The sequence below is a fragment of the Janthinobacterium sp. GW821-FHT03C10 genome (assembly GCF_059420865.1).
On sequence record NZ_JBWKUN010000004.1, the window covers coordinates 344,700 to 398,832 of the forward strand.

Annotated in this window: 60 protein-coding genes (2 of these 60 only partly in view); 39 read left to right on the top strand and 21 right to left on the bottom strand. The window is 64.9% G+C overall.

Annotated features, from left to right (window positions below; translation table 11 throughout):
* The 4 genes in view from AC07VH_RS15770 to AC07VH_RS15785 are tightly spaced (at most 2 nt apart) and all read right to left on the bottom strand, a layout consistent with a single transcriptional unit that may run on beyond the window.
* Positions 1–969, bottom strand: partial view of an SIS domain-containing protein gene (locus tag AC07VH_RS15770; protein ID WP_494788341.1) — the 5' portion only. 45 nt of this gene lie to the left of the window's left edge; the window shows 969 of its 1,014 coding nt (coding positions 1–969); the start codon lies at positions 967–969; the stop codon falls past the left edge of the window.
* The gene (nagA, locus tag AC07VH_RS15775) at positions 959–2,071 is read right to left on the bottom strand and encodes an N-acetylglucosamine-6-phosphate deacetylase (RefSeq protein WP_494788340.1); all 1,113 of its coding nucleotides are present in this window, start codon (positions 2,069–2,071) and stop codon (positions 959–961) included. Before nagA ends, AC07VH_RS15770 begins: the two co-directional genes overlap by 11 nt.
* Positions 2,068–2,802, bottom strand: coding sequence for a GntR family transcriptional regulator (locus tag AC07VH_RS15780; RefSeq protein WP_494788339.1), 735 nt, complete (start codon positions 2,800–2,802; stop codon positions 2,068–2,070). Before AC07VH_RS15780 ends, nagA begins: the two co-directional genes overlap by 4 nt.
* 2 nt (positions 2,803–2,804) lie before the next feature.
* Complete coding sequence (locus AC07VH_RS15785; RefSeq protein ID WP_489628605.1) at positions 2,805–3,677, bottom strand: glucosamine kinase nucleotide-binding domain-containing protein; 873 nt, start codon at positions 3,675–3,677, stop codon at positions 2,805–2,807.
* Between the two features lie 347 nt (positions 3,678–4,024).
* Here AC07VH_RS15785 and AC07VH_RS15790 point away from each other — a divergent pair, with 347 nt between their 5' ends.
* Complete coding sequence (locus AC07VH_RS15790; protein ID WP_494788338.1) at positions 4,025–4,312, top strand: hypothetical protein; 288 nt, start codon at positions 4,025–4,027, stop codon at positions 4,310–4,312.
* Positions 4,313–4,363: 51 nt separating this feature from the next.
* Here the strand turns inward: AC07VH_RS15790 and AC07VH_RS15795 are convergent, their stop codons facing one another.
* Complete coding sequence (locus AC07VH_RS15795; protein WP_494788337.1) at positions 4,364–4,642, bottom strand: hypothetical protein; 279 nt, start codon at positions 4,640–4,642, stop codon at positions 4,364–4,366.
* Between the two features lie 412 nt (positions 4,643–5,054).
* Here AC07VH_RS15795 and AC07VH_RS15800 point away from each other — a divergent pair, with 412 nt between their 5' ends.
* The 8 genes from AC07VH_RS15800 (at position 5,055) to bufB (ending at position 12,612) form a co-directional block, all read left to right on the top strand.
* The gene (locus AC07VH_RS15800; protein ID WP_489628603.1) at positions 5,055–5,579 is read left to right on the top strand and encodes a hypothetical protein; all 525 of its coding nucleotides are present in this window, start codon (positions 5,055–5,057) and stop codon (positions 5,577–5,579) included.
* 51 nt (positions 5,580–5,630) lie between these two features.
* On the top strand, positions 5,631–7,262 hold the full coding sequence (locus tag AC07VH_RS15805; protein WP_494788336.1) for an ExeA family protein: 1,632 nt from the start codon (positions 5,631–5,633) through the stop codon (positions 7,260–7,262).
* Position 7,263: 1 nt separating this feature from the next.
* Positions 7,264–7,983 (top strand): general secretion pathway protein GspB, encoded by a 720-nt coding sequence (locus AC07VH_RS15810; protein WP_494788335.1) that lies wholly within the window; start codon positions 7,264–7,266, stop codon positions 7,981–7,983.
* Between the two features lie 100 nt (positions 7,984–8,083).
* Positions 8,084–9,559 (top strand): alkaline phosphatase family protein, encoded by a 1,476-nt coding sequence (locus AC07VH_RS15815; protein WP_494788334.1) that lies wholly within the window; start codon positions 8,084–8,086, stop codon positions 9,557–9,559.
* Between the two features lie 82 nt (positions 9,560–9,641).
* Positions 9,642–10,178 (top strand): molybdopterin-guanine dinucleotide biosynthesis protein B, encoded by a 537-nt coding sequence (gene mobB, locus AC07VH_RS15820; protein ID WP_475414326.1) that lies wholly within the window; start codon positions 9,642–9,644, stop codon positions 10,176–10,178.
* Positions 10,179–10,235: 57 nt separating this feature from the next.
* Entirely contained in the window at positions 10,236–10,436 is a 201-nt protein-coding gene (locus AC07VH_RS15825; RefSeq protein ID WP_034781856.1) for a YjfB family protein, read from the top strand.
* A gap of 233 nt (positions 10,437–10,669) precedes the next feature.
* Positions 10,670–10,972: a BufA1 family periplasmic bufferin-type metallophore gene (locus tag AC07VH_RS15830; protein ID WP_489628597.1), complete on the top strand. Its 303-nt coding sequence runs from the start codon at positions 10,670–10,672 to the stop codon at positions 10,970–10,972.
* Positions 10,973–10,989: 17 nt separating this feature from the next.
* Positions 10,990–12,612, top strand: coding sequence for an MNIO family bufferin maturase (gene bufB, locus AC07VH_RS15835; RefSeq protein ID WP_494788333.1), 1,623 nt, complete (start codon positions 10,990–10,992; stop codon positions 12,610–12,612).
* Positions 12,613–12,616: 4 nt separating this feature from the next.
* Here the strand turns inward: bufB and AC07VH_RS15840 are convergent, their stop codons facing one another.
* From AC07VH_RS15840 to fumC, 3 genes are all read right to left on the bottom strand, one after another.
* Positions 12,617–12,901: a hypothetical protein gene (locus tag AC07VH_RS15840; protein ID WP_326459592.1), complete on the bottom strand. Its 285-nt coding sequence runs from the start codon at positions 12,899–12,901 to the stop codon at positions 12,617–12,619.
* 121 nt (positions 12,902–13,022) lie between these two features.
* The gene (locus AC07VH_RS15845) at positions 13,023–13,244 is read right to left on the bottom strand and encodes an RNA-binding S4 domain-containing protein (RefSeq protein WP_489628595.1); all 222 of its coding nucleotides are present in this window, start codon (positions 13,242–13,244) and stop codon (positions 13,023–13,025) included.
* Between the two features lie 96 nt (positions 13,245–13,340).
* Positions 13,341–14,735 (bottom strand): class II fumarate hydratase, encoded by a 1,395-nt coding sequence (fumC, locus tag AC07VH_RS15850; protein WP_494788332.1) that lies wholly within the window; start codon positions 14,733–14,735, stop codon positions 13,341–13,343.
* Between the two features lie 172 nt (positions 14,736–14,907).
* On the opposite strand from fumC, the gene AC07VH_RS15855 reads away from it, so the two are divergent.
* On the top strand, positions 14,908–16,026 hold the full coding sequence (locus AC07VH_RS15855; protein WP_494803994.1) for a type IV pilus assembly protein FimV: 1,119 nt from the start codon (positions 14,908–14,910) through the stop codon (positions 16,024–16,026).
* 427 nt (positions 16,027–16,453) lie between these two features.
* On the opposite strand, the gene AC07VH_RS15860 is transcribed toward AC07VH_RS15855, so the two are convergent.
* The gene (locus AC07VH_RS15860) at positions 16,454–16,750 is read right to left on the bottom strand and encodes a flagellar protein FliT (RefSeq protein WP_475417442.1); all 297 of its coding nucleotides are present in this window, start codon (positions 16,748–16,750) and stop codon (positions 16,454–16,456) included.
* Between the two features lie 178 nt (positions 16,751–16,928).
* A complete protein-coding gene (locus AC07VH_RS15865; protein WP_494788633.1) occupies positions 16,929–17,756 on the bottom strand; it encodes an HDOD domain-containing protein in 828 nt (275 codons plus the stop codon).
* Between the two features lie 154 nt (positions 17,757–17,910).
* Between AC07VH_RS15865 and AC07VH_RS15870 the strand changes: the two genes are divergently transcribed.
* The 3 genes from AC07VH_RS15870 (at position 17,911) to AC07VH_RS15880 (ending at position 21,040) form a co-directional block, all read left to right on the top strand.
* Entirely contained in the window at positions 17,911–19,980 is a 2,070-nt protein-coding gene (locus tag AC07VH_RS15870; RefSeq protein ID WP_494788634.1) for a M13 family metallopeptidase, read from the top strand.
* Between the two features lie 68 nt (positions 19,981–20,048).
* A complete protein-coding gene (locus AC07VH_RS15875) occupies positions 20,049–20,699 on the top strand; it encodes a class I SAM-dependent methyltransferase (RefSeq protein ID WP_494788635.1) in 651 nt (216 codons plus the stop codon).
* Between the two features lie 155 nt (positions 20,700–20,854).
* A complete protein-coding gene (locus AC07VH_RS15880; protein ID WP_071324957.1) occupies positions 20,855–21,040 on the top strand; it encodes a CsbD family protein in 186 nt (61 codons plus the stop codon).
* A gap of 73 nt (positions 21,041–21,113) precedes the next feature.
* Here AC07VH_RS15880 and AC07VH_RS15885 read toward each other — a convergent pair whose 3' ends face one another.
* From AC07VH_RS15885 to AC07VH_RS15895, 3 genes are all read right to left on the bottom strand, one after another.
* Positions 21,114–23,324, bottom strand: coding sequence for a S9 family peptidase (locus tag AC07VH_RS15885; RefSeq protein ID WP_494788636.1), 2,211 nt, complete (start codon positions 23,322–23,324; stop codon positions 21,114–21,116).
* A 190-nt stretch (positions 23,325–23,514) separates the two neighbouring features.
* A complete protein-coding gene (locus tag AC07VH_RS15890; protein WP_494788637.1) occupies positions 23,515–24,354 on the bottom strand; it encodes a PhzF family phenazine biosynthesis protein in 840 nt (279 codons plus the stop codon).
* Positions 24,355–24,369: 15 nt separating this feature from the next.
* A complete protein-coding gene (locus AC07VH_RS15895; protein ID WP_475417448.1) occupies positions 24,370–25,761 on the bottom strand; it encodes an MATE family efflux transporter in 1,392 nt (463 codons plus the stop codon).
* A 189-nt stretch (positions 25,762–25,950) separates the two neighbouring features.
* On the opposite strand from AC07VH_RS15895, the gene AC07VH_RS15900 reads away from it, so the two are divergent.
* The 6 genes from AC07VH_RS15900 to AC07VH_RS15925 all read left to right on the top strand — a co-directional run bounded on the left by AC07VH_RS15900 (position 25,951) and on the right by AC07VH_RS15925 (position 30,955).
* Positions 25,951–26,634, top strand: coding sequence for a beta/gamma-crystallin (locus AC07VH_RS15900; protein ID WP_494788638.1), 684 nt, complete (start codon positions 25,951–25,953; stop codon positions 26,632–26,634).
* Between the two features lie 178 nt (positions 26,635–26,812).
* Entirely contained in the window at positions 26,813–27,688 is an 876-nt protein-coding gene (locus AC07VH_RS15905; protein WP_475417450.1) for a beta/gamma crystallin family protein, read from the top strand.
* 102 nt (positions 27,689–27,790) lie between these two features.
* Positions 27,791–28,783: a beta/gamma crystallin family protein gene (locus tag AC07VH_RS15910; protein WP_475417451.1), complete on the top strand. Its 993-nt coding sequence runs from the start codon at positions 27,791–27,793 to the stop codon at positions 28,781–28,783.
* 159 nt (positions 28,784–28,942) lie between these two features.
* Entirely contained in the window at positions 28,943–29,623 is a 681-nt protein-coding gene (locus AC07VH_RS15915) for a beta/gamma crystallin family protein (protein ID WP_475417452.1), read from the top strand.
* A gap of 96 nt (positions 29,624–29,719) precedes the next feature.
* Entirely contained in the window at positions 29,720–30,640 is a 921-nt protein-coding gene (locus tag AC07VH_RS15920; protein WP_475417453.1) for a DnaJ C-terminal domain-containing protein, read from the top strand.
* A 3-nt stretch (positions 30,641–30,643) separates the two neighbouring features.
* Entirely contained in the window at positions 30,644–30,955 is a 312-nt protein-coding gene (locus tag AC07VH_RS15925) for a chaperone modulator CbpM (RefSeq protein WP_034759737.1), read from the top strand.
* Positions 30,956–30,958: 3 nt separating this feature from the next.
* Here the strand turns inward: AC07VH_RS15925 and AC07VH_RS15930 are convergent, their stop codons facing one another.
* Complete coding sequence (locus AC07VH_RS15930) at positions 30,959–31,186, bottom strand: hypothetical protein (protein WP_475417454.1); 228 nt, start codon at positions 31,184–31,186, stop codon at positions 30,959–30,961.
* A 143-nt stretch (positions 31,187–31,329) separates the two neighbouring features.
* Positions 31,330–32,244, bottom strand: a complete 915-nt coding sequence (locus tag AC07VH_RS15935; RefSeq protein ID WP_494788639.1) for a LysR family transcriptional regulator — start codon at positions 32,242–32,244, stop codon at positions 31,330–31,332.
* 134 nt (positions 32,245–32,378) lie between these two features.
* Here AC07VH_RS15935 and AC07VH_RS15940 point away from each other — a divergent pair, with 134 nt between their 5' ends.
* From AC07VH_RS15940 to AC07VH_RS15950, 3 genes are all read left to right on the top strand, one after another.
* Complete coding sequence (locus AC07VH_RS15940; protein ID WP_494788640.1) at positions 32,379–32,984, top strand: FMN-dependent NADH-azoreductase; 606 nt, start codon at positions 32,379–32,381, stop codon at positions 32,982–32,984.
* A gap of 114 nt (positions 32,985–33,098) precedes the next feature.
* Positions 33,099–33,653: a nuclear transport factor 2 family protein gene (locus AC07VH_RS15945; protein WP_494788641.1), complete on the top strand. Its 555-nt coding sequence runs from the start codon at positions 33,099–33,101 to the stop codon at positions 33,651–33,653.
* Positions 33,654–33,941: 288 nt separating this feature from the next.
* The gene (locus AC07VH_RS15950) at positions 33,942–34,196 is read left to right on the top strand and encodes a hypothetical protein (protein ID WP_070221808.1); all 255 of its coding nucleotides are present in this window, start codon (positions 33,942–33,944) and stop codon (positions 34,194–34,196) included.
* Here the strand turns inward: AC07VH_RS15950 and AC07VH_RS15955 are convergent.
* Positions 34,178–34,417, bottom strand: coding sequence for a TIGR02450 family Trp-rich protein (locus AC07VH_RS15955; RefSeq protein ID WP_494788642.1), 240 nt, complete (start codon positions 34,415–34,417; stop codon positions 34,178–34,180). The genes AC07VH_RS15950 and AC07VH_RS15955 overlap by 19 nt on opposite strands.
* A gap of 72 nt (positions 34,418–34,489) precedes the next feature.
* On the opposite strand from AC07VH_RS15955, the gene AC07VH_RS15960 reads away from it, so the two are divergent.
* Both AC07VH_RS15960 and pncB read left to right on the top strand, forming a co-directional pair.
* Positions 34,490–35,353 carry a cysteine hydrolase family protein gene (locus tag AC07VH_RS15960; RefSeq protein ID WP_494788643.1) on the top strand — a complete coding sequence of 288 codons (864 nt, stop codon included), beginning with the start codon at positions 34,490–34,492 and terminating at the stop codon, positions 35,351–35,353.
* A 79-nt stretch (positions 35,354–35,432) separates the two neighbouring features.
* Positions 35,433–36,623, top strand: coding sequence for a nicotinate phosphoribosyltransferase (gene pncB, locus AC07VH_RS15965; protein ID WP_034781917.1), 1,191 nt, complete (start codon positions 35,433–35,435; stop codon positions 36,621–36,623).
* A 167-nt stretch (positions 36,624–36,790) separates the two neighbouring features.
* Here the strand turns inward: pncB and AC07VH_RS15970 are convergent, their stop codons facing one another.
* Together AC07VH_RS15970 and AC07VH_RS15975 are read right to left on the bottom strand one after the other, a co-directional pair.
* Entirely contained in the window at positions 36,791–37,090 is a 300-nt protein-coding gene (locus AC07VH_RS15970) for an antibiotic biosynthesis monooxygenase family protein (RefSeq protein ID WP_070221804.1), read from the bottom strand.
* A gap of 66 nt (positions 37,091–37,156) precedes the next feature.
* Entirely contained in the window at positions 37,157–37,504 is a 348-nt protein-coding gene (locus AC07VH_RS15975; RefSeq protein ID WP_475417460.1) for a hypothetical protein, read from the bottom strand.
* 195 nt (positions 37,505–37,699) lie between these two features.
* On the opposite strand from AC07VH_RS15975, the gene AC07VH_RS15980 reads away from it, so the two are divergent.
* From AC07VH_RS15980 to AC07VH_RS15995, 4 genes are all read left to right on the top strand, one after another.
* The gene (locus AC07VH_RS15980) at positions 37,700–38,281 is read left to right on the top strand and encodes a DJ-1/PfpI family protein (protein WP_287777691.1); all 582 of its coding nucleotides are present in this window, start codon (positions 37,700–37,702) and stop codon (positions 38,279–38,281) included.
* Positions 38,282–38,345: 64 nt separating this feature from the next.
* The gene (locus tag AC07VH_RS15985) at positions 38,346–39,578 is read left to right on the top strand and encodes a GAF domain-containing sensor histidine kinase (RefSeq protein ID WP_489628580.1); all 1,233 of its coding nucleotides are present in this window, start codon (positions 38,346–38,348) and stop codon (positions 39,576–39,578) included.
* 53 nt (positions 39,579–39,631) lie between these two features.
* A complete protein-coding gene (locus AC07VH_RS15990; protein WP_494788644.1) occupies positions 39,632–40,279 on the top strand; it encodes a response regulator in 648 nt (215 codons plus the stop codon).
* A gap of 166 nt (positions 40,280–40,445) precedes the next feature.
* Complete coding sequence (locus AC07VH_RS15995; RefSeq protein ID WP_070221800.1) at positions 40,446–41,141, top strand: Crp/Fnr family transcriptional regulator; 696 nt, start codon at positions 40,446–40,448, stop codon at positions 41,139–41,141.
* On the opposite strand, the gene AC07VH_RS16000 is transcribed toward AC07VH_RS15995, so the two are convergent.
* Complete coding sequence (locus tag AC07VH_RS16000; protein WP_494788645.1) at positions 41,134–42,327, bottom strand: MFS transporter; 1,194 nt, start codon at positions 42,325–42,327, stop codon at positions 41,134–41,136. The genes AC07VH_RS15995 and AC07VH_RS16000 overlap by 8 nt on opposite strands.
* 91 nt (positions 42,328–42,418) lie before the next feature.
* Between AC07VH_RS16000 and AC07VH_RS16005 the strand changes: the two genes are divergently transcribed.
* Positions 42,419–42,871 carry a winged helix-turn-helix transcriptional regulator gene (locus AC07VH_RS16005; RefSeq protein WP_494788646.1) on the top strand — a complete coding sequence of 151 codons (453 nt, stop codon included), beginning with the start codon at positions 42,419–42,421 and terminating at the stop codon, positions 42,869–42,871.
* On the top strand, positions 42,868–44,088 hold the full coding sequence (locus tag AC07VH_RS16010; RefSeq protein ID WP_494788647.1) for a D-amino acid dehydrogenase: 1,221 nt from the start codon (positions 42,868–42,870) through the stop codon (positions 44,086–44,088). Before AC07VH_RS16005 ends, AC07VH_RS16010 begins: the two co-directional genes overlap by 4 nt.
* Here AC07VH_RS16010 and AC07VH_RS16015 read toward each other — a convergent pair.
* Both AC07VH_RS16015 and AC07VH_RS16020 read right to left on the bottom strand, forming a co-directional pair.
* A complete protein-coding gene (locus tag AC07VH_RS16015) occupies positions 44,063–45,142 on the bottom strand; it encodes a hypothetical protein (RefSeq protein WP_494788648.1) in 1,080 nt (359 codons plus the stop codon). The genes AC07VH_RS16010 and AC07VH_RS16015 overlap by 26 nt on opposite strands.
* 66 nt (positions 45,143–45,208) lie before the next feature.
* Complete coding sequence (locus AC07VH_RS16020) at positions 45,209–46,243, bottom strand: MerR family transcriptional regulator (protein ID WP_489630882.1); 1,035 nt, start codon at positions 46,241–46,243, stop codon at positions 45,209–45,211.
* Positions 46,244–46,582: 339 nt separating this feature from the next.
* Between AC07VH_RS16020 and AC07VH_RS16025 the strand changes: the two genes are divergently transcribed.
* From AC07VH_RS16025 to AC07VH_RS16065, 9 genes are all read left to right on the top strand, one after another.
* Positions 46,583–47,593 carry a zinc-binding alcohol dehydrogenase family protein gene (locus AC07VH_RS16025; protein ID WP_494788749.1) on the top strand — a complete coding sequence of 337 codons (1,011 nt, stop codon included), beginning with the start codon at positions 46,583–46,585 and terminating at the stop codon, positions 47,591–47,593.
* Position 47,594: 1 nt separating this feature from the next.
* Entirely contained in the window at positions 47,595–48,731 is a 1,137-nt protein-coding gene (locus tag AC07VH_RS16030; RefSeq protein WP_494788649.1) for a mannitol dehydrogenase family protein, read from the top strand.
* A 114-nt stretch (positions 48,732–48,845) separates the two neighbouring features.
* Positions 48,846–49,763 carry a GntR family transcriptional regulator gene (locus AC07VH_RS16035; RefSeq protein ID WP_494788650.1) on the top strand — a complete coding sequence of 306 codons (918 nt, stop codon included), beginning with the start codon at positions 48,846–48,848 and terminating at the stop codon, positions 49,761–49,763.
* A 25-nt stretch (positions 49,764–49,788) separates the two neighbouring features.
* Positions 49,789–50,124 carry a UxaA family hydrolase gene (locus AC07VH_RS16040; protein WP_070221792.1) on the top strand — a complete coding sequence of 112 codons (336 nt, stop codon included), beginning with the start codon at positions 49,789–49,791 and terminating at the stop codon, positions 50,122–50,124.
* Positions 50,121–51,344, top strand: a complete 1,224-nt coding sequence (locus AC07VH_RS16045) for a UxaA family hydrolase (RefSeq protein WP_494788651.1) — start codon at positions 50,121–50,123, stop codon at positions 51,342–51,344. Before AC07VH_RS16040 ends, AC07VH_RS16045 begins: the two co-directional genes overlap by 4 nt.
* Positions 51,345–51,355: 11 nt before the next feature.
* Positions 51,356–52,372: an aldo/keto reductase gene (locus AC07VH_RS16050; protein ID WP_494788652.1), complete on the top strand. Its 1,017-nt coding sequence runs from the start codon at positions 51,356–51,358 to the stop codon at positions 52,370–52,372.
* Positions 52,369–53,199 (top strand): amidohydrolase family protein, encoded by an 831-nt coding sequence (locus AC07VH_RS16055; protein WP_494788653.1) that lies wholly within the window; start codon positions 52,369–52,371, stop codon positions 53,197–53,199. The genes AC07VH_RS16050 and AC07VH_RS16055 overlap by 4 nt, the downstream gene beginning before the upstream one ends.
* 114 nt (positions 53,200–53,313) lie before the next feature.
* Entirely contained in the window at positions 53,314–53,643 is a 330-nt protein-coding gene (locus AC07VH_RS16060; protein WP_475417473.1) for an L-rhamnose mutarotase, read from the top strand.
* A gap of 75 nt (positions 53,644–53,718) precedes the next feature.
* Positions 53,719–54,133 carry the 5' portion of an SDR family oxidoreductase gene (locus tag AC07VH_RS16065; protein WP_494788654.1) on the top strand. The gene runs 341 nt beyond the window's last position, so only the first 415 of its 756 coding nucleotides appear in the window; its start codon is at positions 53,719–53,721; the stop codon falls past the right edge of the window.

Consider the following 54,133-nt stretch of genomic DNA (forward strand, 5'->3'; position numbering starts at 1 on the left):
ATCCATGCCGCGCGCGGCCGACAGTTTTGCCGCCATCACGTAGAAGGACTGGATGGCGACGATCGGATCGAGGTCCGGCGTGGCCGCCACGGGCAGGGTCAGGTCGCGCTCGGCCACGTCGGCGGGCGCCGCCAGCAAGACCTTGGCGCCGCGCCCGCGCATCTCCGTGGCCAATTGCAGCAGGCCGGCCTGGGTCGGGCCACGGGTGGCGAAAATCAGCAGCGGGTAGCCGTCTTCGATCAGGGCCATGGGGCCGTGCTTGATTTCGGCGCCGCTGAAGGCTTCCGCCTGCAGGGCCGAGGTTTCCTTGAATTTCAGGGCCGACTCCAGCGCCACGGGGAAGCTGATGCCGCGTCCGACGACCATGATGTTGCGGGCCGGGGCCAGCACGTCGATCGCCGGCGACCAGTCGACGCGGGTCGCTTCGAGCAGCGCTTCAGGCAGCGCTTCCAGGCCGGCCTGCAGCTCGGGATCGTTCTGCCACTGGGCCACCATGCGCGCGCCTGCGACCTGGCTGGTGATGAAGCTCTTGGTGGCGGCGACGCTTTGTTCCTTGCCGGCGCGCAGGGGCATGGCCCATTCGGCGGCGTGCGCCAGCGGCGAATCGATGTCGTTGACGAGGGCCACGGTGGTGGCGCCGCCGTCGCGGAAGTAGCGGATCGGTTCGACCACGTCCGGGCTCTGGCCCGATTGCGAGATCGAGATGGCCAAGGTGTCGCGCGTCACCAGCGGCGACTTGTTCAGGGTCACGAGCGACATCGGCAAGGATGCGACGACGCGGCCCAGGCGCGCCATAATCAGGTAGGCGACGTAGTTGCAGGCGTGGTCGGAGCTGCCGCGCGCGATGGTCAGCGCCGTGGAGAACGAGGTGCTCCTCAATTTGCGGCCCAGTTCCGCGTAGCGTTCCGTGTCGCTGGCCAGTTGCAGGGCGACGCATTCGGCGGCGGAAACGGCTTCTTTAAGCATCATTGAGGTCACAGATTTCTCCTTCTATATAGACAGCTTTGAGTTTGAGGTCGCGATCGAGTACCACCAGATCGGCGTAGGTGCCGGGGGCCAGCCGGCCGCGTTCTTCCAGGCCCAGGTAATCGGCGGCGTTGGTCGACACGCGCTTGGACGCGTCGGCCAGGTCCAGTCCCAGTCCCACCAGGTTGCGCAGCGCCTGGTCCAGGGTCAGGGTGCTGCCCGCCAGCGTGCCGTCGGGCAGGCGCACGCCGCCCATGCATTTCTGCACGGCGTGGCGGCCCAGCATGTATTCGCCGTCCGGCATGCCGGTGGCGGCCGTCGAATCGGTGACGCAGTACAGGCGCGGGATGGCGCGCAGGGCCACCTTGATGGCGCCCGGATGCACGTGCAGCAGGTCGGGAATCAGTTCGGCGTATTCGGCGTGCGCCAGGGCGGCGCCGACCATGCCCGGCTCGCGGTGGTGCAGGCCGCTCATGGCGTTGAACAGGTGCGTGAAACCCATGGCGCCGTGTTCCAGCGCGGCCACGCCGTCTTCATAGGAACCCAGCGTGTGGCCGATCTGCACGCGCACGCCGGCGTCGGCCAGGGCGCGCACCAGGTCCAGGTGGCCGGCGATTTCCGGCGCCACGGTGATGACGCGCAGCTTGGCCAGGGTTTGCAGGCGCTCGATTTCCGCCAGCGTGGCGGCGCGCGCGTAGTTCGGCTGCGCCCCGAGCTTGCCGGAATTGATGTACGGGCCTTCCAGGTGGGCGCCCAGCACGCGCGCCGTGTTCGGGCGGCGGTGCTTGGCGGCGATGCCGATGGCCGTCAAGGCCATGTCGATATCTTCCGGCGGCGCCGTCATGGTGGTGGCCAGCAGGCTGGTGGTGCCGTGGCGCGCGTGGATGGCCGCGATGGTGTAGACGGCTTCGCCGCCTTCCATGATGTCCTTGCCGGCGCCGCCATGCACGTGCAGGTCGATAAAGCCGGGCAGGATGTAGTCGTCGCTGTTGCCCGACGGGTGGAGGGAATCGCCCGTGATGCTGTCGACTTTTTCGCCGAAGGCGATGGCGCCGTGGATCCAGCCGCCGGGGGTAAGGATATTGCCTTTGATAGTGCTGCTCATCTGCGCGACTCCGCTACGAATTCATAATAATCACTGCGGCAATACGAGTGGGTCAGTTCCACCGCTGCGCCGTTGTCGAGATAACTGACACGGGTGATGTGCAGCATGGCTTCACCCGTCTTGATATTGGCCAGCTTGGCCTGTTCCGCCGTGGCGTTGACGGCGCGGATGTGCTGCAGCGCGCGCATCGGGATGGTGCCGCGCGACTCCAGGTAGCCGTACAGCGAATCGGTCACCTGCTGCGGGTCCGGCATGTACAGGGCGGGGATGGTGGTCGTCTCGATCGCCATCACCACTTCGTCGGCCGTGCGCAGGCGGCGCAAACGCGCCACCGGCATGTGCGGCGACAGTCCCAGCGACAGCAGTTCCAGCGGCGCGGCCGAGCCGATGTCGCGCTGCAGCCAGCGCGAGCCGGCCTTGAAGCCCCGCTGGCGCAATTCTTCCGAAAAGCTCGTCAGGCGCGACAGCGGCTGTTCCAGCTTGGGCGTGATGTAGGTGCCCGAGCCGCGCTTGCGCGTCAGCATGCCCCGGTCGCACAGCATGTCGATGGCCTTGCGCGCCGTCACGCGCGAGATTTCCAGGATCTCCGACAGCACGCGCTCGGAGGGCAAGGCCTGGTTGGCGCGCCAGTCGCCGCTGGCGATGCCGTCCGACAGCATGTTCGCCAGTTGCATGTAGAGCGGCGTGTCGCTGGCGGGATTCGGTTTGAAGGCGGACAGTTTGGCCAGCATGGTCATTGCTCCCGCAAGTGCTTGCGTATCAGGCGCAGGCCGCCTGCGGCCGAGTCGCCCTGTGCCGGCACGACCAGTTTCAGCAGTTCCGCCGGCAGGTAGGCGGACAAGGGCGCCGCCAGACCGCCGCACAGGGCCACGGGCAAGGTACCGGCCGGGTCGAGCGCCCTGGCGATGAGGGCGATCTGCTGGCCCGCGTCGGTCAGGATGGCGCGCGCCACGGCATTGCTGGCCGCGTGTTCGAGCACCAGGCGCGCCAGTTGCGCGAAATTGGTCTGGCTGGCGGCCGCCAGCCACACCTGCATGGCGTCGCGCTGGCCGCCGCAGGCGTCGATGACGGCCGTGGCGAAGGCGCTGCCGGGCACGCGGCCGTCGACCACTTGCTGCGCATGGTTGATGGCGCGCATGCCGATCCAGGCGCCGCCCGCCTCGTCGCCGGAGGGGAAGCCCCAGCCGCCGACTTCGTGGCGGCTGCCGTCCGCGTGCAGCACTTCGCCCACGCTGCCCGTGCCGATGGCAACGATGGCGCCCGGCTGGCCCGCGTGCGCGCCCAGCAAGGTGGTCAGGGCGTCCGATTCGAGCGCCACCAAGGCATAGCCGGGATTGTGTTCGACGAAGCTGGCGGCCCACTGCTTGTTGTGCACGCCGGCCAGGCCCAGGCCGATGGCCATGCGCTGCAATGAGGGTTGTTCCAGGCCGGCCGTGCGGAAGGCCAGGGTGACGGCGTGCGCCACGGAGGTCCAGGCCCGTTCGATGCCCAGTCCCAGGCCGGATGGGCCGCTTTGTCCCTGTGCCAGTTCCTGGCCATCGAGGCGCGCCAGGCGTACGCGGGTACCGCTGCCCCCGCCGTCGACGCCGATTATGTATTCGATCATGTTATGCAGTCCCGCTTATGGTTGGATGCGCCTGTCTCGGTTTTTTATTTGTCGGGCGGCGAAAAAGCTGAAGGCACTATATTGTTGCTCCGATGGCTAGTCAAGAGGTATTTAAGTGGTATTGTAAAATATTCTTGCGCTTGATGTGTCGCGCCCGGAAAATTCGCCGCAAGCTGTTGTTAATAAAGGAGTTTTTGTCGATTGAAAATGGTATTGAAATTGGCCTTGTTTAATGCCAATTTTTTCGAACTGGTCTGTTGTTGGCCGCGCGGTATTGCTTGTATGCATGCTTGGCAAGGGACGCCATGAAGAGTAAAGTCCGCCTTTTACACCTGAGTTGGAAGAGCATGATGAACGACAAGGCAGCAAAGAGCGAGTACTGGGACGACTGGCAGCAAGCGGCGCTGGCCGCCGGTGTGTCGGCGCCGCTGGCCGCGCTGGGCATGGAAATGATGCGCACGCACCGCAAGAACCGCTGGCCGAAGGATTTCCTGGGCCGCGAAAGCGATGGCCCGGTCATGATCGAAATGTGCCTGGAAGACGAGGCGGAAACGGAATTGTTCTTTATCGAGAACCTGTATCCCTACGATGCGGCGCTGATCGAAAAGACGCGCCGCCGTCTGTGCCTGCATTGATAGTGCGCTGACGCGTGACTGGAGCGGCCGCCTTGCGCGGCCGTTTTCACGTCAGGTACTGAATTTTTCGCTGCTGGTAGTGGCGCTGGCGCGCATGCGCAGGCTCAGCAGCACGATGGCGACCAGCAGCAGCGAATGCGTGCTCGGTTCATCCGGGGCGCGCACGCGCGGACTGGCGTCGGGCGACTGAAAACTGGCCAGGCGCGCGGCCAGTGGGGCGGGCGGCGCCTGGTACGCGGCCACCTGGATCGGCGGCGTGCGCGCCGCATGCGTGTTGCCAGCGGCCCAGAGCGACAGGGCTGCGCACAGCAAGATCATCTTTCTCATCATGTTCTGTATTTCTGCCGAGGGCTGTAAGTCGATCACGCATGGCCCCGCCGTATGCCGGTCCATGTCCTGTCCCCAGTGTGTATGCTTTCCGGTGTTGCTCATGCAGCACAGAAATAATATCTTTTTATAAATTGCGTGTATTAAAACACAATAAAATGAAAATGCAAACGTCTTTTTGCAAATAAGCGCATGCGCTGACTGTGCTTGCCGGGCGGGTCTATTGCATGGGGGAAATGACGTGGCATTTTCATGGGGGAGTGTCATAATGGCCCTGGCATTTCCGCCCAGGCATGGAGTAGATGATGAGCAAGGCACAGGACAGCAAGAAGGAAGCCAAGAAAGAACCGGCCAAGACCATGAAAGAAAAGAAGGAAGCCAAGAAGGTCAAGAAAGAAGAGCGCAAGCGCTGATCATGCGCGTGCGCCGTACCTTGACGCGCCCGTGGCGTGCGCCGGCCCTGCTGGCGGCGTTCGCCCTGCTGGCCTGCGGCGTGCCCGTGTCCGGCGTGCTGGCGCAGGCCAAGCCGGCGCCGAGCACGTTCGGGCAAGTGGTGGGCAATGCCGTGCTGTGCATCGACCAGATCGACAACAAGGCCTTTTATGCCTATCTGCTGACGGCCTTCGGCCCCGCCTACAAGCATGAAGGGGGCGCCTACTGGTTCCGCACGGAAGCGACCCTGTGGGGCGCGCCCGTTACCGACGTCATCGTCAGCGACGACACCAGTCCCCTCGTCTTCATGGGCGTGGTGGCGGACGCGACACCGGAAAAGCTGGAGCCGGCCATCCGCGGCGCTTCGGGCCTGCGTTTCAATAAACTCGACAATTCCGCCTTTCCTGTCCGTGGTTCCGTGCCTGGCAGTAAAATCGTCTACTTTCGCAGCAAGGCGAAAGTGTATTGCGCCAAATACAAGCCGTTGCCGCCCGCCCGCACCCGCTGAGGGTCTCGGCTTGCCGTCGCGCATTTTGATCGTTTCATCCGCAGGGTCTCCATGTACACGCATTATTTCCAGCTCAAGCAATCGCCGTTTTCGATTGCCCCCGATCCGCGCTACCTGTTCATGAGCGAACGCCACCGCGAAGCGCTGGCGCACTTGCTGTATGGCGTGGGCAGCGGCGGCGGCTTCGTGCTGCTGACGGGAGAAATCGGTGCCGGCAAGACCACCGTGTGCCGCTGCTTCATGGAGCAGATTCCGGAGAATTGCCAGCTCGCCTATATCTTCAATCCGAAATTGTCCGTCGAGGAATTGCTGCTGTCGATCTGCGAGGAATTCCGCATCGCCCTGGCGCCCGGCGTGGCCAGCGTGAAAGGCTATGTCGACGCCATCAATGCGCACCTGCTGGCCAGCCATGCGCAGGGCAAGAACAATGTGCTGATCATCGATGAAGCGCAAAACCTGTCCGCCGCCGTGCTCGAACAATTGCGTTTGCTGACCAACCTGGAGACGAGCGAGCGCAAGCTGCTGCAGATCATCCTCATCGGCCAGCCGGAATTGCGCGCCATGCTGGCGCGGCCCGAACTGGAGCAGCTGGCGCAGCGCGTGATCGCCCGGTATCACCTGGGTTCGCTGACGGCCGGGGAAACGGCCAGCTACATCCGCCACCGCCTGGCCGTGGCGGGCAGTACGGCGCAGACGCCGTTCGCGCCGCGCCTGATGGCGCCCATCCATGCCTTGAGTAAAGGCGTGCCGCGCCGCATCAACCTGCTGTGTGACCGCGCGCTGCTGGGCGCCTACGTGGAAAACCAGCCGCAAGTGACGCGCCAGATACTGCGCCGTGCCGCCGAGGAAGTGTTTGCGGAAGAGGGGACGCCGGTTGCCGGACGGGGCTTGCGCTGGCCGCACGTGGCCGGCGGCGTGCTGGCCGGTGCGCTGGCCACGGCCGCGCTGGCCTGGCATTTCATGCCGCACGCGCCTGCCACAGTGGCCGTGGCGAAAGCACCCGCCGTGGTAGCGCCGCCGGCGCCCGTTGCCGCACCTGTTCCTGCGCCCGCGCCCGTCAGCGTGCCGGACCGCAACGCCGTGCTGCGCCAGCTGGCCAGTCTGTGGGGCGAGCAGTTGCCGGCAGGCGATGCTTGCCAGGCGGGCGCCCGCACCGGCCTGCGCTGCCTGCACAGCCGGGGCGGCATCGCCGAGCTGCGCGTGCTGGACCGTCCCGCCATGCTGGTCTTGCGCGATCCGGGTGGCACGGAACAGCTGGCGCTGCTGACGCGTCTGCAGGGGGATACGGCCACCTTGATGCTCGACGGCCAACAGCAAGACTTGCCGCTGGCCCAGCTGGCGCAGCGCAGCGATGGCGGTTTCACGACCTTCTGGCGCGCCCCGCGCAGCTGGCGCGACGAGGTGCCGCTGGGCGCGCGCGGCGCCGACGTGGATTGGCTGGCGCAGCGGCTGGCGCAACAGCGGGGCTTGCCGGCGCCGGCCGCCAATCTGCCGCTCGATGCCGAGATGCAAAGCCAGCTGCGCGCTTTCCAGCAAAGCCAGAACCTGCGCGCCGATGGCCTGGCGGGTCCGAAAACATATATACGCCTGATGCAGCTGGGTGACAATGCGGAGCCGCGCCTGAGCAGCGCGGCGCCTGCCGTGGCGGCGCCCGCTGCGACGGCGATGGTGGCGGGGAAATAAGATGTCCTACATACTTGAAGCATTGAAAAAATCGCAAGCCGAGCGCCAGCTGGGCGAGTTGCCGTCGATCCACGCACCGCAAGTGCAGCTGCACGATGGCGCGGCGTCCGGCGCGGCGCGGCGCGCGCCCGTCTGGCTGGCGCTGGGCGGCGTGACGCTGGCCTTGGTCGCCGCGTTGCTGCTGTGGCAGCCTTGGCAGGCGGGGGCGGCGCCGCCCGTGCCTGTACCTGCGGCCGCTCCTGCCGTGCTGGTCCAGGCTGTGCCCGCGCCGATGCCGGCAGTCGTCCCGCCGGCAGTCCCGCCACCAGTGCCTGCGCCTGCGCCGGCCCCCGTTACCCAAATCGCGCCCGTGCCGCCGGCGGCCACGGCCGCACCCGTGCACCATGCCAGGCCCGTGGCGGAACCGCAGCAGGAACCGAAGCAGCCCGTCCAGGCCGCGCCGCCGCCCGTTGCGGCCCCGGTGCCCACCGTGCCCGCGCCTGCGACCGAAGAAAGCGTGCCGGGCATGCGCGACTTGCCCGAGCCGATACAGCGGCAAATCCCGCCGATCGCCATCGGCGGCTATATCTATTCGAAGAATCCGGCCGATCGTTTATTGTTGATCGACAAGGTCTTGCGCCACGAAGGCGAGGAGCTGGCGCCCGGCCTGGTGCTGGAAAAGTTGCAGCCGAAGGCGGCCATCTTCAGTTTCAAGGGCTACCGCTACCGCGTGCCGTACTGAGTTGTTGTGCATCAAGGCCGGGCCGTCATAGCTGAACCATACTGGCCTGGCCTGGTCGAACCAGGGTCGCTGCGCCCGTGTGCGCGGCCGGGGAGGTCCCATGATTGCTGCCGCAGCTGCTGGTGAGGGTGCGTTTGATGCGCATGGCTTGGAAAACCTGGCGCGCATCGACCATATCGTCGTGCTGATGATGGAAAACCGCTCGTTCGACCACATGCTCGGCTACCTGAGCCTGGAAGGCGGGCGCACCGACATCGACGGCTTGCAGGCCAGCCATGCCAATGTGCATGCGGGCGTGAGCTATCCCGTGCACCATTTGCGGCGCACGGCCTTCGGCCCGCAGCAAGACCCGTCGCACACGGGCCTGTCGGTGGCGCAGCAATTGCAAAACAATAACGGCGGTTTTGTCGACAACTATGCGCAAACGCACCCGGGCGACCCCGACATCGATCTGGTGATGGGTTACTACAATGCGGCCGACTTGCCCATGTACGATTTCCTGGCGCAGCAGTTCTGCGTCTGCGACCGCTGCTACAGCGCCGTGCCTGGCGCCACCTGGCCCAACCGCCTGTATGCGGTCAGCGGCAAGGCGGCCGGCAGCAAGGATAGCAAGCGCGTGCCCCTGTATGCGAACAAATCCTTCGTGCGCCACCTGGACCGCGCCCAGGTCGGCTGGAAATTTTATTCCGCCTGGAAACCCTGGAGCCTGGCGCTGACGGACGACCATTACCGCTCGTCCGAGCTGTACGAGCCGTTCGGCTCCAGCGCGCGCCGCTATGGCTTCATCGGCGACGCGCTGGCGGGTACCTTGCCCCCGGTCAGCTGGATCGATCCGCATTTTTTTGAAAACGACGACCATCCGCCGGCCGATATCCGCGCCGGCCAGGCGCTGGTGGCGCAGGTCTATCAGGCCCTGTCGCGCGGTCCCGCCTGGGCGCGCACCTTGCTGATCCTCAGCTATGACGAACACGGGGGCTTTTTCGACCATGTACCGCCTGGCGCCGCCATCGATGACGACCCCGCGTTTCGCCAGTACGGCGTGCGCGTGCCCATGCTGCTGGTGTCGCCGCTGATCGCGCCGGGCAGCGTCAGCCACGAGGTGGTCGACCACACGTCGATCATCAAGACCATCCTGCAGCGCTTTTGCCGCGCCGCCGATGGCAGCTTGCCCCAGATGGGCGCGCGCGTGGCGGCCGCCAGCGGCCTGGGCGCCGTGCTGACCCTGGCGCACGCCCGCGCGGCGCCGGCCGTGCCCGCTAGTGTGGCGGCGCAGCGGGCGGCCTGGGAAGCCGATGTGCGGGCGCAGGACTTCGCCCCGCTGGCGCCCGCTTGCCAGCCTGATGGCGAGGTGGCTGCCGCTGCCGCCGTCCCCTTCCAGTCCGATGCCGAGGCGGGGGCGATCGCCGCCCACCGGCAATTGGCCCGCACGGCCAGGAATGCGCAGGCACAAAATGGCAGGGCTGCGGGCAAAACTGCGGGCAAGAAGGCGCCGAAGTCGGCGGGCCGGCGCCCGCGGCAGGGTGGTCCGCCGGCCCCCTTTGACGGGGGGAATGGTGGAAAATCCGGCGGCGCTTGACCTGTGCGATGGCTTGGGCAATGCAAGGCGCTGGCGCCCGTGGGGCTGCGTATAATCATTCCTTCTCAATCAAGGAGTGACCATGCACGATGCGATGCCCACCCACCCGGTACTGGGTGTGATCGGCCGTTCCGGTAGCGGCAAGACGACCCTGCTGGAATTTGTGGTGAAGGAACTGGCGGCGCGCGGCTTGCGCGTCAACCTGGTCAAGCACAGCCACCATGACCTGGCGCTGGAGCCGCCGCAAAAGGACAGCGCCCGCCTGCGCCTGGCCGGGGCGGCGGAAGTGCTGGTGGCGTCGCCGTACCGCTTTGCCATCGTGCATGAGCTGCGCGGCGCGCCCGAACCGGGCCTGGCGCAGCAATTGGCCCGCATGGGGCCGGCAGACCTGACCCTGGTCGAGGGCTTCAAGACGGACCCTATCCCCAAGCTGGAAGTGTTCCGCGCGGAAGTGGGGCAAGCACCCTTATATCCGCATGACCCGCACGTGATCGCCGTCGCCTCCGACAGCCCGGCGCCGGCCGGCCTGCGCGAGGGCGTGCAATGGCTGGACTTGAATGCGCGCGAGCAGGTGCTGGGCTGGTTGCTGCTGCAGTTGGAAAATAAGCTGGAAAAATAAGCTAAAGGTTTGCCGGCGGCATCCGTTAACAAGGGTAGAACCTCATTGGAGAAACGTATGGACGTCGGAAGCATTGCTCAACTGTCAACCACGATGGCGGAGACAGGCACGCGGCAAGCCGTCGGCTTGACTGTCCTGAAAAAAGCCCAGGATATCCAAAGCTCGACCGCCACCGCCTTGCTGGCAGCGCTGCCGCCGGTACAGTCGGCGCCGAGTCTGCCGGCTCACCTCGGCAACCGCATCAACACGACAGCCTGAGCGCGGTCCCGCGGCGCCAGCCTGGCGCTCGCCATAGATACGCCCACACCACCGTCGCCGATGGTGGCGCGTGGGCGTTGTTGTCTGTCTTTTCCGCTTCCTTTTCGCCTTCCTTCCATCTCTGTTCGCCATGAATCGGCCGATTCAGTAAAATGGCGTGCATCACCTCGCGTTGCCCATCGTGCAGTCCGGGGCGTGCCCACTTTACTTTGACCCATGCAAGAGGAATCCCCATGAACAAACGTCAAGCTCTCATCGCCGCCGCCCTCGCTGGCCTCTGCGCCGGTACCGCCGTCAATGCGGCCGCCCACGATGGTCCCGCCCCCGGCGACAAGGAAAAATGCTACGGCGTGGCCAAGGCGGGGCAGAACGATTGCGCCTCGTCCGATGGCGCGCATTCCTGCGCGGGCCAGGCGGAGGCGGACAAGCTGCCCACGGAATGGGCCTATGTAGCCAAGGGCACGTGCGAACAGGCGGGCGGTTCCGTCAAGCCCATCAAGGCCGGCAAGGCGGCCAAGCCGGCCACGCAGCCCTAAGCGTCCGCCGCCTGCCCATGCCGCCGCCCATCCAGGCGCTTGCCGGCGTCGGCCTGCGCGCCGCGCACTACCGCGATTTCCTGGCGCGCCGGCCCCAGGTCGGCTGGCTGGAAGTGCACACTGAAAATTATCTGCAGCCTTCGGGCTGGGATAGCCATGTGCTGCGCACCTTGCGCCAGGATTACCCGATCAGCCTGCATGGCGTGGGCCTGGGCCTGGGTTCCGCGCGGGGCTTTTCCGAGGACCATTTGCGGCGCGTGCGCGCCGTGGTCGAGCGCATCGAGCCGGTCCTCGTGTCGGAGCACTTGTGCTGGGGCGCCGTGGCGGAGCAGCAACTCAATGATTTGTTGCCGCTGGCCTTGAATGGCGCGGCCCTCGATTTGCTGTGTGCAAGGGTGGGGAGGGTGCAGGATGTGTTGAAAAGGCCGATCTTGCTGGAGAATGTCTCCACTTACCTGCGTTTTGCCGACGATGCCATGAGCGAGGCGCAATTCCTGGCGGAACTGGCGCGCCGCAGCGGCTGCGGGCTGCTGCTCGATATCAATAATCTGTATGTGAACCAGTGTAACCACGGCGAAGACGCCTTGCTTGCGATGCAAGCCATCGCGCCGGGCAGCGTGGGCGAGCTGCACCTGGGCGGCCATCTGCTGACGCCGCACGCCATGGTCGACCATCATGGCGCCGCCGTGGCCGACCCCGTCTGGGCGTTATATGCGGCCGCCTTGCGGCGCTTTGGCGCCATTCCCACCCTGGTCGAATGGGATACGGAGTTGCCGCCGCTCGATATCCTGCTGGGCGAGGCGGACAAGGCGCAAGCCATGCTGGCGCGCCATGCGCCGCAAACGCCATGGCTTGGGATGGCGCCGCTGCCGTCACCGCCACCCGCGTCGCTTGACGCGCTGGCGGCCGGCCAGCAAGCGTTCGCCACCGCCTTGCTCGATACGGCGGCAGTTCTGCCAGCGTTCGCGGGAGACGCGGCGGCGCAGCGTTTTTCGCTGTACCGTGGCAGCTTGGGCGCCACCTGGCGCCGCACCCTGAGCCAGGTCTACCCCGTCGTGCTGGCGCTGGTGGGCGAGGCGTTCTTTGGCGGCCTGGCGCGCGCATACGGCCGGCAATCTCCGTCGGATAGCGCCGATTTGAACCAGTTTGGCGCCCGTTTCGCCGATTTTCTCGCCAAGTTCCCGCCAGCCGGCGAATTGCCCTATTTGCCCGATGTGGCGCGCCTGGAATGGGCCTTGCACCTGGCCCATTACGCGGCCGATGCGCAGGCACTGGCGCCCGAGGCGCTGGCCGCCTTGCATGCCGATCAACTGGAAACGCGGTGTTTCACCTTGCATCCCGCTTGTGCCTTGCTGGCATCGAACTGGCAAGCGGCGGCCCTGTGGCAGGCGCATCAAGAGGGTGAAGGGCAGGGGGTATTTCCGCAGGATATGCAGACGGCTAGTTACGCGCTGGTGTGCCGGCCGCGCTGGAAAGCGCAGGTGCTGGTGCTGGATGCGGCCGCGCATGCGGCCTTGCTGGCCTTGCGGCAGGGCCGCACGTTCGGCGCCGCGCTCGATGCGGCGTTCGAGCTGGACCCGGCATTCGACCTGGCCGTGCACTTGCGCCAGTGGCTGGCGCATGCGGTGTTGGCGGCGTAATTATTTATTCGAAGGCGCGCAGCACGCGCGCTTCGCCCGTCTGATCGCGGTACAGCGCGTTCGCGGCCAGCGTGGCGTCCATCATGCGCGTGACTTGCTCCTCTTCAAAGCGGGCCAGTTCGGCGGTGGCCGCGACGAGGGCCAGCTGCAGCCTGGCGCGCGCGCTCTGGTACAGGCTGCTGGTGTATTTGTCTGTGTTACGCAGTAATTCTTCCGCGTTTTCTATTACCTGGCGCAAGTCGCCGATCAGGCGTTCCTGGCTGCGCGTACCTTGTTCGGGATGGTCCATGGCGCTTCCCTTCTGCAATCGATATTTATCTGACAATAACGACGTGTTGCAGCTTGATCCAGGCAGCCGGGCTGGCAGGCAGGCTGGACGCATGGGGCTGCTTTCGCGCCCCATGCCGGCATCAAGCGGGGCCGACGACCGTGATACGGATCTCGCCCACGCTGACGACCTGGCCGGCGCGGATCTTGGCGGTCTTGCGCAATTCCTTCTTGCCATCGACCTTCACCACGCCGCTATCGACCATGACCTTGCCTGCGCCACCGCTGTCGCATAAGCCGACCAGCTTCAGCAGCTGGTTCAGCTCGACGAACTCGGATGTTAAATCAAAGCTTACTTTTTGCATTGTATCCCTTATTGCAACGATGTGTTTTCAACACTGAATGACGGTGTCAACTAAGGTCATAGTTTACATGAAGCGAGGGGGAATGCAGGCTGAGCCTTAACTTTTGTTGGGCTGCGTCATCTCCAGGGGAACGATCCATGCACTGAATTGCTCTTCCGTCACAAAGCCCAGGGCCAGCGCCGCTTGCTTCAGGGTCGTGCCTTCGTGCTGGGCTTGCTTGGCGATTTGCGCCGCCTTGTCGTAGCCGATGTGCGGCGCCAGCGCCGTGACCAGCATCAGGGAGCGTTCCATCAGTTCGGCGATGCGACCACGGTTCGGCGCGATGCCGTGTGCGCAATGCTCATCGAAGCTGCGCATGCCGTCGCCGAGCAGGCGCGCGCTTTGCAGGAAGTTGTGTGCAATCAAGGGCTTGAAGACGTTCAGCTCGAAATTGCCCGAGGCGCCGCCTACCGTGATGGCCACGTCGTTGCCGAACACCTGGCAGCACAGCATGGTCAGCGCTTCGCACTGGGTGGGATTGACCTTGCCCGGCATGATGGAGCTGCCCGGCTCGTTTTCGGGGATGGTGATTTCGCCGAGGCCGGAACGGGGGCCGGACGCCATCCAGCGCACGTCGTTGGCGATTTTCATCAGGGCCGTGGCCAGGGTTTTCAAGGCGCCATGGGCGGCCACCAAGGCATCGTGGGCGGCCAGGGCGGCAAACTTGTTGCTGGCCGTTTCGAATGGCTGGCCCGTCAGGCGCGCCAGTTCCGCCGCAATGCGGCCGGCAAATTCCACGTGGGCATTCAAGCCCGTGCCGACAGCCGTGCCGCCGGCGGCCAGCTGCAGCAGCGGCGGCAACGAGGCGGTGATGATGTGTTCGGAGAAGTCCAGCTGCGCCACGTAGCCGGAAAATTCCTGGCCCAGGGTCAGCGGCGTCGCGTCCTGCAAATGGGTGCGGCCGATCTTGACGATGTCGGCAAATTCCGTCGCTTTCGCATCCAGGGTGGCGCGCAGCTGGCGCAGCGGCGGCAAGACCGTGTTGGCGACGGCGAGCGCGGCCGCCACGTGGATTGCGGTGGGAAAGATGTCGTTCGAGGACTGGCCCAGGTTGACGTCGTCGTTCGGGTGCAGCAGACGCTCGGCGCCCCGCAAGCCGCCGATCAGCTCGGAACCGCGGTTGGCCAGCACTTCGTTCATGTTCATATTGCTTTGCGTGCCGGACCCCGTCTGCCAGACGGCCAGCGGGAATTCTGCGTCATGCTTGCCGGCCAGCACTTCGTCGGCCGCCTGCGTGATGGCGATGGCTTTCTTGCCATCCAATAGTCCCAGGTCCAGGTTGACGTGGGCGGCCGCGCGCTTGACGGTGGCCAGGGCGGCGATCAGTTCGGGCGGCATCTTTTCCGTGGAGATATGGAAGTGATCGAGCGAGCGCTGCGTTTGCGCTCCCCACAGCCGGTCGGCGGGTACGTCGATCGGGCCGAAACTGTCGCGTTCGATTCTGCTGCTCATGGCATCCCTTTCATCGATGGAGGTGGATCGAGTGTACTCCAGACGTCAAAAAGACACAGGATGATGCTGTATTGCATCATTTTTGCCCTGACCCATCTATATTTTTGCGATTTCCTGCCGTTAAAGACAGGCGAGTCCCCATTATTTATCCTGTTATCAAAGCGATCAGTTCATGCAGAGCAGCATCCTTCCCCGTTGGTCCCTGATCGCGTGCGCCGCCACCAGCCTGGCCTTGCCGCCCGTTATGGCGGCCGAACTGGGCGAGCTGGCGGTGCAGTCCCACGTGGGCCAGCCTCTGCTGGCCGAGCTCGAACTGACGGCTCTGGCGCCCGATGAGGTCAACGGCGTGGCCGTGCGCCTGGCCTCGCCCGATGTGTACCGGGGCGGCGGCATCGGCATGGACCCGGCGCTGCAAACCTTGACGATCAGCCCGTTTGAGCGCGGTGGACGCCACTATGTGCGCGTGGCCACGCGGCAAGCGATCCAGGCGGGTCATGTGCACCTGTATTTATTGCTGGGCAATGGCAATGGCGCCATCGTGCGCCTGGGCACCTTGTGGCTGACGCCGGCGCCGCCCGCCGCCAGTGCGCCGGCCAGGCCAGCCGTTCCTGCGCCCGCGCCTGCGCCGTTGCCACCGCCGCGCGCCGTACCCATCCCGCCGCCCGACGCCGCCGTCCTGGCGGCCCGCGCGCGGGCCGAGGGCATGGTGCGCCCGGCCAGCGTGTTCGTGGCGCCGCCCGCCGCGCCGAAGCCGGCCGCCGCTGCGCTGCGCCCGCCGCCATTGCGCCGCGCCACGGCGCCCGTGGCCGCCTGTGCGCCGCAGGCGGATGCGGGGCAGGCGGCGGCATGCCTGGCGCTGGACGAGAAAAATACGGCCCTGAATGAAAAGCTCGGCGAGCTGGAAGGCAAGATCGGCGTCTTGCAGCAGGCGTTGGCCCTGCCTGCCGCCGCCACGCCCGCCGTGCCGCCCGCTGCCGCGCCAGCCGTGGCGGAAGCGCCCCATGCCAAACCCAAACCCCTGCACGCGGCGCCTGCAGCCGACAAGGAAAAGAAATCGGGCGGCAACGGCTTGCTGTGGCTCGGTATCGGCACTGTGCTCTTCCTGCTGCTGACGGCGCTCATCGTGTATGCCGTGCGCAAGCGCAGGCAAGCGGTGGAGCCGGGCGCGCCGTCGAAATACTGGGTCTTGCTGCGCAAGCCGTTCGGCCGCAGGAAGAAGGAGGTGCCCGTGTTGACGGAGGCGGTGGAGGAAGGGGCGGCCGAGCCGGAAGCGGAGCCGTTCTCGCGTTAAATTGTGTGCGGGGCCGTGCTAAAAATTGATATAAAAAAAGATATTCAAAAAAGACAGAAAATGTACGTCTATCGTGTTGCCTATTTTTTAAAGATGGTGATATGATTAATTCAGTGGACTTGCTCTACGACAAAACAGCCCCAGCCTGGCGCAGTCACCAACGATAGTGTGGCGCGGCAAACCAGGTGTAGCGTTGCATAAACGCCTGGGTCTGGAAGCGGTTTGCGATGCCGACGATGTGCTCGCGAACGCCGGATGCAACCGGCAGCGAGGCGACGCCAGGAGATACCTGGGGCTCGCCTTCCACATTCCCCACCTTGCTTTTTGAGCGCCGCAGATGGCGCTCCCTGGCAAGGCGGCAGACGTAAAAAAAGCACCCTCGGGTGCTTTTGTCGTTTCTGGCGCGGCGACTTGCCTGCCTCTTGGCTTACATGCGGGCGCGCGAACCTGGCATGGCGTTCGACAGCTGCGTCATCCACGGTTCCGTGATGGCGCGGATTTCGCGGTCATTGGCCAGGATTTGCTTGAGCAAGTCGATCTTGCGCAGGCGCGAGGCGCCGGCCAGGGCAGGTACCTTGCCCGCCATGGTTGCGCTGGCGGCGCTGGCGCACTGGTTTTCCAGGGCATCCAAGTCATTCCAGTCGCTCGAACGTGCGGCCACGACCATTTTATTGGTCATTCCTGCAATATTTTCATACATCGAGAGAACGTCGTTGGAGGTCATGAGCACACCCGTAACTAGTGAATGGATTACCGCTTGTCCAGATTAACGGCGGGTCCAACGGGAACTTGAGGGTGTTTTTGAAAAAAAGTGAAAATAATTTGGATGTTTTCTGGCTGGCCGCCGGCATCGTCCGCAAACCCGCATGGATGCAGGGGTGACGTTGCCGGCAGCGGTGGATTTATTTGACGAGTTCTTCCAGTCCCGCGCTCAGTTCGGCCGGCGGCGGCATCCTGTCGACCAGCACAGACGGCGGCAAACCGAGCGCTTCGGCCACCTCGTTGGGATAGCAGGCGATGATTTCTTCATTGCTCAAGGCATTTTCCTCGATGCGCGCGCGCCAGGCGGCCAGGTGGATGATGGCGGCCAGGCGGTTCAACGGCGCCTTGGCCAGCGGAGCGGGAAAGGCGGCGATGGCCTCGGCAAAGGCGGGCGGAAATTTCCAGCGGCGCGCCAGTTCGGCGCCCACCTGCGCAAAATCGTAGCCCAGCGATACCCGTTCCGCGTCGAGGCGGCGCGCGTCGAGCGGCGGGGCAATCTTGTCGAGCTGCATGGCTTGCTCGGGCATGGCGGCATGGATCACCAGTTGTCCGATCGCATGCATCATGCCGATGGTGAAGGCCAGGTCCTGGTTGTCGCCCGTCTGCCTGGCGATCCAGCGGGCCGATACGGCGCTGTGCAGGCTGTAGCGCCAGAACTGCGGCAAATTCAATCCCGGCACGCCCTTGAAACCGCTGACCAGGCCGGAACTGATGACGAGGGTGCGCACGGTAACAAAACCGAGCATCAGCACGGCGTCTTCCACCGTGCCGATGCTGCGCGAGACGTGGTAATAGGCCGAGTTGGCCAGCCGCAGCAGCTTGGCGCTCAAGGCCGGGTCCGCTCCCAGCTGGCGCGCGATGTCTTCGGTGGCGATGGCAGGATTGTCGAAACTGCGCACCAGTTCATCGACGATCTTCGGGGCGGCAGGCAGGGCGTGGGGATGCTGGAACAGCGCTTCCAGTTGCATGGCAATCTCCTTGGCGTTCGCGCGGTACGGCGTGCAGTCGTGCCACTATATGCCGTTTTTTTGTCCGCATGCAAAAAAGTTCCGGGACGGTTTTTTGCCCAAAAAGGCAGGGTTTTCAGGGTATGATTTTGGCTATTACATCGAAAGGATCGCCATGCACGGTTTGCGTTTTCCCTGGTCCCGGACACCAGTCCAGGCTGCCATCGCCCTCGCCCTGGCCGGCGTTTCGCTGACCGGTTTTCCTGCCCAGGCGCATGGACAGCAAGCGGCCGCCAGCGCCGCCGCCCCCGCTGCCGCGCAGGTCTTGCCCGGCGATGATTTCTACGATTACGTGAATGGCGACTGGCTGCGCAGCACGGAGATCCCTGCCGACCGCAGCAGCTGGGGCTCGTTCGCCATCCTCGCCAACGCCACCAACGAGCGCATCATCGGCCTCGTCGAAGGCTTGGCGGCGGCGCCGCAGGCCGATGCATCGGCGCGCCAGGTCAGCGATTTTTACCGGTCCTGGATGGATGAAGCGGCTATCGAAGCGAAAGGCTGGGCGCCGATCAAGCCGCTGCTCAGGAAGATCGACGGCATACGCGATCGGGCAGGGCTGGCCCGCGCGCTGGGCGAGAGCCTGCGCGCCGACGTCGACCCGCTCAACGCCACCAATTTTTATACGGAAAACCTGTTCGGCCTGTGGGTGGCGCAAGACTTGAACGACACCACGCGCAACGTGGCCTACCTGCTGCAGGGCGGACTGGGCTTGCCCGACCGCGCGTTCTACCAGAGCGACAGCGCGCGCATGCAGGGCTTGCGCGCGGGCTACCAGGCGCATATCGCCGCCATGCTCCAGCAGGCCGGCTACCGCGATGCGCCGGCCCGCGCCGCGCGCGTGTTTGCGCTGGAACAACAAATTGCCGCCAGTCACGCCAGCCGCGAGGATTCGGCCGATGTCGCCAAGGGCAATAATGCGTGGCGCGCCGCCGACTTCGCCAGCAAGGCGCCGGGACTCGACTGGAAAGCCTTCTTCGAAGCGGCAGGGCTGGGCCGGCAGACGGATTTCATCGTCTGGCATCCGACGGCCATGACGGGCAGCGCCGCACTGGTGGCGAGCGTGCCGCTGGCCACCTGGAAGGATTTCCTGGCCTTCCACGCGATCAACCATTTCAGCACCGTCTTGCCGAAAGCGGCCGCCGATCAGCGCTTCGCCTTCTATGGCAGCGCCCTGAGCGGCACGCCGCAGCAGTCGCCGCGCAGCAAGCGGGCGCTGGCCGCGACGAATGCGGCCCTCAGCGACGCCGTCGGCAAGCTGTACGTGGAACGCTATTTCCCGCCTGAATCGAAAGCCCGCGTGCAAGACATGGTGACGAATATCGTCGCCGCCTTCTCGCGCCGCATCGACAAGCTGGACTGGATGGCGCCGGCCACCAAGGCGCAGGCGCAGGAAAAACTCAAGACCCTGTACGTGGGCGTGGGCTACCCGGAACGGTGGGAAAACTATGCGGGCTTGCGCGTGGTGCGCGGCGATGCGTTGGGCAATGTGCAGCGGGCGGAACAGTTTCATTACCGGCAGGAGCTGGCCAAGCTGGGCCAGTCGCCCGACCGCAAGGCCTGGGCCATGCCGGCGCAGCTGGTCAATGCCGTCAACTTGCCGCTGCAAAATGCACTGAACTTTCCGGCCGCCATCCTGCAGCCGCCATTCTTCGACCCGCAAGCGTCCGATGCGGCCAACTATGGCGGCATCGGCGCCACCATCGGCCACGAGATCAGCCACAGCTTCGACGACCAGGGCGCGCAATTCGACGCTCAGGGCAAGCTGCGCGACTGGTGGACGCCGGCCGACCTGGCGCATTTCCAGTCGGCATCGAAGCGCTTGGTGGAACAGTTCGCCGCCTACAAACCGTTCCCCGACCTGGCCGTGAATGGCCAGCTGACCCTGAGCGAAAACCTGGCCGACCTGGCCGGCGTGGCGGCCGCCTATGACGCGTTCACCCTGTCGCAGCAGGGCAAGCCGGCGCAGCCGGACGCGGACCGCGCGTTCTTCATCGGCTACGGCGTCAGCTGGCGCAGCAAGGCGCGCGAAGCGGCGGCGCGCCAGCAAATCCTCACGGATGGCCATGCGCCGGCGCAATACCGCGCCGCCACCGTGCGCAACCTCGACGCCTGGTATCCGGCCTTCGACGTCCAGCCGGGGCAGCAGCTGTACCTGGCGCCGGAACAGCGCGTGCGCGTCTGGTAATCATGGACGGTGCCGGACGCCCGACGCGCCGGCACCGTAAAATGGCGGAACATATCGACAGGACCGCCATGAAACCGACCCCGCCGCACGACCAGCAAGACCCCATCCACGCCATCACGGGCCGCACCCTGGCCCACTACGATGCCAGTGCCGAGCAGTTTTTCGAAGGCACGCGCGACCACGACGTCAGCCAGAACATCGCTGCGCTGCTGAACGCCATCGGCCAGCCGGCGCCGCTGGCCATCCTCGACCTGGGCTGCGGCCCCGGCCGCGACCTGAAAGCGTTCACGGCCCTGGGCCACCACGCGACGGGCGTCGATGGCTGCCCCCGTTTCGTCGAGATGGCGCGCGCCTACAGCGGCTGCACCGTGTGGCAGCAGGATTTCGTCGACCTCGACCTGCCGGCTGCGCATTTCGACGGCGTGTTCGCGAATGCCGTGCTGTTCCACGTGCCCAGCGCCGCCTTGCCCGGCGTGCTGCGCGCCCTGCACGCATGCCTGAAGGAGGGCGGCGTGCTGTTCAGCTCGAATCCGCGCGGGCAGAACCAGGAAGGCTGGAATGGCGCGCGCTACGGCAGCTACCACGACGAAGCGAGCTGGGCCGCGTACGTGCAGGCGGCCGGTTTCAGCCTGGTCGAACAGTACTACCGCCCGCCCGGCTTGCCGCGCGAACAGCAGCCGTGGCTGGCCACCGTGTGGCGCAAGGATTTGACGGCCTGATCGACGATGTTGGCACTGTGTTAGGAACCGTACAGAGCCTTTGATCCCCACTGCGTACTATGGACACATCGACACGCAACAAGCAGCGTGTGAGCCGCAGTACCGGCCCTTGTCGGGCTGGACAACAGATGTACCAACTACAGTGAGGATCCATCATGAACAAAGATCAAGTCGAAGGTAAACTGAAGGAAGTTGGCGGTAAAATCCAGGAAGCCGCTGGCAAAGTCGTCGGCAGCGAAGAACAGCAAGCCAAGGGCCTGGCAAACCAGGTCGAAGGCAAAGTGCAGAAGAAGGTTGGCGATGTGAAAGAGGCGGTGGAAACTGTCACGCGCAAGCCATAATTTCTGCTCCAGTATAAAAAACCGCCGCCTGTCGCGAGACAGGCGGCGGTTTTTTATTTGATGCAGCGCAAGCTTACTGTGCTGGCTTCATCAGGTTCTGCTTGAAGAACAGCTCGATTTTCTTGTACACGTGGCGCTGGCCCGCGCGCGACGAGATGCCGTGCTTGGCGCCAGGATACGTCATCAGGTCAAACTGCACGCCGCGGTTGACCAGTGCGTCGATCAGGCGCGTGCTGTTGCTGAACAAGACGTTGTCGTCGGCCATGCCATGCACCAGCAGCAGCGGCGACTTCAGGCCGTCGAGGTGGGCGAACACGGTGCTGGCCTTGTAGCCGTCCACGTTTTCCTTTGGCATGCCGAGGAATTGCTCCGTGTAATGGGTGTCGTACAGCGACCAGTCGGTCACGGGCGCCACCGAAACGCCCATGGCGATCTTGTCGGACGCTGCCGACAGCAAACGCAGGGTCATGAAGCCGCCGTAGCTCCAGCCGAACACGCCGATGCGTTTAGGATCGACGAAGCTTTGCTTGCCCAGCCAGTCGATGCCGACCAACTGGTCCGCCACTTCGGCCGCGCCCAGCTTGTGATAGATGGCGTCCGTGAACGCGCGCTCGCGGCGCGACGAACCCCGGTTATCGAGGCGGAAGACGACAAAACCCTGCTGCGCCATGTACTGGTCGAAGTTGTTGCCCCAGCGGCGAGCCACGTGCTGCGAGTGCGGGCCACCGTACGTCGACAGGTAGACGGGATAGCGCTTGCCCGCATCGAAGTTCGACGGCTTGACGATCGAATAGTGCAGGGTCTGGCCATCGTTGGCCTTCAGGGTGCCGTACTCGGTCGGCAGGTGGTCGGCCTTGTATTTGAAGTAGGGGTGGCTGGCGTTGAGCGCGTTTTCTTCCAGCCAGCCCACCATGGCGCCGTCCGGGCGGCGGATGCTCACTTGCGGCGGCGTGGCCGGGTCGGAATACGTGTCGACGAAGACTTCGCCATTGCGCGAGAACGTCGTGTCGTGCCAGCCGTCCGCTTTCGTCACGCGCTGCGGCTTGTCGGCCGTGCTGCCGTCGAGGGCCAGGGCGTAGGTCTGCTTGTCGATCACGGCGTCTCGGTTCGACGCGACGAACACTTTACCGGTCTTCTGGTTCACGGCCAGCACGCTGTCGATGCCCCATGCGCCGGAAGTGACGGGGTGCAGCAGCTTGCCGCCCATGTCGTACAGGTACAGATGGTTGCGGCCCGTGCGCTCGGACGACCACAGGAAGGTGCCGTTGGACAGGAAGCGCAGGTCGTCATGGATGCTGACCCAGGTTGTCGATGTTTCCGTCAGCAGGGTGCGCTGCGCCAGGGTCGCCGCGTCGACGGCGACCAGGTCCAGCGTCTTCTGGTCGCGCGACTGGCGCTGGTAGACGAGCGATTTGCCGTCCGCGCTCCAGTCGGCGCGCACCAGGTAGATGTCCGGGTTCGTGCCCAGGTCCACCCGGCGCTGCACGCCCGTTTCCGGCGAGACGATCAGCAGCTGCACCAGCACGTTCGGGTCGCCCGCGGCCGGGTAGCGCTGTTCCACGACGTCGGTGCGGTCGGCGAAGATTTCAAAGCGGCGCACGACGGGCACGGGCGCTTCGTCGTAGCGTTTATAGGCGATGGCGGAATCGTCGGGCGCCCAGTAGTAGCCGGTGCGCTGGCCCATTTCTTCCTGCGCCACGAATTCGGCTTCGCCGTTGCGGATCGTGCCCTTGCCGTCGGTGGTCAGCTGGCGTTCCTGGCCCGACTTCAGGTCGATCACATGGATGTTCTGGTCGCGCACGAACGACACGTAGCGGCCTTTCGGCGAGATTTTCGGATCGAGCACATTGCCCTTGGCGACCAGGCGCGCCTTGTCCGGGTGGGCCGCGTCGACCAGGTACAGATTGCCGGCCAGCGGCACCAGCAACTGCTTGCCGTCCGGCGACCAGCTGTAGCTGAGAATGCCGTTCAGGCTGGCCGTGCGCTCGCGTTCGCGGCGCGCCTGCTCTTCGGGCGAAATCGTTTCATTCGGCACCAGCGCCTTCGAGTCGACCAGGCGGTGCGTGCTCTTGTCCTTCAGCTTGAATTCCCACAGGTCGAGCTGGAACTGGTTGTCGGCGCGGCCGCGCAGGAAGGTGACGCGCTCGCCGTCGGGCGAGACTTTCAGGTTGCGCACGCCGGGGCCGGCCAGCGCCGGATCGGCGTGGATGCGTTCCAGGGTCAGCTTTTCAGCCGATGCGGGAACGCTGGCCATCGCGGCCAGAAAACAAAGAATAAAACGCATGGATGTCTCGGTAGTTGGAAGAAGAAGGGCACTGCATGTACAGGCGAGCTTGAGCGTTGCCTAAGCGTAAGACGATACCAGAGCATGCGTGTTTATGCGATAGCGCCAGCCACGGAATAAACCGTTGCTGGCCGTATTTCCTTCGTCAAAAATATCCAGCAGCCGCCCATTCCATGGCGCTTTGCCCCGTTCAAGCCAATATCGACCCTTCGATCACGGTCAGGCATGCGCCGCCTATCCAGGCGTGACCAGCGCGGAAACTGACGGACACGCGGCCGTCGCGCTGCAGGCAGGTGCCCTGGCGGACCGTGTAGTCGCTGCCCGCCAGCAGCTGCGCGATACAGGCGTTGGCGCTGCCCGTGACGGGGTCTTCCACCAGCGCGCCGTGTTCGCTGAGCAGCGCGCGCACTTCGTAGTCGGCCGGTCCGCCGGCGGCGTGCGGGCCGTACAGCGCCAGGCCGTCGGCGCCGGCGGCGGCCAGCAATGGCGTCAGCGCGGCGATGTCGGCGCGCACGGCCAGGCAGGCGGCGGCGCTTGCCAGCGGCACGCACAGCCAGCGGATGCCCATGTCGGCGACGGTGGCGCCCGCGGCCAGTTCTCCGCCCAGCGCTGTTTGCAGCAGCGGCAGCAGCGCCGGGGCGAGCGCGCGCGTGGCGCAGGGCGGCGCCTGGAACGCCAGCATGCCGCCGGCGCCCCGTTCTATCTGTACCAGGCCGACGCCGCATTCCTGCACGATGCGCGTGCCCTTGGGCCGCATGCCCGCATCGAGCAGGGCGTGCGCCGTGCCCAGGGTCGGGTGGCCGGCAAACGGGAATTCCATCTCGGGCGAAAAAATCCGCACGCGGTAATCGGCCGCCGGGTCGCGCGGCGCCAGCACGAAGGTGGTTTCCGACAGGCCCGTCCAGCGCGCGATGGCCTGCATCTGCGCGTCGTCGAGGCCATTCGCGTCGAGCACCACGGCCAGCGGATTGCCGAGGAACGGCACGCTGCTGAAGACATCGACTTGCCTGAAGGGGCGTGGTTGCGGCATGGGGTGCTCCTTGTCTCAGGCTGCGCGCAGGCGCTGCAGCGACAAACGGTTCAAGTACCAGGTCAGCAGCACGGCGGCCACCGTCAGGCCCGTGACCAGGCCGATCCAGAAGCCGGCGGCGGCCATCGGTTCGGCCGGCGACCAGATGAAGCCTTGCGGCGCCAGGCCCAGCACATAGCCGATCGGCAGCGAGAAGCCCCAGAAGGCCAGCAGCTGGATCAGCATCGGCTGGCGCGTCACCTTGTAGCCGCGGATGGCGCAGGAAGTGGCCACCTGCGTCGCGTCGGACAGCTGGAACAGGGCGGCGAACAGCAGCAGCTGCGCGCACAGTTCCTGCACCTGCGGGTCGGACGTGTAGGCTTGCGCGATCTGGTGGCGGAAGATGGTGATGACGGTGGCCGAGACGATGGCCGCCGTCAGCGACATGGCCACGCCCACCCAGGAAATGAAGCGCGCGCGGCGCAGATTGGCTTCGCCCACGGCATGGCCCACGCGCGTGACGAGCGCGATGCCGAAGGTGAGCGGCACCATGAAGACGACGGACGAGAAATTGAGGGCGATCTGGTGCGCCGACACCTGGATCACGCCGAAGCGCGCCACCAGCAGGCTGATGACGCCAAACGCGCTCACTTCGGCAAAATACGTGACGCCGATGGGCAGGCCCAGGCGCAGCATGGGGCCGATGGACGACAACTGCGGCCATTCCCAGTGCGTGAATGGATACGTGGCGCGGTAGGCGGGCGCGATCCGGATCCACGCCAGCATGGCCAGCAGCATCATCCACACGCAGCAGGTGGTGGCCACGGCGCAGCCCACGCCGCCCAGCTTCGGCATGCCCCAGTGGCCGTAGATCAGCAGGTAGTTGACGAGAATGTTCAGCGCCAGCGCGGCCAGCGCGATGACCATCACGGGCTTGGTCTGGTTGATGCTGGTGCTGTAGCCGTACAGCGCGCGGTAGGCGGCGAACGGCGGCAACGCGCAGCTGATGATGTGCACGAACAGCTTGGCCTTGGCGGCCACGGCCGGTTCCAGCATCAGGTGGTCGAATACCAGCGCCGCCATGTTCGTCAGCAGGCAGGCCACCAGGCCGACCAGCAGCGCCTTCCACAGCGACTGGCGCACGATGTGCGGCACCCGGTCGTGGCGCGCGGCGCCGATTTCATGCGCCACGAGGGTATTGATCGCCATCATGATGCCGCTCACCGTCACCAGTACGATGGACCAGATGGCCGCGCCCAGCGACACGGCCGCCAGTTCCTCGGGATTCGTGTGCCCCGTCATCGCCACGTCGGCCGCGCCCATGCCGACGGTGGCCAGCTGGCCGATCAGGATGGGCCAGGCCAGTTTCCACAGCGACGAGACTTCAGTGCGGATGGCGGGCAGGGTGAACGAGGTAGTGTGTGGCATGGTCTGCAAGCTTGACTAAACACAAGATTCTACCGGCATTCGCCCTGCTTGTCCGCCGTGGCCCCCCCCAGCGGCCTGCACGGTAATCATTTGTTACAGCTAAGTGGGCCAGTCGCGGATAGACTGCGCGCTCTATTTGGCAAAATGACCAAATAGTCAACCGCAATATCCTGACTATGGAGCAAGACCATGTTGAAGAAAGCCTTGAACTGCGCCCTGTTGCTGGGCGCCGCCATGACGGCCGAACTGGCCGGCGCCGGCGAACTGACCCTGTATTCGCGCGACGATTATCACGGCCGCTCGCAGACCGTGCGCGATGCCGTCGCCGACCTCGAAGATCTGCGTTTCAACGACACGACGCAAAGCATCCGCGTGCGCTCGGGCCGCTGGGAGGCGTGCGAGGAAGCCGATTTCCGCGGCGCCTGCTTCCTGCTGGAGACGGGCGAGTACCCGTCGCTCGATGGCCGCGCCAACAAGATCACGTCACTGCGCGAAGTGCGCGGCGGCTGGGACGGCCATCGGGGCCGCGACCGTGACGGTGACCGCGACCGGGGGCGCGACTGGGACGACCGCCGTGACCGTGACCGTGACCGCGAGCGCGGCCATTTGCCCGGGCGCTCGCTGGGCGGCGAGCTGACCTTCTATACGCGCGACGATTTCGCCGGCCGCAGCTTGAGCGTGAGCAACGCTTCGGCCGATTTGCGCGAGCGCGACTTCAATGACACGGTGCAAAGCGTGCGCGTGCGCTCCGGCTATTGGGAAGTGTGCGAGGACGTGGGCTTCCGTGGCCGCTGCCGCACCTTGGCGCCGGGCGAGTACGCGAGCCTGGAACGCATGAGCAACCGCATCTCGTCGGTGCGCGAAGTGCGCTGACGCCGGGCAGGCGGTACGCGAAGTGGCAATAACAGGCCCGCAGGGGCTTGTTATTGCTTTTGGTAACAATTTATTGTGCTTTTCCCATACTTTGTTACACCGTTTTTTCTGCGGATGGCTACACTGACATCAGTTGTCATGTCGATCACTTACCTTTGCCACCACCGGAGACCGCCCCATGAATCGCCCGCTCGCCTTTGCTCTGCTGTGTGCCAGTTCGCTGTTTGTCCACCTCGCGGCGCAGGCCGGCGAGATCCGCCTGTATACCGATGATAATTTCAAGGGGCGCGTAGTCGTCTTGCGTGACACGACGGACGACTTGTCGCGCGTCAATTTCAATGACACCGTCTCGAGCATCCAGGTCGATTCGGGCAGCTGGGAAGTGTGCACGCATGCCGATTTCAAGGGCGATTGCAAGACCCTGGAACGGGGCGACTACCGCTCGATGCCGGGCATGAACGATAAGATTTCCTCCGTGCGCGAAGTCGGCACGGGGCAGGGGAGCGGCGGTAGCGGCGGTGGCCGCCGCGCGGCGCTGGAGCTGTTCGCCGATGGCGGCCAGCGCGGTGCGTCGGCCGGCGTGAACTCGGACCGCGACGACCTGGTTGACATCAGCTTCAACGACCGCGCCAGCAGCGCGCGCGTCGAGTACGGCTACTGGCAGCTGTGCAGCGATTCCAACTACCGTGGCAGCTGCCGCGTGTTCGGGCCTGGCAGCCACGATGACCTGGGCAGCCTGAACGGACGCGTGTCGTCGGCGCGCCTGGTCGATCCGCGCGAGGAGAACCGTCCGCAAAATGACGAGGGCCTGGTGGTGCTGTATGGCCGCGCTTTCCTGAAGGGGCCCGGGCTGCAGGTGAACCGCGACGTCAGCGACCTGGTGCGCCTGAACTTCAACGACCAGGCCGCATCCCTCGCCATCAACGAAGGCACCTGGGAAGTCTGCACGGACTCGCAGTTCAACGGCAGCTGCGAGCGCATGGGGCCGGGCAAGTATGAAGTGCTGAACACGACGTTTGACAAGCGTATTTCCTCGCTGCGCCGCCTGTACTGAGCGCGTGATGGGGCCTTCCGCGTGGCCTTGTATTTGTTACACTAGCATCCTGGCGCAACCGCCAGGCAAATCATCACCAAAGAATGAAGAATGGAGTTAATCATGACGGGCCCTTTCAAACACACGCTGGCATGCGCGGCCACCTTGCTGCTATCGCTGGGGGCCCATGCGGCCGCCCATGCGGGCGATATCACCTTGTTCGAGGACGTCGATCTGCGTGGCCGCGCGGTGAACCTGCGCGAGACGACGGACGATTTGTCGCGCATGGGCTTTAACGACAAGGTATCGAGCATCCTGGTGCGTTCGGGTACCTGGGATGTGTGTACCGATGCTGGTTTTCGCGGCAATTGCCGCACCCTGGGGCCGGGCGAATACCGTTCGATGCCGGGCATGAACGACGCCATCAGTTCGGTGCGCGAGTCGGGGCGAGGCGATGGCAACAATCCGGGACGCCCGGGACGCGATCCGGACCGGGGCCATGGCGGCTATGGCCGTGGCGGCACCCTGGAAGTGTATTCGGGTGCGGGCCAGAATGGCGGCTCGGCGCGCCTGAACCGCGACACGGACGATTTCGTCAGTATCGGTTTCAACGACCGCACCACCAGCATCGTCGTCTATAACGGCTACTGGCAGCTGTGCAGCGACTCGAACTACAACGGCGTGTGCCGCATCTTCGGCCCTGGCCGCCACGACGACCTGGGACGCGGCCTCGACGGGCGCGTCTCGTCGGCGCGCATGGTCGACGAGCGCGAAGCGCGCCGCCAGCAGCAGTACGATAATCAGTACCAGCGGCCGCAGTACGACCAGCCGCAATATCCTCAATACCAGCAGCCGCAATACCAGCAGCGCGGCGCCGTCCTGCTGTTCCCCGAAGCGGGCATGCGCGGCGAACCGCTGGCGCTGGACCGCAATGCGGAAGACCTGGTGCGCTACAACTTCAATGACCGCGCCTCGTCCATCGTCGTCAACGAGGGCCAGTGGGAAGTGTGCAGCGATTCGAACTTCCATGGTCGCTGCGAAGTGATCGGGCCGGGCGAATATGGCCGTCTGAACAGCATGGAAAACCAGATTTCCTCGCTGCGCCGCGTGCGCTGATCCCGTCCTGACGTCGTGCAGACAGGCCGCCTGCCGGGTTGATCCCGCCAGGCGGTTTTTACATTCGCTGCCGTGCGCTGACATTTGCTTGCCCTTTGTTACACTCGCCGCCTGTCGCCTGGACTACACTGGCGAAAATGTCTCAGTATTGGAGTTGTCATGGTTCGATCTTTCCGGCCCGCGCTGTTGTGCGCCGCCACCTTCCTCGCCCCCCTCGCCGCATCGGCGGGCGAAATCACGCTGTTCCAGGACGCCGGTTTCCGCGGCCGCCCCGTCACCCTGCGCTCCGACACGGGCGACCTGTCGCGCATGGGCTTTAACGACAAGACCTCGAGCATCATCGTGCGCTCGGGCACCTGGGAAGTGTGCAAGGACGCCAATTACCGTGGCAATTGCCGCGTGCTGCAGCCTGGCCGCTACGACAGCATGCCGGGCATGAACGATGCCGTTTCCTCCGTGCGCGAAGTGGGCCGCCCGGGCCATGGCGGCGGCGATCACCGCCCGTATCCACCGCGCCCGCCGCGTCCCGAGCCGGAGCGTCCTCATCCCGGCTATCCCGGCCACGGCGGCGGACACCGTCCCGACATGAATGGCGCCGTGCTGCTGTTCCCCGACGCCGGCATGCGCGGCCGGCCCGTGCGCCTGGACCGCGAGGTGCACGACTTGAGCCGCTATGGCTTCAACGACCGCGCCGAATCGATCGTCGTCAATTACGGCCGCTGGGAATTCTGCGTCGATGCCAACTTCCGTGGCCGCTGCGTGGTGATGGGGCCAGGCAGCTACGGCCGCCTGCACGGTGGCCTCGACCGCCGCATTTCCTCGCTGCGCCGCGTGCGCTGATTCCGCTGCCGGGCGGCGGCGTATTGTGCGCACGCTGTCCACGGCCCAATTCGTGTACTCTTCCCATAGGCAGTTCAACCATGGGGAGCAAGCACGGTGGAATACAAGGACTACTACAAGGAGCTTGGCGTCGAGAAGACGGCGACCGAGGCCGACATCAAGAAGGCGTACCGCAAGCTGGTGCGCAAATACCATCCCGACGTAAGCAAGGAGCCGGACGCCGACAAGCGCACCAAGGCCCTCAACGAGGCCTACGGCGTGCTGGGCGACGCGGAAAAGCGCGCCGCCTACGATGAACTTGGCCGTAACCAGGGCGCGCAGGGCCAGCCCTTCCGGCCGCCGCCGGACTGGGGCTCGGGCTACGAATCGTCGGGCGCCGACGACAGCGACTTTTTTGCCGACCTGTTCGCCCACGTGGGCGGGCGGCGCCGCGCCGGCGGCAGTTTCCAGATGCAGGGCGAAGACAGCCACGCCGCCATCACCATCGATTTGCAGGACAGCTACCAGGGCGCCAGGCGCCACATCGTCATGCGCGTGCCCGAAGCGGATGCGCAGGGCCATGTGGTGACGCGCGAGCGCACGCTGGAAGTGACGATACCGAAAGGCGTCACGGAAGGGCAGCAGCTGCGCATGAAGGGGCAGGGCAATCCCGGCAGCGGTGGCGCGCCCGCCGGCGATTTGTACCTGGAAATCCGCTTCCGGCCCGACGCGCGCTACAAGGTGGAAGGGCGCGACGTGTTCGAGACCGTGCCCGTCACGCCGTGGGAGGCGGCGCTGGGCGGCGACATCGACGTGCCGACGCCGTCGGGCACCGTGTCCGTCACGGTGCCGCCCAATTCGCAGACGGGGCGCAAGCTGCGCCTGAAGGGGCGCGGCATTCCCGCCGCCCAGCCGGGCGATCTGTATCTGCTGCTGGAAGTGGTGCTGCCGCCGGCGAACGACGACAAGGCGCGCGAACTGTATGCAACCATGGCGCGCGAGATGGCTTTCAATCCGCGCCAGAAGCTGGGAGGGTAAATCATGACAAACAAGGTAATTGGCGAACTGCTCGAAGACCGTGCCCTGAGCCTGGAGGAACTGGCGCGCGCCTGCGCGGTGGAACCGGACTGGGTGGTGCAGCACGTGCAGACGGGCGTGCTGCTGCAGGACGGCCCGCCGGCGGGCCAGCTGACGGCATGGCGCTTCACCAGCCTGGACCTGGTGCGCGCGCGCCGCCTGCACGAAATCGAATCCGTGTTCGACGCGAACGCGGAACTGGCCGCGCTGGTGGTCGATCTATCGGAAGAAGTGGCGCGCCTGCGCCGCCGCCTGCACGTGCTGGGCGTCGAATAGCTTTTATTCGGGCTCGCCGTGGCGTGCCACGGTGAGCCTGGCAATATAAAACTGCCCATCGACGACGACCCGGTGCGGGATGCCGGCCACGTCGAAGCCGGGGCCGCCGTCTTCCATCCACTCCTGCGCCAGCGCGTCGAACTGCTGCGGCGTCATGCGCAGCATCTGCGCCGTGATGACGAAGCGCGCGCCTGGTTTTTGCTTGTTGACGAAGTCGTCGATGCCGGCCATGTGAATCTCTTCAAGGTTGTGTCTGAAATCGGGGTCAGACCCCCGGACACGTTGACACTGAGCTTTGCGTTGGCGGTGTTGAGGGTCTGACCCCAGCAGTTGTTTGGGGCTTGCCCCCGCATGATACCCGTCCGCGCGTTCTTCTAGAAGCCCTGCACCAGCAACGGCAGCTGCTCCGCAAACCGCTCCGTCAGCCACTTGCCCGCCTGGCCCGGCGGCGTGTCGGCGCGCTGGATCAGGTAAATCGGGTAATTCTCGCCATTGTCGACGGCCAGCGGCAGGTGCACCAGCCGTCCCTCCGTCAAATCCTCGCGCACCATCGCTTCGGGCATGTTGCCCCAGCCCAGGCCCGCGCGCAGCAGCGCGTGTTTTGACCCCAGGTCGCCCAGGCGCCAGTTGCGCAATCCCAGCACGCCGAAATCCTGGCCTTCCGTCAGCACGCTGCGGTCGCTGAGTACCAGCTGCACGTGTTCGCGCGCCACGCTGGAAGGAATCGGGCCGGCCAGCTGCGCCAGCGCGTGGCTGGGCGCGGCCACGGGAATCAGGCGCACGTGGCCGACGGCCAGGCGCTCGAAGACGCTGGCCGTGGCCGTCATCCAGCCGCCAAGGCCGATGTGGCAGCTGCCATCCATCACCAGCTGCGCCACGGCGCCCATGGCTTCGATGCGCAGGCGCAGGGCGACGGTGGGGAACTGCGCCTGGAACGCCTCGAGCACGCGCACCAGCACGCAGGTGGGGAACATCACGTCGACCACCACCGACACTTCCGCCTCCAGCCCGCCGGCCAGCGCCTTGGCGCGCGCGCGCATGCCATCGACCTTCAGGGCCACGGCGCGCGCGTCGGCCAGCAGGGCCTTGCCCGCGTCCGTCAGCGTGGGCTTGCGCTTGCCGCGGTCGAGCAGCACCACATTCAGTTGTTCTTCCAGGTTGGCGATGGTGTAGCTGATCACCGATTGCGTGCGGTGCAGCTGGCGCGCCGCGTGGGCGAAACCGCCCGCGTCGATGACGGCGACGAACACGCGCAACTGGTCGAGCGAAGGCTGGCCCGGTTCTCTCATGATGATTCCTTATCTAAAAATTCGATGCTAATCATTTATATTTACATGGTTTTCTCGATGGTAGACCTGAACTATGCTGTATGCAAGGGCTGCGATGCGGCCCATCCCGTCACCCGTTTTCCCAGGAGTACTTCATGAGCAAGGTCTTGTACATCAATAGCAGCGTGCGCAACAGCGGTTCCCTGTCGCGTCAATTGTCGGGCGAATTCGTCGCGAAACTGGCCGCGCAAGGCGCCAGCGTCGTCGAGCGCGACCTGTCCGCGCAACCGGTGCCGCACCTGACGGAAGAAGTGATGGGCGCCTTCTTCACGCCGGCCGAGCAGCGCAGCGCGCAGGCGGCAGCGGCGGTGCAGTTGTCCGATACCCTGGTCGACGAATTGCTGGCGGCCGACGTGCTGGTGCTGGCCGCGCCCATGTACAACTTTTCCGTGCCGTCGACCCTGAAGGCGTGGATCGATCACGTGGCGCGCGCGGGCCGCACTTTCCAGTACACGGCAACGGGCCCCGTCGGCCTGGCCACGGGCAAGAAAGCGCTGATCTTCACGGCCAGCGGCGGCGTCTACAGCGAAGGCCCGGGCGCCGCGTATGACTACCTGAGCACCTATCTGCGCACGGCGCTGGGCTTCATCGGCATCACCGACATCGAGTTCGTGCAAGCGGAAGGCGTGGCCATGGGCGAGGATGCCGTCGCCAGCGCGATCGCCAAGGGCCGCGCCTCGATCGAGGCCCTGGCTGCCTGAGGTCTACTCCGCCGTAGTTCCAAAGAGGGATTGCCAATCTGCCATGGTTGACATAAGCTTGCCGGCGGCACGCCCCGTGCCAGGCCGGCGAGCCGTTCGCCATGAAAGTCCCCCATGCACAAGTTGGCAAGCGCAGTACTGTTCGGCTGTTCCCTGTTTTCGGCAGGCATGGCGCTGGCGCAGACCGCGCCCGCTGCACCGCCTGCGCCGCCCCACGTGGGCCGCCACGCCTCCACGCCCGAGGATATCCGCGCCATCGAGCAGGTCGTCGCCGACTTCCAGGCGGCCCTGATCGCCAAGGACGTCAAACTGCTGTCGTCGCTGATGCTGCACACGAATATCCTGTTCGCCTCGCCGGCCGACGATGCTTTCATCAAGAACATGCGCGACACGACGGACGTCCACTTCGACGGTGTCGGGGCGGGCGGCTACGCCGCTTTCGCCAGCTTCATCAAGCGCGAACCGCAGCGCACGGAAGAAAAATTCTACAACGTCAAGATCACCCAGGACCGCCATGTGGCGTGGGTCAACTTCGACTACGAATTCCTCGTCGGCGGCAAATTGTCGAACTATGGCGTGGAAGCGTGGCAGATGGTCAAGCGCGATGGCGACTGGAAAATCCTCAGCGTCGTCTGGTCCATGCATCCCGCCGCCGAGGCAGGAAAATAGCCGCCCGCCATGCCGCGTCAGTCGCGCGGCAGCGCGCGGATTTCCACCGTGCCCCCCGCGTTCAGTACGGGGTTTCCGATCAACAATTTTTTTGCATCGTCTATACTTTCAGTGGACGTGCCGCCATGCCTGGCGATCAGGCAAGCGTTCAAGTTTTCCCTGTGCCGCGTAATAAAAAGCAGATAAGTAAGTGAGTATCCTGAACAATCGCGAGCGCATGGTTTTACCCTCACCGCGTCAGTCCGTAGAGACAAGCTGTCCGGCCATGTCATTTTTGGAGCGCACATCGTGCCGATAAAGTATGTTGATTTTTATGAGGTGAATTACACGGCAGAGCGCTTGCGGGGCTGCAAGCTATGGGGCGCCTACGTCGCCATCTATGCCCCTTCGCCCAACCCCATGCACCGTGTGAACCTGGTGAAAAAGCGCCGGGTGTCGGCCGACCACCAGTTTACAACGGAAGCCGATGCCATGGCGGAAGCGGGCGAGGCGGCCGTCAAGCTGGTCGAGCGGCGCCAGCGCCGCTATGTCTTCCACCCCTGATGCCACTGCGCGGTATCACGCAGCGCGCGCCAGGGCAGGATGTGCACGCGGCCCGAATGCACGGCTTCCAGTTCCACATGCGTGGCCGCTTCATCCGGCGTGGCAGGGGCGCACAGCTTGATGACGAGAAAATGTTTTTCCTTGTTGACGGGCGTGACGGCCGTCCATTTGCTGTTGAGTAACTTGTTCGGGCGCAAGTTATTGCGATTGGCAAGGTGCATGGCGGGCTCCGGATTGGCGTGATGGCGATGTTGCCATTATCATGCAACTTCCTGCCACGCACGAGGACCGCCATGAAACGCCAGCTGCACCTGCTCGTCATCGACCCGCAAAACGATTTTTGCGACTTGCCTGCCACCTGGCTGCCGCCCGATGCGGCGCCGGCCTTGGCCGTGCCCGGCGCCCACGCCGACATGCTGCGCGTGGCGCAGCTGATCCGTGAAGGGGGCGGCGGCTTGACGCAGATCAGCGTGACGCTCGACGCCCACCACCGCTACGACATCGCCCACCCCGCCTTCTGGCGCACGGGCGATGGCGGCGCCGTGCCGCCGTTTACGCAGATCAGCGCCCAGCAAGTGCGCGACCGCCTGTTCCTGCCCGCCGCCAGCGGCGCCTTGCCGCGCGCGCTGGCCTACCTCGACGCCTTGCAGCAAGCGGGGCGCTACCAGCTGATGGTGTGGCCCGTACACTGCGAGATCGGCAGCTGGGGCCAGAATATCCACGCGGCCGTGCGCGCCGCCTACAACGCCTGGGAAGTGACCAACTTGCAAGTGGTGGCCAAGCTGAGCAAGGGTTCCAATCCGTGGACCGAGCACTACTCGGCCGTCATGGCGGAAGTGCCCGATGTGCAGGATGCGGCCACCCAGCTCAACCGCGCTTTCCTCGACACCCTGCTGCCGGCGCAGCAACTCTACATCTGCGGCGAAGCGGGCAGCCATTGCGTCAAAGCCAGCACGGAACATATCGCCGATTACCTGGAAGCGCAGCAAGGCAAGGCGGCCCTGTCGCGCCTGGTCTTGCTGACGGACTGCATGAGCCCCGTCACGGGCTTCGCAGCGCAGCAGCGCGATTTCCTTTCTGCCATGCGCGAGCGCGGCGCGCGGCTGGCCACGTCCGCCGATGTTTTGCCCGAGTTGTTGGCCAACGCAGACGATTGATGCTTTCCTGCAAGCGAACCCTGCTGAAATGCTTGCGGTGGCGTACTATTCTGGCTTCAGGAAGTTGGAGAAAACACACATGACCCCGATAGTGCGCAGTTTGCTGGAAACCGATCTGTATAAATTTACAATGTGGCAAGCCTTGCTGCACGGTCATCCGAATACCCATACCGAGTACGAATTTGTCTGCCGCAACGCCACCGCCTTTCCCCTGGCCGAACTGAAGGGCGAGCTGGAAGAACAGCTCGACCACCTGTGTTCGATGTCGTTTGCTGACGACGAGCTGGCCTATTTGCGCACCTTGCGCTTCATGAAGAGCGATTTCGTCGACTTTTTGACGGTGTTCCGTTTTCAGAGAAAATTCATCGACGTCAGCACGGACGGCGACACCCTGCTCGTGCACGCGGCCGGGCCGCAGGTGCATGTGATGGGCTTCGAGATTTTCGTGCTGTACATCATTAACGAACTGTATTTCCGCCGTTTCGACCTCGATGCGGCCATGCGCGAAGGGCGTCACCGCCTGGGCTTGAAAGTGGCGGCCGTCAAAGAATTCGGCAAGTTGCCACGGCGCAAGCATCCATTTGAATTTTCCGACTTCGGCGTGCGCCGGCGTTTTTCCGGTGCCTGGCACGACGAGGTGGTGCAGCGGCTGGCGCGCGAAGTGCCCGAGTATTTCAAGGGCACGTCGAATGTCTACCTGGCGAAAAAGCTCGGTATCGTGCCGATCGGCACCATGGCGCATGAATACATGCAGTCGTTCCAGTCGTTCGGCGTGCGCCTGCGCGACTTTCAAAAGGCGGCACTGGAAGACTGGGTGCAGGAATACCGTGGCGACCTGGGCATCGCCCTGACGGACGTGGTCGGCATGGATGCCTTCCTGGCCGACTTCGACCTGTATTTCGCCAAGCTGTTCGACGGCTTGCGCCACGATTCGGGCGACCCCGTCGAATGGGGAGAGAAGGCGCTGGCCCACTATGCGGCCCTGCGCATCGACGCCAACACCAAGCGCCTCGTGTTTTCCGACGGCCTGGACCTGGACAAGGCCTTCGCCCTGTATCAGCACTTTGCCGACCGCATCATGACGGGTTTTGGCATCGGCACCAATCTCACCAACGACGTCGGTTTGACGCCGCTCAATATCGTCATGAAACTGGTGCGCTGCAATGGCCAGTCCGTGGCGAAATTGTCGGATTCGCCGGGCAAGACCCTGTGCAAGGATGAAACCTTCCTCGCGTATCTGCGGCAGGTGTTTCACCATCCTGCCGTCTAAGCTGCGCCCAGGCGTCTATGCGTGGCGTAGGTCCGATTAGCGGGGCCGCCGAGGCGCGGCAAAGCCGCGCGTAATCGGACAACTGCGCGGCCAACTGCGCGGACAACTGCGCGGCCAAACTCGCCGACAAGCTCGGCGTGCAGACGGCGTGCAGTGTGAGCCCCGACTTAAAACCCCGTGACCACCGTGTTCATGTGTTCCACCTGCGGCGGGGCGGCAAAGAATTCGCCCACCAGGCCGCGCCAGGCCTGGAAGTCGTCGCTGCCGCGGAAATGCACGGTATGGTCTTCGAGGGTCGTCCAGCCGACCACCAGGCGGTAGGCGTCGCCGTTTTCGATCGAGCGCTCCAGGCGCATCGATTCGCAGCCGCGCGCGCGCTGAAACAGGGGCACGGCTTTCGCTACGGCCGCCTCGAAGGCTTCATGCGTGGCCGATTTGATCTGGATGTGGGCAATTTCAAAAATCATGGCAAGTTCCGCTGTGGAATGAAGGAACGGTGATCTTGCCATAATTTCGCCGCGCGGGGGAGGGCGTCAGCCTGCCAGCACCTGTTTGCCTGCACCTGCGCCAGCGCGCTGGCTGCCCGCGTGGCTGGCCGTGCGCTGTTCGATGTCGCAGCCATTGCATGCCTGCACGATGGCGTGCGCCCGTTCCCGTTCCTGCGGAGTGCCGATGGCGACGACGAGGCGGAACATGCCGCGCCACGCCGCCTTGCCCTGCACGGGAACGGCCTCGTCGTCGACCGTGTCGAGCTGCACGGCGTGCGCGGAAAAGCCATCGCCCAGCAGGGTGCTGCGGGCCTGCTGCGCATCGGCAAGATGGTCGAAGATACGGATCAGGGCAGGCGCAGGGTTGGCAAGGGGGCTGGTGGAGGTACTCATGGCCAGGCTTTCAAAGAGGGTCGTCTGTATTTGACCTGCGAGCCTTTAAATAATTCTGCCTCAGCCTCCAAATGCCTGCATTCAGTGGCAAAAGTTTGATAAATATCCAGTATGGCTGCCAAGTCGCGCTAAGATACGCCTTGCGGTGCATCCTGCAGGCAGGGATGCGGGATCAATCTTTCATAGGAGAACTAAATGGCAGCGAAGAAAATTCTGTTTTTGACCGGCGATTTTGCAGAAGATTATGAAACGATGGTGCCGTTCCAGGCCCTGCTGATGCTGGGCCATACCGTGCATGCCGTCTGCCCCGGCAAGAAAAGCGGCGAGACGATCAAGACGGCCATCCACGATTTCGAGGGCGACCAGACCTACACGGAAAAGCCGGGCCATTTGTTCACCCTGAACGCCAGCTTCGACGAGATCGACCCGGCCCACTACGACGCCGTGATGATCGCCGGCGGCCGCGCGCCCGAATACCTGCGCCTGAACGAGAAAGTCATCGCCGCCGTGCGCCATTTCGCCGAAGCGGGCAAGCCCGTCGCGGCCGTCTGCCATGGCGCGCAATTGCTGGCCGCCGCCGATGTCATCCGCGGCAAGCGCATTTCCGCCTATCCCGCCTGCGCGCCGGAAGTGAAACTGGCGGGCGGCACGTATGCCGATATCGCCGTCACGGACGCCGTCACGGATGGCCAGTTCGTCACGGCCCCGGCCTGGCCCGCCCATCCGGCCTGGCTGGCGCAGTTCGTCAAGCTGCTCGGTACCGAGATCCATTTGTAACCTTCACCAGTCCGGCAGGCCGCAGCGCTTGCCGGGCGTATCACTTTTCAGATTCGAGTTCTTCATGCATGCGCCGCGCAGTCAACCTTCCCGCAAACAACTTCCAGCCTCGCGCTGGCGCCAGCGCCGCCTGGCGCAAGCCGCGTCGGGCCTGAGCGCCGCGCAGGAACGCCAGCTGGCCACCCTGCATGACATTTCCACCTTGCTGGCGGGACAGCACGCCATCGATGCCCTGTGCCGTGGCTTCCTGCGCCACGTGATGCAGTTCGCGCAGGCCGAAGGCGGCACCGTGCGCATCCTCGATCCGCAGCAGGACACCGTGCACATCATCGTGCACGAGGGTATTTCCGACGCCATGGTGGAAGAGGAACACTGTATCCGCAACAACGATTGCCTGTGCGGCGCGGCCGTGGCGCAGGGCGTGATCCAGATCCGCGATTTCCGCCAGGTCGATGCGCTGCAGCGCTACCGTTGCCAGGACGAAGGTTTCATTGCCATCGCCGTCTTCCCCATCCTCGCGCGCGAGCAGGTGGTGGGCAGTTTTTCGCTGCACTTTGCGCGCCCGCAAGCCGTGCATGCGCAGCAGCAGGGCTGGCTGGAGACGCTGGGCCAGAGCCTGGGCATCGCCATCGAAAACCAGCGCCTGATCGCGCGCGAAAAGGAATTCGCCGTGGCGCGCGAACGCAGCCTGCTGGCCGAAGGCTTGCATGACAGCATCGCGCAAAGCCTGAACTTCATCAGCCTGCAAGTGCAGATGCTCGACGATTCCGTGCGCCGGGGCCAGCTCGACGAAGCGGCCGAAGTGCTGCCGCTGATGCGCATGGGCGTCGAGCAAAGCTACCAGGACGTGCGCGAATTGCTCGTCAATTTCCGCACGCGCTGGCATGGCAGCGACCTGGAAAGCAAACTCAGCGAAGTGCTGGCCAAGTTCGAGCTGCAGACGGGCGTCGCCGGCACGCTGGAGATGAGCGGCAACGGCGCGCCGCTGGCGCCCGAGCAGCAGTTGCAGATCCTGTTCATCGTGCAGGAAGCGCTGTCGAATATCCGCAAGCACGCGCAGGCGAGCAATGTGGCGTTGCGCGTGGAAAACGGGCGCGACTTTGCGCTGCAGGTACGCGACGATGGCGAAGGCTTTGCCGCCAACCTGCGCGACAAGAAAACGGAATTGCAGATCGGCTTGCGTATCATGCAGGAACGGGCCGAGCGGCTCGGTGCGCAATTTGCCATCGACAGCACGCCCGGCGGCGGCACGACGATCTCGCTGGCCCTGCCGGCAGCCCGGCGCCAGGCCGCGTAACAGATGATTCCGAATCTATTCCCGCTATTTATCAGGCTAAAGAAACAAACATAGTGAACGCACCAATCAAAATCCTGCTGGTCGACGACCACACCCTGCTGCGCAGCGGCGTCAAGCTGCTGCTGCAGCGCAATCCTCAATTCCAGGTGGTGGGCGAGGCATCGAACGGGCTCGACGGCGTGCGCCTGACGGCCGAACTGCGGCCCGACGTGGTGCTGATGGACTTGAACATGCCGGGCGTGACGGGCGTCGAGGCGCTGCAGCTGATCTTGCAGGACATGCCGCAGATGGTGGTGCTGATGCTGACCGTGTCGGAAAACGCGGCCGACCTGGGCGCGGCCCTGCGTGCAGGCGCGCGCGGCTACTTGCTGAAAAATATAGAAGCCGAGCAGCTGGGCCAGGCCATTTGCCGCGCCGCCGCCGGCGAATCCGTGATTGCCGACGCCATGACGGCCAAGCTCGTGTCGCAGTTCCGCGCGGGGCAGAACGCACCGCAGGAAGACTATGACAAATTGACGCCGCGCGAACGCGAAGCCATGGCGTGCCTGGCGCAAGGGCTGAGCAACAAGGAAATCGCGCGCCAGCTGGACGTGGCCGAAAGCACGGTGAAAATCCACGTGCAAAACATCCTCAAAAAGCTTAAGCTCAGCAGCCGCGTGCAGATTGCCGTGTATGCGGTCGAGCGCGAACTCGGTAAATAAAGATCAAGCAAAGCGCAAATACCGTGCCAAAAAGCCACAAGGAATGCGCGATTGTTTGATCTGCATGGCGTTCCGGCCTAGACAACCCTAGTTCCTTTGACGTATGGCCTTGACCGTGCCTGCGCATTACACTCTTAGTCATTCGCTAATCTAATAAGAGAGTGTCATGCATAAGGTCAACGTCGATGGCTTGCTATCGAGCCAGGCTCTGTTCCGCCATATTTCCCCTTCGCAATTAGAGCAATTGCGCCAGGATGTCGTGCGTGTCGAAGTGGAAAAAGGCAAAGTGTTGTTCCGCAAGGGCGAAGTGGCGGAAGGCGCCTACGTGGTGGTCTTCGGCCTCGTCAAGCTCAGCGTGTTTTCCATGGAAGGGACGGACAAGGTCCTGGAATTGATCCGCCCGGGCCAGAGCTTCGGCGAAGCCATGATTTTCCTCGATGAACCGTATCCGTTCTGCGCCGAAGCGCTCGAGCACTGCCTGCTGCTGCGCATCCCGCCGCACGCGCTGCTGCGTCTGCTGGACCAGTCGCCCCGCATCGCGCGCCAGATGATGAACAGCCTGTCGCACCACCTGATGGGCTTCATTCGCAACGTGGAGCGCTGCTCCGTGCAGAACGCCACCCAGCGCGTGGTCGAGTATCTGCTGCAGGCATCGGACCAGCAGCGTTCCAACGAGGTCAAGCTGGACCTGAAGAAAAGCCTGCTGGCATCGTTCCTGAACCTGGCGCCCGCCACCCTGTCGCGCGTGCTGCACCAGCTGACGGATTTGCACCTGATTAAAGTCAGCGGTTCGCTGATCCAGATCCAGCCGGATGCACTGAAGACGTACCGCCACGGTTCCGCCGCGGCGATGCTCAATTAAGTTTTTCAGCAGGCAAGGTCAGCCGCCAGAACAGCAGGGCGAGCAAGCTGACCGCCGCGCCCAGCGCGCATACCCCATGCCAGCCCGCCAGCGCATACACGCTGGTGGCGGCAATCGCCCCGAGTCCGCTTCCCACCGCATAAAACAGCATGTAGCACGCCACCAGGCGGCTGTGCGCGTCGCTGTCCTGCTTGAAAATCAGGCTCTGGTTCGTCACGTGGATGGCCTGTCCCGCCAGGTCCAGCGCGATGATGCCGACGATCAGGGGCCACAGGGCAGCACCGGCAAAGCTGAGCGGCAGCCACGCGGCCAGCAGCAACAGCAGGGCCGCGCCCGTTGTCCACTGGGCGCGGCCCTTGTCCGCCATGGCGCCCGCACGCGCCGCGCCCAGCGCGCCGATCACGCCCACTAAGCCGAACGCGCCGATGGCCGCATGCGTATAGCCTTGCGCCGTCAGGGGCAGCACCAGGGCGCTCCAGAAGATATTGAAGACGGCAAACATCAGCAGGGCCAGCATGCCGCGCACGCGCAGCACCTTGTTGTGCAGCAGCATGTCCGCCATCGAAGCGAGCAGGGCGCCGTAGGCCAGCTTTTGATCGGATGGCTGCGCCGGCGGCAGCTTGCGCCACAGCAGCAGCAACAGGGCACAGGCGATGGCGGCCGAGACAAAATACACGGCGCGCCAGTCGGCCAGGTCCGCCACCACGCCGGACAGGGTGCGCGCCAGCAGCAAGCCGATCACCACGCCGCCCTGCGCCATGCCGACGACCCTGCCCCGCTCATGGCTGGCCGCCGCGCTGGCCGCGTAGGCGATCAAGCCCTGCGTCATGGCCGTGCCCAGCAAGCCCACCAGCAGCATGCCGCCCAGCAAGGCGGCCGTGGAACGGGCGCAGCCCAGCGCCGCCAGGGAGACGGCCAGCATGCCCAGCTGGAACAGGGTCAGCCGGCGCCGGTTCAGCATGTCGCCCAAGGGAACCAGCAGCAGCAGGGCCAGCGCGCAGCCGATCTGCGTGGCCGTGATGACCATGCCGCTGGCGGCCTCCGTCATGCCGAATTCCTGCGCCAGGGTGGCGAGCAAAGGCTGGGCGTAATACACATTGGCCACGCTGAGGCCGGCCGCACAGGCAAACAGCCAGACGAGAGGGGAAGGAAGTGCTGTTGTAATGGGGGTGGTCGTGTCGCGCATGGGCTTGCCTATAAGTGGTTGCAAATTAAAACCAGTTGGAGTCTACGGTGATTAGTTTTAAAATGCAACCACTCAATCCTGGAGCATGCCGATGGCCAAGCGCAAGAGCCTGAAAACTGACCCCTGTCCCGTGGCGCGCGCGCTCGACGCGATCGGCGAGCGCTGGTCGCTCTTGATCGTGCGCGATGCCTTCGACGGCATGCGGCGTTTCGGGGAATTCCAGAAAAGCCTGGGCGTGGCGAAGAACATCCTGGCCGACCGCCTGCACACGCTGGTGGAAGAGGGCATTTTTACGGTCGCGCCCGCCTCGGACGGCACGGCCTACCAGGAATACGTGCTGACGGCCAAGGGGCTGGCGCTGTTTCCCGTCGTCGTCGGCTTGCGCCAGTGGAGCGAGGCGCAATTGTTCGACCCTGGCGAGGCGCATTCCACCTTGCTGCAGCGGGGTTCAGGCTTGCCCGTGCGCCGCATGGACGTGCTGGCCGAGGATGGCCGCGTCCTGCAGGCGGGCGATACCGTCGTGCAGAAGGTAGGGGCGCCATGAGCCGCACGGTGGCCGTCATCGGCGGCGGTATCACGGGCGTCACCACGGCGTACGCGCTGGCGAAACGGGGCGTCGCTGTCACCCTGGTCGAGCGCCACCGCTATGCCGCCATGGAAACGTCGTACGCGAATGGCGGGCAATTGTCGGCCTCGCACGCGGAAGTCTGGAACCACAAGGCGACGATATGGAACGCGCTGAAATGGATGACGCGGCGCAATGCGCCGCTGCTGCTCAATCCGACTCCCGGCTGGCACAAGCTGAGCTGGCTTGCGGAGTTTCTCGCCGCCATGCCGCACTACGAGCGCAACACCATCGCCACGGCGCGCATGGCGATTGCCGCGCGCGCACACCTGTTTGCGTGGGCCGAGCAAGAAAACATAGCTTTCGACCATCGCCGCGCCGGCATCCTGCACGTGTACCGCGACCAGCGCGGCTTCGAGCGGGCGGCCGGCGTGTCGCGCCTGCTGGCGCAGGCAGGGCTGGAGCGCCGCGCCGTCACGCCGCAAGAAATGCGCGCCATCGAACCGGCCCTGCACGGCGACTTTTACGGCGGCTATTACACGGACAGCGATTCCACGGGCGACATCCACAAATTCACCAGCGGCCTGGCCGACGCCTGCGCCCGCCTGGGCGTGGCTTGCCGCTACGGCACGCAGGTGACGGCGCTGGCGCGTGAGCACGGCCAGGTGCGGGTCATGACGGGCGAGGACAGCGCCGTGTTCGACGCCGTCGTCATCTGCGCGGGCACGGCCAGCCGGGCCATGGCGGCCATGCTGGGCGATCACGTAAACGTGTATCCCGTGAAAGGCTATTCGATTACCGTGCAGCTCGATGACGCCGCCAGCCGCGCGGCGGCACCGTGCGTCAGCCTGCTCGACGATGCGACCAAGCTGGTCAGCAGCCGCCTGGGCGAGGACCGGCTCAGGGTGGCGGGTACGGCGGAATTCAATGGCTTCAATGACGACATCCGCGCCGACCGCATCCGCCCGCTGCTGCAGTGGGTCGAACAGTGCTTTCCTGGTGTGAATACCCGCAAGGTGGTGCCGTGGGCGGGCCTGCGCCCTATGTTGCCGGCCATGCTGCCGAAAGTGGGGCCGGGCAAGGCGCCGGGCGTGTACTACAACACGGGCCACGGCCACCTGGGCTGGACCCTGGCGGCCGCGACGGCGGAGATGGTGGCAGAGGCAGTGCTTAGTTCTTCGGCAATAGATCGCTGAGCGCGGCGCGGCCCTTGACGGTGAGGAAGGGGCCGACCTTGCTGTAGGGCAGTAAAAAATCGTTTTCGCAGCCGCTGCCGTTCGAGTCTTCCCAGAACGACACGCCTTCGGGTTTCAAGGACAGGTGGAAGCGGCCGCGGCCGTCGTAATCCGTGCCCTTGCATTCGGCGTCGATTTTCACGTCCTTGAAGAGGGCCTGGCGCAGGCGGTCCGGCAATTCGGCCTTGTCGTCGCCATCGCTGGCGCTGGCGCCAAACCAGTTCCACACGTCCGTCTCCTGGCCCGTTTTGACGTCCCAGGTGCGGAAGCGGATGGAGATGCCGCTGGCGCCATAGCCGGCCGCCCAGCGGTAGAATTTGACCGTCACCCAGCGCGGCGACCAGTAGGTGGGCTCCGCATATACTTCGTCTTCCGTCGTGAAACCGTTGCGGCCCAGGTATTCGCGGCGCGTGGCATAGAAATCGGCCAGGTCTTTCTTGTTCTTCGCCAGCACGGCGCGCAGCTGCGCGTTGATTTTTGCGATGCCGTCGCCGGGCGCCATCAGTTCCACGGTGATGGTGTCGCCCACTTGCAGGTTGCGGTATTGCTTGCCTTCGAAGGTAACGGGTTTGCTGACCTTGGTGTTGGGAAAGTCTTCCAGCGCCAGGTTGTAGGCGTCGCTGGCGCAGGACGGGTGTTCGCGCTCGCCCGCCGCTTCCAGCAAGCTCAAGGCCAGGGGCAGGGTCTTGCCGCTTTTCGGCTCGGTCCACGTGCCGGTGAGCTTGCCGCCCTGCGGCGCGTTAAGGCGCCACGTGCCCGTCGTGTCACCCTTGGCGTCGGACTCGCTCCAGTCGCTCTTGCCGTTCGCCATGGACAGCATGATGGGTGTCTTGTAGCGCGTGTAGTAGTAATTGCCGCTGCGGTCAGATCCTTGCGTGGGGCTGGGCTGGTTGAAGCAGGCGACGATATTTGCCTTGCCCAGGGTGCCTTGCCACACCCCTTGCACGGGCGTATCGGCCGCCATGGCGGAATTCAGGGCGGGCAGGGTCAGGCAGGCAAACAGAAAGCGGCGCATCGGTGGTTCCTCTCGTGGGCGATGGCCGATTCTACATGGCCCCGCCCACGAGATGCCACACGTCAACTATGTACGTGGTCGCTCCTGCGCCACGATAGCCATTGCCGCGCCCAGGTATTGCACCATGGCGGCGTCAACGAAGCTGCCTTCCATCAAGCGCGGTTCCTGCTGGTGCGCCTGGCGGAATTTCAGCTGCGTGGCCGGGTCCGTGCCCGCATACGAACGGAACAGATCCAGCCATTGCCGCGCCAATTGCAGCACGGCCGGGGCGGTGGGCGGCGTGCGCGCATCGATGGCGGCGCGCACGGCGGCGATCAGGGCCGGCCACTCGCCCGAGCGCCTGCCGTAGTTGGCGAGCAAATACGCATATTCCTGCTCATCGAGGAAAGGCTTGTACAGCGCCATGCGCGAGGCGTTGAAGGCGGCGAGAATGAACTGCATCAGCTCCGCATCGATGCTGGTGGTGGCCTGCATGGCCGGTTCCTGCGCATGCATATCGTTCAGGCGCGCGAACAGGCCAGGGTGGGCGCCCGTGTCGCGCACCAGCTTGACCATCCATTCCGTGGCCAGCGCCTGCGCTGGCGCGTCGCCGGGGCCGGCGCCCGTGGCCTGCAGTGCGCGCACTCTTGCAACCAGCGCCTTCCATTCCTGTTCCACGGCCGCATCGGACAGCAGCGGCAATTGCTGCAGTTCTTCAGGACTAAAATATTTGTCGTACATGGTCATCAACTCCATAGTGGTAAGCCACTCGGCCAGTTCCGGTGCCTGTCCCTGCGCCAGTTGCGCCTGCAGGGTGAGCAGGCGCTCGCGCAGGGTGGACGCCTGCGCGATCTGGCGCTCCAGCATGGCGATCTGCTGCGCCACGATGGAATGCAAAGGCAGGTCCGGGCCGGCGAGGGCATTGGCGATATCGGCCAGCGACAGCCCGAACTTGCGCAGCGCCATGATCCGGTGCAGCCGGTCCATGTCGCCGTGCTGGTACAGGCGGTAGCCAGCTTGCGTGCGCGCCGAAGGCGAGAGCAGGCCGATGCTGTCGTAGTGGTGCAGGGTGCGGATGGTCAGGCCCGTGAGCCTGGACAGTTCACCGATTTTCAACAGCATCGTCTTTTCCTTGTCTTCAGTGCGTGCTGCCACGATGGCGCCTGACGTCACGTCAGGGTCAAGCAGGAATGTAGCAGAGGAGCCGAAAAAATCGGAAAAAGAATCCGTTGACCTCTATTTTTTTGTACGGTATATTTATAAAACCGAATGACGGTTTCAGCAAAACAGACAGGTTCGGGCCAGGCGGCATGACGGCATGATCGTTGTGCGGCGCAGCAAGGAGCGCCATTGGCAGGGCTGGAAAGACAATCCGCGCAGACGGATTTTTTTCACAGTTGGTTTGTACGTTAAATATAATATGCCGCCGGCAAGATCCGGACGGCGAGAGAGACGACCATGATGAAAAGTATCGTTTGCGATACGCCCGGCAGTTTGCGCATGGAGCAGCGTCCCGTGCCCGTGCCCGCCGAGGGCGAAGTGCTGCTGCGCATACGCCGCGTCGGCATCTGCGGCACCGACATGCATATCTTCCGTGGCACCCAGCCTTTCCTCAGCTATCCGCGCGTGATGGGCCATGAATTGTCCGGCCATATCCACAGCGCGCCGGCCGGCTCGCGTCTGGCTGTGGGCGACCAGGTCTACGTGATGCCCTACCTGTCCTGCGGTACTTGCGTGGCCTGCCGCCAGGGCAAGACCAACTGCTGCACCCGCATCGAAGTGCTGGGCGTGCACCGCGACGGCGGCATGACCGAATACCTGGCGCTGCCCGAGCGCTTTGTCTTCAAGACGGAAGGCATCTCGCTCGACGACGCGGCCATGATCGAATTTCTCGCCATCGGCGCGCATGCCGTCAAGCGCGGCGCGGTCGATGCGGCCAAGCGCGTGCTGGTGGTGGGCGCCGGCCCGATCGGCATGGCCGTGATGCTGTTCGCATCGTTGAAAGGTGCCGACGTGACGGTGCTCGACGGCCGCGCCGACCGCCTGCAGTTCTGCCGCGACGCGCTGGGCATCGTCCGCACGGTGCAGCTGGGCGAGGGCGACAAGGAGCTGCTGTCGGACGCCACGGGCGGCGAATTCTTCGACGTGGTGTTTGACGCCACCGGCAATATCGCCGCCATGGAGCGTGGCCTGGACTTCGTCGCCCATGGCGGTAGCTATGTGCTGGTATCGATCGTGCGCGACCGCCTGTCGTTCTCCGACCCTGAATTCCACAAGCGCGAAACCACCTTGCTGGGCAGCCGCAATGCCACCGTCGACGATTTCGAGGACGTGGTGGCGGCCATGCAGGCGGGACGCGTGCCAACGGCGCTGCTCAATACCCACCGCACCACGCTCGACGAATTTACGGGCGTGCTCGATCGCTGGATGCAGCCCGAGGCGGGCGTCATCAAGGCCATCGTCGAGGTCTGAGATGAGCGATCTCAACCCCATACTTCAATTCGGCACCAGCCGCTTCCTGCAGGCGCACGCCGACCTGTTCGTCAGCGAAGCGGCCAGCCTCGGCGAGGCGCTCGGCCAGATCACCATCGTGCAAACGACCGGCAGCGCGCAGGGCGCGGCGAGGGTGGCGGCGTTTCGCCGGCCCGGTGGCTATCCCGTGCGCATCCGCGGCTGGCAGGACGGCGCGCAAGTCGATGAAGAGCGCCGCGCCCACTCCGTCACGCAGGCGTGGCAAGCGGGCAGCGACTGGCGGCAGGTGCGCGATGCGGCCGTGGCCGCGCGCGTGATCTTGTCGAATACGGGCGACACGGGCTACCAGCTGGACGAATCCGATCACGCGGGCATGCTCGACGGCGCGGCCGTTCCTGCCAGCTTTCCCGCCAAGTTGCTGGTGCTGCTGCACGGGCGCTTCCTGGCCGGCGCCGCGCCCATCTCGATTTTTCCGTGCGAACTGGTGGCCGACAACGGCAAGGTGCTGCGTCAGGTGATCGTGGCATTGGCGCGGCAGTGGCTCTGCGATGCCGCGTTCATCGGCTATCTGGAAACGGGCTGCCTGTGGATCAATTCCCTCGTCGACCGCATCGTTTCGGAACCGATCGAACCGGTAGGCGCGGTGGCGGAGCCCTATGCGCTGTGGGCCATCGAAGCGCAGGAAGGCATGCTGCTGCCGTGCCGCCACCCGCAACTGGTGGTCACAAACAGCCTGCGCGAGTATGAACAGCGCAAGCTGTTCTTGCTGAACCTGGGTCACACCTATCTGGCGCAGCTGTGGATGGAGCGGGGCAGCCCGGCCGGCATGACGGTGCGCGAGGCGATGGACGATGGCGCCATGCGCGCCGCGCTGGAAGCCCTGTGGCAGGAGGAAGTGCTGCCAGTGTTTGCCGCCATGGGAGAACAGCACGGCGACGCCGCGCTGGCCTATGTGGCGCAGGTCAGGGAACGCTTTTGCAATCCCTTCCTCGCGCACCGCCTGGCCGACATCGCCCAGCACCACGCCGGCAAGATCGAGCGCCGCATGGCGCCCGTGGCGGCCCTGGCGCGGCAGCTCTGTCCCGCCCTGGTGCAGCCGCGCCTGCGCGCCATGCTGGCGCCGGGAGCGCAGCCATGAAGGCCTCCGTCACCGCAGTTGTTTCTTTTTCGGCATGCCGATCCAATCCGATATCGACTAAAATGGCCCACTCATCCACTTTCCCTTTCGCTGGCATAGCGCGTTCATTCATCCATGTCCAAACCCGCCACCGTCTTCAAGCGCAGTACCAATCTGCTGTTGCAATTTCTCGCCGAGAATGTCGCAGTGGGCGAGATGCTGCCGACGGAGCAGTTCCTGACCACCATCTGCCAGGGCAGCCGCACGGCGGTCCGCAGCGCGATCGCCTACCTGTCGACGCGGCGGCTGATCGCCAGCCCGGCGGACCGGCGCCTGCTGCGCAAACCCATACCGGGCGACTACTTCGATATCTCCGAATTGCAGTCGGGGGCCGAGCGCATCCAGCAAGTGCTGATGGAACGCGTGTACCAGCGCGACATGCCGCCCGGCGCGGAATTTTCGGAAGCGGAACTGGCGCGCGAGGCGGGCGCCAGTACCGTCAGCGTGCGCGAATTTCTGATCGGCTTTTCGCGCTTCGGCCTGATCGAAAAGAAGCCGCGCGGCGGCTGGCGCCTGTGCGCGTTCGACAGGTCTTTTGCCACCGAACTGGCGGACATGCGGCGCATGTTCGAGATGGCGGCCGTGGAGCAGTTTGCGCACCTGCCGCATGGCGACCCGGCGTATGCGGAACTGGCGCGGCTGATCAAACAGCACGAGAAGCTGGCGGCCAGGATAGACACGCGCCACAATGCCTTTCCGGCGCTGGACCGCGAGTTCCACACCTTTTTGATTGGCCTGCTGAACAACCGCTTCGCGCAGGGCTTCTACGATATCGTCTCGTTCGTGTTTCACTATCACTACCAGTGGGACAAGGGCGAGGAAAAGGGCCGCAACCAGTACGCGGTGCAGGAACACCTGGCGATCCTGCATGCGCTGGCGGAGCACGACATACCGAAGGCGCTCGAGTGCATGCGCTCGCACCTCGACTCCTCGCGCCGCACCATGCTGTCATCGATAGGCACGCGCGAAAAACTGAGCCAGCCGGACACCTAGCCGTCTTTGCCGGGGAGGGTGCGCCATGAGCCTCGCTTCCCGGCCTGCCAGCCTGCTGCTGATGTCGCCCGAGGATAACTGCCTGATCGCCAGGACAGCATTGGCCAGCGGCGACGTCGTCGCCATCGATGGACTGCCCGTCACCCTGGCGCAAGACATCCAGATCGGCCACAAGGTGGCGCGCCGCGCGCTGGCCGTGGGCGACAAGGTGCTGCGCTACGGCGCCCTGATCGGCAGCATCACGGCTCCCGTCGCCATCGGCGAGCATATCCACACGCACAACCTGGCAAGCGACTACATCCCCACGTTTACCCTGGGCCAGGACGGCCACCATTTCCTGCACAAGGACGACCAAGCATGAACGCTCCCGTAACGACACCCGCCCTGTCGGGCTACCTGCGCGCCGATGGCCGCAAGGGCATCCGCAATATCGTGGTAGTGGCCTATATGGTCGAATGCGCGCACCATGTGGCGCGCCTGATGGTCAACGCCTTTCCCGGCCAGCCCGTGCACCTGATCGGCTTTACGGGCTGCTTCCCCAACGAATACGCGGACCAGGTGATGCGCCGCCTGCTGACGCACCCGAACGTGGGCGCCGTGCTGCTGGTCTCCCTGGGCTGCGAAGGCTTCAACAAATATGGCCTCTCCAGCGCCGTGGCCGACAGCGACCGCCCCGTGCACACGATCACCATCCAGGAAAACAGCGGCACGCGCCCCAGCGTGAGCAGCGGCGTCGAATGGATAGGCTGGGCTTTGGAACACCTGGCGCGGCAGGTGCGCGTGCCGATGGGGATCGATGAACTGGTCGTCGCCACCATCTGCGGCGGCTCCGACAGCACCAGCGGCATCAGCGCCAACCCGGCCGTCGGCGTCGCCTTCGACACGCTGATCGCGGCCGGCAGCCCCTGCATCTTCGAGGAGACGGGCGAACTGGTGGGCTGCGAACACCACATGCAGCGGCGCGCCGTCAGCCCGGACCTGGGCAACGCCATCGTCGAAACCGTGGCCAAGGCCGCGCGCTACTACACCATCATGGGCCATGGCAGCTTCTCGCCGGGGAACGCCGATGGCGGCCTCACCACGCAGGAAGAAAAGTCGCTGGGCGCCTACGCCAAGAGCGGGTCCTCGCCCATCGTCGGCATTCTGAAGCCGGGTGACCAGCCGGCCGGCGGCGGCCTGTACCTGCTCGACGTGGTACCGGACGGCGAGCCGCGCTTCGGTTTCCCGAACGTGTCGGACAACGCGGAAATCGTCGAACTCATTTCCTGCGGCGCCCACATCACCTTGTTCACTACCGGACGCGGCTCCGTGGTGGGCTCGGCGATTTCTCCCGTCATCAAGGTGTGCGCCAATCCGCAAACCTTCGAGCGCCTGGCCGACGACATGGATATCAACGCCGGCAAGATACTCACGGGCGAAGCCACCTTGGAAGAAGTGGGCGCCGAGATCGTCACCGCCGTGCTGAACGTGGCCAACGGAGAACTGAGCCGCTCGGAAGACTTGGGCCACCAGGAATTCGTGCTGACCTATAAACAATTCGCCGCGGTGGGGCCAGGCTGCTTCCCCTTGCGCGCTGCTTGAGGGCCGGATTCATGGATGTCACACAATTGCGTAGCTTGCCGCGTGGCGGCCTCTCGCTGCCCTGCATCGGCATGGGCTGCGCGCCGCTGGGCGGCCTGTATCAGCCGGTCAGCGACGCGCAGGCGCGCGCCACCCTCGATGGCGCATGGGACGCCGGCGTGCGCTTCTTCGACACGGCGCCGTTCTACGGCTATACCCAGTCCGAACACCGTCTCGGCGCGGCGCTGCGCGAGCGGCCCCGCGATCATGTTGTCGTCAGCACCAAGGCGGGACGGCTGATGCGGCCCGACGCCTGCGTGCGTCCCGGCGACGACGGCTTTGCCGCGCCGCTGCCGTTCCGCCCCCATTACGACTACACGTATGACGGCGTGCTGCGTTCGCACGACGACAGCCTGCAGCGATTGGGGCTCGAGCGCATCGATATCCTGTTCGTGCACGATATCGGCAAGGCCACGCATGGCGCACGCGAGCAGCAATACTGGCGCCAGCTGACGACCGGCGGCGGCTTTCGCGCGCTGGACCAGCTGCGCGCCAGCGGCCAGGTGAAGGCGGTGGGCCTCGGCGTCAACGAATCCGAGATCGTGCTGCGGGCGATGGCGGAATTCGACCTCGATTGCACCCTGCTGGCGGGCCGCTACACCTTGCTGGAGCAGTCTTCGTTGTCGCCATTGCTGGACCTGTGCGTGGAACGCGGCAACGCCATCGTGATCGGCGGCCCGTTCAACTCGGGCGTGCTGGCCGGGAACGGCAAATTCAATTACGCCGAGGCACCGGCCGCGATACTCCAGCGCGTGGCGCGCCTGGACGCCGTCTGCCGCGCATTCAACGTGCCGCTGCAGGCTGCCGCCCTGCAGTTCCCCCTCGCGCATCCGGCCGTCGTTTCCTGCATCCCGGGCGGCCAGGACCTGGCGCAGCTGCGGCAAAACCTCGACTGGTTCGCCACGCCCTTGCCGGACGCCTTGTGGACGGCCTTGCAGGAAGCTGGCCTGATCGACGCGCGCGCACCCGTGCCCAAGGGAGCCGCATGATGCGCATCGACGCCCACCAGCACTTCTGGCAACTGGCCGCGCGCGGCGGCAGCTGGCCGCCGCCATCCTTGGCCGCCATCCACCGCGATTTTGCGCCCGCCGATCTGGCGCCTCTGCTGGCCGAACACGGCATCGCTGGAACGGTGCTGGTGCAGTCGCTGCCGTCGTCCACCGATACCGATTACCTGCTGGCGCTGGCGGACAAGACCAGCTTTATCCGCGCCGTCGTGGGTTGGACCGATCTGCTGGCGATGGATGCGCCGGCGGCGATTGCCCGCCTGGCATCGCACGGCAAGCTCAAAGGCCTGCGCCCGATGCTGCAGGACCTCGACGACGATGCATGGATCGCCGATCCCGCGCTCGCGCCGGCGTTGAGGGCCATGGCGGCACACGGCTTGCGGCTGGACGCGCTGGTGCTGCCGCGCCACTTGCCCGCGTTGCTGCGTTGCGCACGCGATTATCCGCTGCTTCCCATCGTGATCGACCATGCGGCCAAACCGCCGATCGCCGATGCCGTCTTCGGCTGCTGGCGCGAAGACATGGCGCAGCTGGCCGCGCTGCCGAACGTGCACTGCAAGCTGTCCGGGCTGGTGACGGAAGCGAGGCCTGGCTGGAACGTGGACGAGCTGCACCCCTATGCCGCACATGTGCTGGACGTGTTCGGCCCCCGGCGCGTGATCTGGGGCAGCGACTGGCCGGTAGTCGACCTGGCAGGCGGCTATGCGACCTGGCTGGCCGCCAGCGAGGCGCTGCTGGCGCATCTCGATCAGCAGGACAGGGACGATATTTTCGGCCTCAATGCTTGCCGGTTTTATGGGCTTAAATGAGGTGGCTGGCTTGTCGGCTTACGCCGTGCCGGCTAAGCCGACCTACGAAACACCGCGATGCCAACTGTAGGTTGGCTTAGCCGGTACGGCGTAAGCCAACAAAAAGGAGCTGAAATGCAAAGAATGGGCATGGTCATCGGCATCGCGCCGGACCGCATCGCGGAATACAAGACCCTGCACGCCGCCGTCTGGCCGCAGGTGCTGGCCAAGCTGGCAGCCGCGCATGTCGGCAATTATTCGATTTTTTTGCGCGAGCCGGAAAACCTGTTGTTCGGTTACTGGGAATACCACGGCGAGGATTTTGAGGCCGACATGGCGGCCATCGCCGCCGATCCGGAAACGCAGCGCTGGTGGACCTTTTGCGCCCCCTGCCAGCAGCCGCTGGCCTCGCGCGCCGAGGGCGAGCACTGGGCGATGATGGAGCAGGTTTTCTACCTTGCTTAGCAAGAATCCGGGGTCAGACCCGCCGGGTCTGACCCCAGCAGTTAAGGTGTTGGGTTAAAAATAAAAGGAGACAACATGATCGCCAGACTACAAGGAAAAATCGCCCTGCTCACCGCCGCCGGCCAGGGCATCGGCCGGGCCACGGCCGAAGCGTTCGTGCGCGAAGGCGCGACCGTGATCGCCACCGATATCAACCAGAGCCAGCTCGACGCACTGAAGGAAGCGACGGGCTGCGCCATCCGCCTGCTCGACGTGACCGATGGCGCGGCGATCACCGCGCTGGCCGGCGAGATCGGTCCCGTCGATATCCTGTTCAACTGCGCCGGCTTCGTCGATGGCGGCACCATTCTCGATTGCGACGATGCGGCCTGGGACCGTTCCTTCGACATCAACGCCCGCTCCATGTACCGGCTGATGCGCGCCGTGCTGCCCGGCATGCTGGCCAGGGGCGCCGGCGCCATCGTCAATATGTCGTCGGTGGCGTCGAGCG

Excerpts from the sequence above, each read along its gene's own strand:
- AC07VH_RS15840 (WP_326459592.1), bottom strand. The coding sequence starts at position 12,901 with ATGGACCATCCCGAACAAGGTACGCGCAGCCAGGAACGCCTGATCGGC.
- AC07VH_RS15830 (WP_489628597.1), top strand. The coding sequence starts at position 10,670 with ATGAACAAACGTCAAGCTCTCATCGCCGCCGCCCTCGCTGGCCTCTGC.
- AC07VH_RS15875 (WP_494788635.1), top strand. The coding sequence starts at position 20,049 with ATGAAACCGACCCCGCCGCACGACCAGCAAGACCCCATCCACGCCATC.
- AC07VH_RS16015 (WP_494788648.1), bottom strand. The coding sequence starts at position 45,142 with ATGCGCCGCTTTCTGTTTGCCTGCCTGACCCTGCCCGCCCTGAATTCC.
- AC07VH_RS15855 (WP_494803994.1), top strand. The coding sequence starts at position 14,908 with ATGCAGAGCAGCATCCTTCCCCGTTGGTCCCTGATCGCGTGCGCCGCC.
- AC07VH_RS15810 (WP_494788335.1), top strand. The coding sequence starts at position 7,264 with ATGTCCTACATACTTGAAGCATTGAAAAAATCGCAAGCCGAGCGCCAG.
- AC07VH_RS16030 (WP_494788649.1), top strand. The coding sequence starts at position 47,595 with ATGAGCGATCTCAACCCCATACTTCAATTCGGCACCAGCCGCTTCCTG.
- AC07VH_RS15815 (WP_494788334.1), top strand. The coding sequence starts at position 8,084 with ATGATTGCTGCCGCAGCTGCTGGTGAGGGTGCGTTTGATGCGCATGGC.
- AC07VH_RS15915 (WP_475417452.1), top strand. The coding sequence starts at position 28,943 with ATGGTTCGATCTTTCCGGCCCGCGCTGTTGTGCGCCGCCACCTTCCTC.
- AC07VH_RS15980 (WP_287777691.1), top strand. The coding sequence starts at position 37,700 with ATGGCAGCGAAGAAAATTCTGTTTTTGACCGGCGATTTTGCAGAAGAT.
- AC07VH_RS15955 (WP_494788642.1), bottom strand. The coding sequence starts at position 34,417 with ATGCACCTTGCCAATCGCAATAACTTGCGCCCGAACAAGTTACTCAAC.
- AC07VH_RS16025 (WP_494788749.1), top strand. The coding sequence starts at position 46,583 with ATGAAAAGTATCGTTTGCGATACGCCCGGCAGTTTGCGCATGGAGCAG.
- AC07VH_RS16055 (WP_494788653.1), top strand. The coding sequence starts at position 52,369 with ATGATGCGCATCGACGCCCACCAGCACTTCTGGCAACTGGCCGCGCGC.
- AC07VH_RS15900 (WP_494788638.1), top strand. The coding sequence starts at position 25,951 with ATGTTGAAGAAAGCCTTGAACTGCGCCCTGTTGCTGGGCGCCGCCATG.
- AC07VH_RS15860 (WP_475417442.1), bottom strand. The coding sequence starts at position 16,750 with ATGACCTCCAACGACGTTCTCTCGATGTATGAAAATATTGCAGGAATG.
- nagA (WP_494788340.1), bottom strand. The coding sequence starts at position 2,071 with ATGAGCAGCACTATCAAAGGCAATATCCTTACCCCCGGCGGCTGGATC.
- AC07VH_RS15890 (WP_494788637.1), bottom strand. The coding sequence starts at position 24,354 with ATGCCGCAACCACGCCCCTTCAGGCAAGTCGATGTCTTCAGCAGCGTG.
- AC07VH_RS15925 (WP_034759737.1), top strand. The coding sequence starts at position 30,644 with ATGACAAACAAGGTAATTGGCGAACTGCTCGAAGACCGTGCCCTGAGC.
- AC07VH_RS15910 (WP_475417451.1), top strand. The coding sequence starts at position 27,791 with ATGACGGGCCCTTTCAAACACACGCTGGCATGCGCGGCCACCTTGCTG.
- AC07VH_RS15785 (WP_489628605.1), bottom strand. The coding sequence starts at position 3,677 with ATGATCGAATACATAATCGGCGTCGACGGCGGGGGCAGCGGTACCCGC.
- AC07VH_RS15970 (WP_070221804.1), bottom strand. The coding sequence starts at position 37,090 with ATGATTTTTGAAATTGCCCACATCCAGATCAAATCGGCCACGCATGAA.
- bufB (WP_494788333.1), top strand. The coding sequence starts at position 10,990 with ATGCCGCCGCCCATCCAGGCGCTTGCCGGCGTCGGCCTGCGCGCCGCG.
- AC07VH_RS15865 (WP_494788633.1), bottom strand. The coding sequence starts at position 17,756 with ATGCAACTGGAAGCGCTGTTCCAGCATCCCCACGCCCTGCCTGCCGCC.
- AC07VH_RS15800 (WP_489628603.1), top strand. The coding sequence starts at position 5,055 with ATGCGCGTGCGCCGTACCTTGACGCGCCCGTGGCGTGCGCCGGCCCTG.
- AC07VH_RS15825 (WP_034781856.1), top strand. The coding sequence starts at position 10,236 with ATGGACGTCGGAAGCATTGCTCAACTGTCAACCACGATGGCGGAGACA.
- AC07VH_RS15945 (WP_494788641.1), top strand. The coding sequence starts at position 33,099 with ATGCACAAGTTGGCAAGCGCAGTACTGTTCGGCTGTTCCCTGTTTTCG.
- pncB (WP_034781917.1), top strand. The coding sequence starts at position 35,433 with ATGACCCCGATAGTGCGCAGTTTGCTGGAAACCGATCTGTATAAATTT.
- AC07VH_RS15985 (WP_489628580.1), top strand. The coding sequence starts at position 38,346 with ATGCATGCGCCGCGCAGTCAACCTTCCCGCAAACAACTTCCAGCCTCG.
- AC07VH_RS15975 (WP_475417460.1), bottom strand. The coding sequence starts at position 37,504 with ATGAGTACCTCCACCAGCCCCCTTGCCAACCCTGCGCCTGCCCTGATC.
- AC07VH_RS15880 (WP_071324957.1), top strand. The coding sequence starts at position 20,855 with ATGAACAAAGATCAAGTCGAAGGTAAACTGAAGGAAGTTGGCGGTAAA.
- AC07VH_RS16000 (WP_494788645.1), bottom strand. The coding sequence starts at position 42,327 with ATGCGCGACACGACCACCCCCATTACAACAGCACTTCCTTCCCCTCTC.
- AC07VH_RS15905 (WP_475417450.1), top strand. The coding sequence starts at position 26,813 with ATGAATCGCCCGCTCGCCTTTGCTCTGCTGTGTGCCAGTTCGCTGTTT.
- AC07VH_RS16040 (WP_070221792.1), top strand. The coding sequence starts at position 49,789 with ATGAGCCTCGCTTCCCGGCCTGCCAGCCTGCTGCTGATGTCGCCCGAG.
- AC07VH_RS15885 (WP_494788636.1), bottom strand. The coding sequence starts at position 23,324 with ATGCGTTTTATTCTTTGTTTTCTGGCCGCGATGGCCAGCGTTCCCGCA.
- AC07VH_RS15845 (WP_489628595.1), bottom strand. The coding sequence starts at position 13,244 with ATGCAAAAAGTAAGCTTTGATTTAACATCCGAGTTCGTCGAGCTGAAC.
- mobB (WP_475414326.1), top strand. The coding sequence starts at position 9,642 with ATGCACGATGCGATGCCCACCCACCCGGTACTGGGTGTGATCGGCCGT.
- fumC (WP_494788332.1), bottom strand. The coding sequence starts at position 14,735 with ATGAGCAGCAGAATCGAACGCGACAGTTTCGGCCCGATCGACGTACCC.
- AC07VH_RS16060 (WP_475417473.1), top strand. The coding sequence starts at position 53,314 with ATGCAAAGAATGGGCATGGTCATCGGCATCGCGCCGGACCGCATCGCG.
- AC07VH_RS16035 (WP_494788650.1), top strand. The coding sequence starts at position 48,846 with ATGTCCAAACCCGCCACCGTCTTCAAGCGCAGTACCAATCTGCTGTTG.
- AC07VH_RS15940 (WP_494788640.1), top strand. The coding sequence starts at position 32,379 with ATGAGCAAGGTCTTGTACATCAATAGCAGCGTGCGCAACAGCGGTTCC.
- AC07VH_RS15960 (WP_494788643.1), top strand. The coding sequence starts at position 34,490 with ATGAAACGCCAGCTGCACCTGCTCGTCATCGACCCGCAAAACGATTTT.
- AC07VH_RS15935 (WP_494788639.1), bottom strand. The coding sequence starts at position 32,244 with ATGAGAGAACCGGGCCAGCCTTCGCTCGACCAGTTGCGCGTGTTCGTC.
- AC07VH_RS15790 (WP_494788338.1), top strand. The coding sequence starts at position 4,025 with ATGATGAACGACAAGGCAGCAAAGAGCGAGTACTGGGACGACTGGCAG.
- AC07VH_RS16020 (WP_489630882.1), bottom strand. The coding sequence starts at position 46,243 with ATGCTGTTGAAAATCGGTGAACTGTCCAGGCTCACGGGCCTGACCATC.
- AC07VH_RS15780 (WP_494788339.1), bottom strand. The coding sequence starts at position 2,802 with ATGCTGGCCAAACTGTCCGCCTTCAAACCGAATCCCGCCAGCGACACG.
- AC07VH_RS16050 (WP_494788652.1), top strand. The coding sequence starts at position 51,356 with ATGGATGTCACACAATTGCGTAGCTTGCCGCGTGGCGGCCTCTCGCTG.
- AC07VH_RS15930 (WP_475417454.1), bottom strand. The coding sequence starts at position 31,186 with ATGGCCGGCATCGACGACTTCGTCAACAAGCAAAAACCAGGCGCGCGC.
- AC07VH_RS16045 (WP_494788651.1), top strand. The coding sequence starts at position 50,121 with ATGAACGCTCCCGTAACGACACCCGCCCTGTCGGGCTACCTGCGCGCC.
- AC07VH_RS15895 (WP_475417448.1), bottom strand. The coding sequence starts at position 25,761 with ATGCCACACACTACCTCGTTCACCCTGCCCGCCATCCGCACTGAAGTC.
- AC07VH_RS15795 (WP_494788337.1), bottom strand. The coding sequence starts at position 4,642 with ATGATGAGAAAGATGATCTTGCTGTGCGCAGCCCTGTCGCTCTGGGCC.
- AC07VH_RS15870 (WP_494788634.1), top strand. The coding sequence starts at position 17,911 with ATGCACGGTTTGCGTTTTCCCTGGTCCCGGACACCAGTCCAGGCTGCC.
- AC07VH_RS15805 (WP_494788336.1), top strand. The coding sequence starts at position 5,631 with ATGTACACGCATTATTTCCAGCTCAAGCAATCGCCGTTTTCGATTGCC.
- AC07VH_RS16010 (WP_494788647.1), top strand. The coding sequence starts at position 42,868 with ATGAGCCGCACGGTGGCCGTCATCGGCGGCGGTATCACGGGCGTCACC.
- AC07VH_RS16005 (WP_494788646.1), top strand. The coding sequence starts at position 42,419 with ATGGCCAAGCGCAAGAGCCTGAAAACTGACCCCTGTCCCGTGGCGCGC.
- AC07VH_RS15995 (WP_070221800.1), top strand. The coding sequence starts at position 40,446 with ATGCATAAGGTCAACGTCGATGGCTTGCTATCGAGCCAGGCTCTGTTC.